Source organism: Streptomyces sp. NPDC045968 (assembly GCF_056430475.1).
In genome coordinates, this window is the sequence record NZ_JBWKLF010000012.1 from 179,434 (window position 1) to 228,087 (window position 48,654).

The window sequence follows — 48,654 nt, forward strand, 5'->3', positions numbered from 1 at the left end:
CGCCGCGGAACGCCCCATGCTCGAAGGCTGGCTGGACTTCCACCGCGAGACACTGGCCTCGAAGTGCGCGGGCCTCACCGACGCCCAGTTGCGGGAAGCTTCGGTGCCTCCTTCGGAGTTCACGCTCCTCGGGCTGGTGCGGCACATGGCGGAGGTCGAGCGCGGCTGGTTCCGCGGGGTGCTGGTCGGTGAGGACGTGCCGCCGATCTACGGGACGGACGAGGACCCGGACGGCGAGTTCCATCTCGGTGAGACGGACACCTGGGAGGAGGCGCGCACGACCTGGCTCGCCGAGATCGAGCAGGCCAGGACGAACGCGGCGAAGTACGGGCTCGACGACCTGTCGGTCGGCCTGAGCCGCAGCGGAAAGCAGTTCAACCTGCGCTGGATCTACACGCACATGATCGAGGAGTACGCGCGGCACAACGGTCACGCGGATCTCGTACGGGAACGGGTCGACGGCGCGACCGGCGTCTGACCCGCCCGCCCGGCCCCGGCGCCCCGCTGACCGGGTCACCCGTGCGGGCCAATCCCGGCCCACCGGACCCCAACCGGACCTGGGGGCCAGCAGAGTTGGCGGGTGCATCGAACCAGAATCACAGCGAAGCTCCTGGTGGGGGTGGCCGTCACGGCCGTCTCCGGCTGCGTGTCGGTGGAGCCGGAGACGGCCGTCCCTCCCCAGCACGAGACCAGCCGCCCCATCCAGGACGTGGCCCCGCAGATCGTCCAGCCGCCCGTGCGGGAGTCCCTGGAATCCCTGCCCGACCCCACGCCGACCGCTTCCGTCGGCCCGCCCCGGGCGCCTTCCGGAGCAGGCCGAGCCGAGCCCCACGCGCCTCAGCAGCGCGGGCCCGCCCCGGCACCACCCCGGCGGGCGCCGCGCCAGGCGCCCCCGGTGCCTCCCGCCGTGGTGCCGGCACCACCCGGTTCGCTCCTCGCCGGGAGGGACGTCTGCGCCCTCGGGCGCGGTTACGGGGGCTGGCCTGCGGGCAGCGCCGAGGCCAGGATCTGCGAGGAGGCCTACGGCCGCTGACACCGGGGCCGCAGAGACCCGGCCGAGGCCCGTCCGAAGCCCGCCCGAGGCCCGTCGCAGCCGTCGGCGGGTCTCGGTGTCACCGGTCGCGCATCCGCTGTTCCAGCCGCCCGATGGCGGCTCGTACCCCTCCCCCGTACCCGTCGTGCGTGAGGACGTCGGCGCTGTCGCGCGCCCGGTCCAGATGGAGGCGGGCGGCCTCGGGACGGTGGAGCTTCAGATAGTCCGCCGCGAGATTGAGATGCAGCGAGGGATAGAAGGCGCGCACGGCGAGCGCGTCCTCGTGCTGGGCCACGCGCGCGTCGGTCAGACCGTCCGCCGCCGTCAGCGCCCGCAGGTCCCAGGCCAGCTCGTCCCCGGGGTCGTCCTGCGTATCGGCCATGTAGTGCGCGAGGGTGCAGCGGTGCAGGGCGTCGCCGTCCTCGCCGATCTCCGACCAGATGGCTCCGAAGCGATTGCGGGCCTCTTCCCGGTCCCCGCCGTGGAGCAGCATGATCGCCTGGCCGATCCTGGTCATGACGGCGTCCCGTGACGCCTCCTGCTGCTCTGTCACTGCGGTCTCCTTCGCGCCCGTCCGGCCCGTTCCGGTCGTCCTGACGCTAGCCGCCACGGTGGGGAATCCCACTGAGGCGCGGACCCGGCCCGTCGGCCGGGTCCGCGCACGGTCAGCGGGGCGGCACGGTCAGCCGAGGTCGGGGATGCGCCAGTCGATGGGCTCGTGTCCCTGGGCGGCGACCGCCTCGTTGATGCTGGTGAACGGGCGGGAGCCGAACCATCGCTTCGCGGAGAGCGGAGAGGGGTGCGCGCCCTTCACCACGACATGGCGCTCCTCGTCGATCAGCGGGAGCTTCTTCTGCGCGTAATTGCCCCAGAGCACGAAGACGGCGGGATCGGGGCGCGCGGCCACGGCCCTGATCACCGCGTCGGTGACCTTCTCCCAGCCCTTGCCCTTGTGCGAGTTCGCCTCGCCGCCCCGGACGGTCAGGACGGCGTTGAGCAGGAGGACGCCCTGCTCGGCCCACGGCATCAGATATCCGTTGTCCGGTATGGGCAGGCCGAGCTCCGCCTGCATCTCCTTGTAGATGTTGCGCAGCGAGGGCGGCGTCTTGACGCCGGGCTGCACGGAGAAGCACAGCCCGTGCCCCTGGCCCGCACCGTGGTAGGGGTCCTGGCCGAGGATGAGGACCTTCACCCGGTCGTACGGAGTGGCGTCCAGTGCGGCGAAGACCTGCTCGCGCGGCGGATACACCGGCCCCCTGGCCCGCTCCTCCTCGACGAAGTCCGCAAGCTCCTTGAAGTACGGCTTCTGCAGTTCTTCGCCGAGGACGCCGCGCCAGGACTCGGGCAGCAGGTCGGTGTCGGTCACGTCCACAACCTCCGGTGAGCAATCAGTTCTTGACCACAGAACCTACCGGGGGCCACTGACAACGGACCCGCCGAGCCCTACCAGCTGGTCTTCCGGTACAGCTCCCACAGCTGCATGACCGTCTGCGGGTCGAGCGCCCGCTCGCCGCCGCCGATGTCCTCGCCCGCCGCGACGTACAGCTTGCCCTGCCACAGCGGCAGCAGCCGGACGTCCTCGACGAGGATCTGCTGTGCCTGCTCGAACTGCTTGCTGACCGCGCCGCGGTCGCTCTCCTGGCGGGAGGACGGCAGCAGCTCGTCGGTGATCTCCGCGTTGAGGTACGGGGTGCCGGTGACACTCTCCTTGCCCACGAACGGGGCGATGAAGTTGTCCGGGTCCGGGAAGTCCGGGAACCAGCCACGCCCGAAGACGGGGTACTCCCCCTTGGTGAAGCCCTCCTGGAAGGCCGTCCACGGCGCGCTCTTCAGCGTGATCTCGAACAGCCCGGACTCCTCCAGCTGACGCTTCAGCTCGGCGAACTCCGGAGCGGTCGAGGAACCGTAGCGGTCGGTCGTGAACCAGAAGGTCATCTTGACCGGCTCGGTGATGCCCGCCTTGGTGAGGATGGACCTGGCCTTGGCCTCACTGGCGTCGCCGAAGGTATCGAAGAAGCTGGTGGTGTGACCGGCGATGCCCTTCGGCACCATCGAGTACAGGGGCTCGGCGGTGCCCTGGTAGACCTTGGCGACCAGGGCGTCACGGTTCACGAGCTGGGCGATCGCACGTCGGACCGCGGGGTTGCCCGCCGCGGGGTCCTTCGGGTTGAAGACCAGGAAGCGGATGTCCGCGCCGACCGTCTCGACGATCTGGAGGCCGTTGTTGTCGGACTTCTTGTCCTCCAGGCTGACCACTTCCTCGGCGGTCAGACCGCGGTACGTGGCGTCGATCTCCTTCTTCTTCAGAGCGTCCACCATCGAGGCGGAGTCGTCGAAGTACCGGATGGTCACGGCGTTGTTCTTGCGGTTGGCGAAGCCCTTGTAGTCGGGGTTCTTCGTCAGCTCGGACGTCTTCCTGGCCTCGTACGACTCCAGGAGGTACGGCCCCGAGCCGGTGACCTTCCCGTCGTCGCGGAGCTTGTCCTTGGGGTACTCGCCGGGCGCGACCAGCGACATCGCCGGCGTGGCGAGGATGAACGGGAACGTGGCGTCCGACTTGTTGAGGTGGAAGATGACCTCGTCGTCCCCCTTCGTCTCCACGCGGTCGAGAGAGCCGAGCATGCCGAGGGGGCCACCCTTGACCTTGATCGTCCTGATGCGGTCGATGGAGTACTTCACGGCCTCCGCATCGATCTTCTCGCCATTGGAGAACTTCAGGTTCTTACGGAGCTTGCACCGGTAGGCCATGCTCGTCTCGTCGGTGAACGTGCAGGAGTCGGCCGCGTCGGGCTCGGGACTGGTACTGCCCGTAGGGAAGCTCACCAGGGTCTGGAAGACGTTCCGCATCAGCTCCCAGGAGCCGTCCCAGGCGGCGGCCGGGTCGAGCGTCGAGGGTGAGCTCGTCGTACCGACCGTTATCTGCTGATCCGTCTCGGAACTGCTGTCGGACAGCAGACCGCAGCCGGCCAGCAATGACAGGGAAGCAAGGGCTGCAGCAGCCTGCAGACTGGCCCGGTAGAACACGCGCACGCTCCTCGATCAGCCATGGGTCGGCAGACCATACCGCAGCGCCCCATCGGGTCAATCCGCTGGCCCGACGGGGCACTTGAGTCAATCAGGGTGAAATCCGCTCAGGCCGCCTCAGGCCACGCCCGCGTTCAGGAAGATCCCGCCGTCCACCACGAGCGTCTGTCCGGTGATCCAGTCGGACTGCTCGGAGGTGAGGAACGCCGCCGCACCGCCGATGTCCTGCGGTACGCCGAGCCTGCCGAGCGGGTAGGCGGCGGCCGCCTCCGCCTCCCGGCCCTCGTACAGCGCCTCGGCGAACCTGGTCTTCACCACGGCGGGAGCGATCGCGTTAACCCGGACGACCGGCGCGAACTCGTGCGCCAGCTGGAGGGTCAGATTGACCATGGCGGCCTTGCTCATGCCGTACGCGCCGATGAAGGGCGAGGCGGAGATGCCGGCGACCGAGGCGATGTTGACGATCGCCCCGCCGTTGTCCTTCTGCCAGGCCTTCCAGGTCTGCTGGGCGAAGCCAAGCGCCGAGATCACGTTGGTCTCGTAGACCTTGCGGGCGACGTTGAGGTCGAGCTCGGCCATCGGGCCGAACACCGGGTTCGTACCGGCGTTGTTGATCAGGAAGTCGACCCGGCCGAAGGCCTCCATGGTGCGGGCGACGGCCGCCGCCTGGTGCTCCTCGTCGGCGGCCTTGCCGGGGATGCCGATCGCCCGGTCGGCGCCGAGCTTCTCGACGGCCTCCTTGAGTGCGTCCTCTCCGCGGCCCGTGATGCAGACCCGGTCGCCGCGGGCGACGAGCGCCTCGGCGATCCCGTAACCGATGCCGCGGCTGCCACCCGTGATGAGGGCGACCCTGCCACTGTCCTGCACAGTCATGTCCCTTGCCCTTCGGGTTAGTTGAGCGGTCCGCCGGCGACGTACATGACCTGGCCGGAGACGAAGCCCGCGTCGTCGCCCGTGAAGAAGGCGATGGCGTTGGCGATGTCCGCGGGGTGGCCCACGCGCTGCACGGGGATCTGGGTGGCGGCCGCGGCCTGGAACTCCTCGAAGCCCATGCCGACCCGGGCCGCCGTCTGGGCGGTCATCTCGGTGACGATGAAGCCCGGGGCGACGGCGTTGGCGGTGATGCCGAACTTGCCGAGCTCCTTGGCGAGGGTCTTGGTGAAGCCCTGGAGACCGGCCTTCACGGCGGAGTAGTTGGCCTGGCCGCGGTTACCGAGCGCCGAGGAGGAGGACAGCGACACGATCCGGCCGAACTTGGCGTCCACCATGTGCTTCTGGACGGCCTTGGCCATCAGGAACGCGCCCTTGAGGTGCACGTTCATCACGAGGTCCCAGTCGGACTCGCTCATCTTGAAGAGCAGGTTGTCACGGAGGACGCCCGCGTTGTTGACGAGGATCGTCGGGGCGCCCAGCTCGGCGGCGACCCGCGCGACGGCGGCCTCCACCTGCGCGCTGTCCGACACATCGCAGCCGACTGCGAGGGCGGTGCCCCCGGCGGCGGTGATCTTCTCGACCGTGTCCTTGCAGGCCGCCTCGTCGAGGTCGAGTACGGCGACGGCGCGGCCCTCGGCCGCCAGACGCACTGCGGTGGCGGCGCCAATGCCCCGCGCCGCTCCCGTCACGATGGCGACGCGCTGCTCGGTGGTGGACATGCTTGGTTCTCCTCGCCCTTGGATCGCGGCTCAGCGGACGTGGGACATTCCCTGACAGAAAAGTTCCCGATAACTGAGCAACCGCTTAGTACCTTCAGCAGACGAGACGCTAGAAGCCCTGGCACGCGGTGTCAACGGCCCACGGGCGCAGGGGCGCATGTCACACTCGGCGGCGCCGCGGCCAAGACCCTCCCCGCGGCGCCGCCGAGTACCGGATCAACGCACGAGCAGGTCGAGCAGCCGCTCGACCTCGGCCGCCGGATCGGTGGTGAGACCGCTGTGTACGGCGCCGGGCTGGACGACCGTCGAACGCGGTGCGATCAGCCAGCGGAAGCGCCGGCCCGGGTCGTCGCCAGACGCCTGTCCCGCTCCGTCACCGCCCCCGCAGACCCCTTCCACGGCCCGCAGAGCGGCCCGTACGCCCACCACATCGGCCTGCGGGTCCAGCGCCGCGAGCTTGCGCTCGTCGAGGTGCGTCCGCGCCGCGACGAAGGACTTGGCCCGGCAGTACACCAGCACGCCCGCGTTGAAGCACTCGCCGCGCTCCACCCTGGGAACGACCCGCAGCACCGCGTACTCGAAGACATCGCGCTGGGTCACTGGTCGCCGTCCTTGCTGCTCTGCTCGTCGCTGCTCTGCTCGGCGCGCTTCTTCGCCGCCTGGGGAGCAAGGCGCTCGACGAGCCAGCCGGGAGCCTGTGAGGGCTTCGTCCGGGTCGGCGCGTCCAGCGAGATCCGCTCGTGAATGCCGCCGGCGCGCGCCAGCAGCGGTGCCACGTAGGCCCGGCGCAACGCGTCCGTCGTATCGAAACCGGGCTCGTCGACCAGCCACTCGTCGGGCACGTCGGCGACGACCTCGGTGAGCAGCTCCTCGGTGACGAGCGGGGCCAGCTCGGCGGCCGCGGCCGCGATGTCGGGGCCGAAGGGCGCGAGGACGTGGTCCGACGCGTTGTAGGGCTTGGCCGCCGAGGCCTGGGCCCCCGGCCAGTTGTGGTGCCAGATCATCGTGGCCCCGTGGTCGATCAGCCAGGGGTCCCCGTGCCAGACCAGCATGTTGGGGTTCCGCCACGACCGGTCGACGTTGTTGATCAGCGCGTCGAACCAGACGACCTTGCCGGCCTCGGCCGGTTCCACCTCGTAGGCGAGCGGATCGAAGCCCAGCGAGCCGGGCAGGTAGTCCATGCCGAGGTTCAGCCCGCCACTCGCCTTCAGCAGCTCCTGGACCTCCTGGTCCGGCTCCCCCAGCCCGATGACGGGGTCGAGCTGTATGGTCACGAGCTCCGGGACGCGCAGCCCCAGCCGCCGGCCGAGCTCCCCGCAGATGACCTCGGCCACCAGGGTCTTGCGGCCCTGTCCCGCGCCGGTGAACTTCATGACGTACGTACCGAGATCGTCGGCCTCGACGATCCCGGGGAGCGAGCCGCCCTCCCGCAAGGGCGTGACGTAACGGGTCGCGATGACTTCTGTGAGCATTTCCCCAGGCTATCGGGGTCGGGCCCGGCCGTGCGGCCGGCTCAGTGGCTGGTCAGTTCGCCGCTGAGCCTGGCGTGGAGGTCGGCGCTCACGCCGTTCAGGCCGGTGATCTCGACGGTCTTGCCGCGCTGGGCGTACTTGGTCTCGATCGCGTCGAGCGCGGCGACGGACGAGGCGTCCCAGATGTGGGCGGCACTCAGGTCGATGACGACGCGGTCCGGGTCGGTGGCGTAGGCGAACCGGCCGACGAGGTCGTTGGACGAGGCGAAGAACAGTTCACCGGTCACGGAGTAGACCACCGTGCCGCCCTCGGGGGCCGTCACCGAGGTGACGTCGGCGAGGCGGGCGACGCGCTTGGCGAACACCACCATGGCGGTGACCGAGCCGACGACGACACCGATGGCGAGGTTGTGGCTGGCCACGACGCAGCCGACGGTGATCACCATGACGGCGATCTCCCCGGCCGGCATGCGCTTGAGCGTCTTCGGGGCGATGGAGTGCCAGTCGAACGTCGCGAACGAGACCATCACCATCACGGCGACCAGGGCGGCCATCGGGATGTCGGAGACGATCGGGCCGAAGACGATGCAGAGCACCATGAGGAACGCGCCGGCCAGGAAGGTGGACAGCCGGGTCCGGGCGCCGGAGACCTTGATGTTGATCATCGTCTGTCCGATCATCGCGCAGCCGCCCATGCCGCCGAAGAAGCCGGTCACGATGTTGGCGATGCCCTGCCCGATCGATTCGCGGGTCTTGTTGGAGTGGGTGTCGGTGATGTCGTCGACCAGCTTGGCCGTCATCAGCGACTCCATCAGGCCGACCAGCGCCATCGCGAAGGCGTACGGCGCGATCGTCGTCAGCGTGTCCATCGTGAACGGCACGTCCGGCAGGCCCGGTACCGGCAGCGAGGAGGGCAGTTCGCCCTTGTCGCCCACGGTTGGCACCGCGATCCCGGCCGCGACCGTGACGACGGTGAGGATGACGATGGAGACCAGCGGAGCCGGGACCACGGTGGTGACCTTCGGGAAGAACACCATCAGCGCCAGACCGGCCGCGAGGAGTGGGTAGACCTGCCACGGCACGTCGTGCATCTCGGGGACCTGTGCCATGAAGACCAGAATGGCGAGGGAGTTGACGAACCCGACCATCACCGAGCGCGGGATGAACCGCATCAGCCGCGCCACTCCGAGCGCGCCGAACACGACCTGGAAGACACCGGCCAGGATCACGGCGGCGATGAGGTAGCCCAGCCCGTGCTCCCGGTTCAGCGGCGCGATGACCAGGGCCACGGCGCCGGTCGCGGCGGAGATCATCGCCCGTCGTCCGCCGACGACCGAGATGACCACGGCCATCGTGAACGAGGCGAACAGACCGATCGCCGGATCGACCCCGGCGATGATCGAGAACGAGATCGCCTCGGGGATCAGTGCGAGCGCGACCACCAGACCGCCCAGCACCTCGGTACGCCACACCCGCGGGTCGGAAAGCCAGTCCGGACGCAGAGTGCGCAGCCGCGCGGCGGGAGACAGAACGGAGGAAGACAAGAAACGGACACCTGTCGGGCTCGGGGCGCGCCCTGCTGGGGCGAACGGAAGGACGCGGAGGGGGTGGAGGGGCGGGGCCCGGCGGTCGGCCCGCGAAAACAGGCGCCCTCACACCACGACAACCCTACCCTAACGTTAGAGTAGAGATCGGTGGGGCCGTACGGGCCCGGCCTGCCAGGACGAGAAGGGCCAGGACCACACGCGTGGACGACAAGCACATGCAGATCGGCGAAGTCGCCGCGCGGACCGAGCTGTCCCTGCGCACCATCCGGCATTACGAGGAGTCGGGCCTGGTGGCCCCCTCCGCCCGCTCCCAGGGCGGTTTCCGCCTCTACACCGAGACGGATGTCGCCCGGCTGATGGTCGTCCGGCGTATGAAACCGCTCGGCTTCTCCCTCGACCAGATGCGCGACCTCCTGGCCGCCACGGACCGCCTGGACGCCGAGACGGACCTCCCACCGGACGAGCGCGAGGCGCTGATGGGCCGCGTACGCGCGTACGAGCAGTCCGCCACCGAGCAGGTCGACAAGCTCCGCGTGCAACTCGCCCGCGCCGAGGACTTCGCCGCCACGCTCCGGGCCCGCCTGGAGCAGGACACACCGGCCGCCGCGACCGGGAAACCGTGACCCCCGGCCCCTGAACACCGGGGCTTTCGCTCCCGTATGCATGGTCGACGTCATGTATCCGATGAAGGGAAAGCCGGCATGAGCGCATCGCAGGAGCGTCAGGTCCACCTCGGGCGCCGCACCGTGGTCACAGCGGTCGGTGCGGCAGGGCTGGCCGCCGCCCTCACCGCGTGCGGGAGCGAGACGGTCTCGACGGCCGGGGACGGAGCGAACGCCGGCGGCGTCCTCGCGAAGACCACCGACATCCCCCAGGGCGGCGGAATGGTCTTCGCCGACCAGGGCGTCGTGGTGACGCAGCCGAAGGCCGGTGAGTTCAAGGCGTTCTCGTCGAAGTGCACGCACCAGGGCTGCTCGGTCAAGGGAATCTCGGGCGGCGTGATCACCTGCCCCTGCCACGGCAGCACGTTCGACGCCGAGACCGGCACGGTGACCGGCGGACCCGCGACCCAGCCGCTGCCCGCCAAGGCCATCAAGGTCGAGGGCGGCTCGATCAGCCTGGCGTAGCCGCCCCCTGCCGCACCGGACGCCTCCAGCAGGCCAGCGCCTCGTCGGTGGTGGTGATCGTCGCGACGAGCGCGAGCGTGTTACGGATCATGGCGGGGGTGTACTCGGCGGGCACCCCCGCGATGGCGTCCGCCGGCACCACCGCCGTATAGCCGAGGTTCACCGCGTCGAAGACGGCGTTCGGGATCGCCACATTGGCCGAGACCCCGGTGACCACCAGGGTCCGGCAGCCCAGATTGCGCAGCAGCGCGTCCACGTCCGTACCGGCCAGTGGGGAGAGACCGTGCAGCCTCCGTACGACGAAGTCCTCGTCCGCCACCTCGATGGGAGCGGCGACGCGTACCGCCGTACTGCCGGTGTACTGCTGGACGGGCAGCCGGGACGCTGCCCGGAAGAGGCGGGCGTTGTGGCTGGCGCCTCGGCCGTCCGGGCGGCGCTCGGCGACGGCGTGCACGACCTGGACACCCGACTCGTGCGCCCCGGCGACGAGTCGCGCGATCCTGTTGAGCACGCCCGAGGACCGGGCCTCCTTGGCCAGCTCCGGCAGCGCACTGTCGTGACCGACGACACCCTGCTGGCATTCGACGGTCAACAGGACGGTGGTGGCCGGGTCGAGCTGCGCGGCGAGCTGCTCCTTCGACTGTTTCGACGGCACGGCGTCCCCTTCCGTACATGTAGGCCGGGAGCGCGAAGCTAGCGCCCATTGCGTGACGAGGGAAGAGGCTCCATGCTTTCTGACGCATAGTCAGAATCAGTGTCCAGCAGGAGGGAAGACCCCATGACCGCCACTCAGCGGCGAGGCCGCCGGATCATGATGACCCCCGGCGAACGGGATTCCTACCTCGCCGAACAGCGCACGTGCCGGGTGGCCACCCTCGCCGAGGACGGCCGTCCGCACATCGGAGCGCTGTGGTTCGTCTGGGACGGCACCTCGCTCTGGCTGTACTCGATCACCCGGAGTCTGCGGTGGTCCCAGCTGCGCCACGACCCACGCGTCGCTGTGGTGATCGACGACGGAGTGGAGTACGGCGAGCTGCGCGGCGTGGAGCTCTCCGGTACGGCGGTCACCGTCGGCGAGGCGCCCCGCACCGGCGAGAGCTGCGCCGAACTGGACGTACCGGAGCGGCTGTTCGCATCGAAGTACTTCGGCCTGGAGAGCATGCCGCACGACGGCCGGCACGCCTGGCTGCGTCTCACGCCGGATGCCGTCACATCGTGGGACTTCCGGAAGCTGGCGGGCCTTTCGTAGCGCCCGGCCGTCAGCGCGCCCGAGGGCGGTGCGGTCAGGGCGCGTCCAGCGTCCGGCCCGCCGCCCGCAGCGCCTCGACCGCCGCCCTGATCGAAGGCCGCCGGTCCGCGTCGGTGCGCCACACCGCGTGGATGTGGCGCCGCATCTTCTGGCGTACGGGCACCAGCCGCACCCCGTCCGGCACCGGTCCGCGCCCGAGCCGGGGCGCCACGCACACCCCGAATCCCGCGGCGATGAGGGCGAGCTGGGTGTGGTGCTCGCCCGCCAGATGCGCGATGCGGGGCTCGACCCCCTTGGAGCGCAGGGTGAACATCAGCCACTCGTAACAGAATTCGCCCTCGGGCCACGAGACCCATTCGTCGTCGGCGAAGTCCTCCAGATCGACTTCGGTACGGTCCGCGAGCGGATGACCGGCCGGCATGGCGATGTCCGGTGCGTCGTCGAGGAGTTCGGCCTTGGCGAGTCCGCCGGGCACCGGCAGACGCTTGTTGCTCCAGTCGAGCACCACCGCGAGGTCGCTGTCGCCGCGGAGCACCGCACGGATGCCGTCCTCGGGCTCCATCTCCGTGGTGCGGACCCTCAGTTCGGGGTGGTCCGCACGCAGCGCCGTGAGCGCGGCGGGGAAGAGCCCGCGGGCCGCGGTCGGAAAGGCCGCGAGCCGGACCTCGCCCACCACCCGGCCGCGCTGCGCCTCGATGTCGGACTGCGCCAGCGCCACCTGGGAGAGGATCCGGGCCGCGTGATCGGCGAGCAGCCGCCCCGCGTCGGTGAGGCGGACGCCCCGGCCGTTCTTGGCGAGCAGCTGCTGTCCGACCTCCCGTTCCAGCTTGGCCATCTGCTGCGAGACCGCCGATGTCGTGACGTGCAGCCCGTCGGCGGCCCCGCTCACCGAACCGTGCCGGGCCAGGGCGTCCAGCGTCCGCAGCCGCTCCAGATTCAACATGTAAGGAATGCTACGCGAACACCCTCACAAAGTCTCACTTGTCCTACGTGGTCCCGCTGGTCATCCTTGAGCTCATGAGCGCCCCTTCCGCCCCGCGAGCAGTCCCCGGGTCCCCGCCCCCCGTCGACACCCCTCCCCCGCCGGCCCTTCCCGCCGCCCCCGGCCGCCGGTCGGTCGACTGGCGTATCCGCTTCGCCGCGCTCGCGCTCATCTGGGGCTTCAGTTTCCTGCTCATCAAGGTGGGCACCGACGGGTACGCCCCGCTCCAGGTCTCCTTCGGCCGCCTGCTCTCGGGGGCGGCGGTGCTCGCCGTCGCGATGGCCGTACGCCGTGAGCGGCTGCCGCGCTCGGCGAAGACCTGGGGCCATCTGTTCGTCGCCGCGCTGTTCCTGAACGCGCTGCCGTTCTCGCTGTTCGCCTACGCGGAACTGACCATTCCCTCGACGCTGGCGGGTATCTGCAACGCCACATCGCCGCTGTGGGGCATGGCACTCTCACTCGTCGCACTGTCCGAGGACCGGCCGACCCGCCGCCGCGTCGCCGGCCTCGGGCTCGGCTTCATCGGCGTACTGACGGTGCTCGGCGCCTGGCAGGGCTTCTCCGGGCTGGACTTCGCGGGTACGGCGATGGCGCTGCTCGCCTCCCTCTGCTACCCGGTCGGCTGGATCTACGTACGCCGGACACTGACGGGAAGCGATGCGTCGGCTCTCGCGCTGACGGGCAGTCAGCTCATCGTCGCGACCACGCAACTCGCCCTGGTGACGCCCTTCTTCACCGCCGCACCCGAAGGCTTCCCGCTGCTGCCGACGCTCGCCGTCCTGGCCCTGGGTGCGATCGGCACGGGGTTCGCGATGCTGCTCCAGTACGAACTGGTCCAGGAGATCGGGCCGACGACCGCGCAGATGGTGACCTACTTCATCCCGGTCATCGCCACGGCCGCCGGAGTGGCCCTGCTCGGCGAGCAGTTGAGCTGGAACACTCCGGTCGGGGCCCTGATCGTCCTCGCCGGGGCCGCCCTCACCCAGAGCCGCGCCCGCACCTCCGCCGGAACAGCGCAGCGCATCTCACGGCGGAAGGGAAAGACCGGCGCGCCGCCCGGGAACGGCTGATCAGCCGTAGCTGATCGGCCGGGCCGGGCCCGCCGCCGCGGCGACCGCGTCCGCCAGCGGCTCGATGTCGGCGGCGGCCAGTCCCGACACGGTGAGCCGCACCCCCTGGGGGGCGGACATCCGGAAGCGTGCGCCCGGCGCCACCGCCCAGCCGGCCCGCAGCAGCCGGGTCACCGCCCCCGTCTCGTCGCTGACGGGAACCCACACGTTCATCCCGCTCCGGCCGTGCGCCGGGACGCCGCGGTCCGCCAGCGCCCGTACGAGCGCGTCCCGCCGGTCCGCGTAGGCCCGGGCGACAGCAGCCGAGTCGACGGCTTTCGAGGTCCACAGGTGCACCACCACCTGTTGCAGCAGTCTGCTGACCCAGCCGGGCCCCAGCAGCTGCCGCCCCGCCACCCGGTCGACCGTGACCGCGTCCCCGGTCAGCACGGCCAGCCGCAGGTCCGGCCCGTACGCCTTCGCGACGGACCGCACGAACGCCCAGCGGTCCGTGATCCCCGTGAGCGGATGCAGGGGCAGATCGACGATCGCGTGCCCGTGGTCGTCCTCGATCAGCAGGACTCCGGGGTGACCCGCGAGCACCGCCCGCAGTTCGCGCGCCCGGCCGGCGCTCACCGCGGCGCCCGTCGGATTCTGCGCCCGGTCGGTGACCACCAGCGCCCGGGCGCCGTCCCGCAACGCGCGCTCCACATCGGCGGTCCGCGGCCCTTCGTCGTCCACTCCGACCGGCACGGCGTGCAGACCCAGCGCCGGTACGAGGTCGAGCAGGCTGCCCCATCCGGGGTCCTCGACGGCGACGGCGTCGCCGGGCTTCAGATGCGCCGACAGCACCCGCTCGATCGCGTCCAGGGACCCGGACGTCACGACCACGGGCCCCGCGGACACCCCGTCCGCGTCCATCGCGGCCCGGGCGAGTGCGGCCAGCTCCGGGAGCACCGGCGCGTCCCCGTACAGCACCGGCCGCGCCGCGTTCGCGCGCGCGGCCGAGGCAAGCGCCTCACCGAGGTCGGGCAGCAGGTCCGGGTCCGGGTTCCCCTCCCCCAGGTCCCGTACCCCGGGCGGCGCCTCGACGCGCAGCGAGCCGCGCGCGGTGCTCGCCGGGCGTGGCCGGACCCGGCTCCCCCGGCGCCCGGCCGTCTCAATCACCCCGCGCTCGCGCAGCGTTCGGTAGGCAGCGGCCACGGTATTCGGATTGACCTCCAGACGGGTCGCCAACTCCCGCATGGGGGGCAGGGTCTGGCCGGGCGCGAGATCACCCCTCCCGACCGCCCGCTCCACACTCGCGGCGATCTCGGATGCACGCCGCCCACTGATCCGATAGTCTCCTAGCACAAAAGATATTATGCACTAGTGCAATGGAGAACGCAATGTCGGACACCGCCGTGCCGGACACCCTCACGCCGGACAGCGCGGGCCCGCGCGTCGCTGCCGCCTACGAGCCCACGGAGCGGACGGTCCCGAGCAGGGGCCGCGAACGCGCCACCTACGACCGCGACCTGGTCCATTCGGTTCTCGACGCCGCCTACCTCTGCCACCTCGGCTTCGTACGCGACGGGGCCCCGGTCGTCCTGCCGACGCTGTTCGGCCGGGTGGGCGAGCGGCTCTACATACATGGTTCGACGGGTTCCCGGCCGCTGCTGGCGGCGGGGCGGACGGACCCGGGCCTCGCGGTCTGCGTCACGGTCACGCACGTCGACGGTCTGGTGCTGGCCCGCTCCGCCTTTCACCACTCGATGAACTACCGCTCCGTGGTCGTCCACGGCACAGCCCGTACCGTCACCGACCCCGAGGAGCGCCGGGTCGCCCTCGACGCCATCGTCGACCAGGTCGTCCCTGGCCGGTCGCAGGACTCGCGGCCCGCGGACGCGAAGGAACTCGCCGCCACCGCCGTGATCCGCCTGGACCTCGACGAGGTCTCCGCCAAGGTCCGCACCGGCGGCCCGAACGACGACCCCGAGGACCTCTCGCTGCCGTACTGGGCCGGCGTCGTCCCGCTCACCCGCGGACATGCCGCGCCGGTCCCCGCCGACGATCTGGACCCGGCGATCGCGGTGCCGGAGTATCTGACGTCGCTCTGAACGGCGTCCGTGGGACGGACCCGCCACAGGGGAGCGGGTCCGTCCCACGGAGGCGGATCAGACGAGCACCGCCTCCCGGCGCGCGACGGCCGCTCCGCGTGCCTCGGCGACGGCGAGGCCCGCCACCGCGACGAGCAGCAGCAGTGTGCCGACGACCGTGGCGGCCGTGAGCTGTTCACGCAGCACGGTCACGGCGATCACCGCCGCGCTCACCGGCTCCAGAAGCATGATCACGGACACGGTCGCGGACCGTACGGCCGCCGCTCCCGCGAAGTACAGCGCATAGGCGAGCGCCGTCGGCACGGCGGCCACGTACACCAGCAGCCACACCACATGGGCGGTGTCGGAGGTGTGCGGTACGAGCCCTTCCGCGGCCGCCATGGGCAGCAGCCCCACGGCGCCGATTCCGAAGGCCCAGGCGCTGGTGGCCAGCGCGTCGCCGCCGCGGCCGTCGCGGCCCAGCCACCGGGTCAGCAGGGTGAGGGCCGCGTAGCCCGAGGCCGAGAGCAGGGCGAGAGCGATTCCGAGCGGCTCGACCTCAGCCCCTTCACCCCCGAGCACCAGGACGACGAGCCCGGTGAGCGCGCCGGCCGCGGCCGCCGTCCCGCCGCGTCCGAGCCGTTCACCCATGGTCAGCCGTGCGCCCACCGCGATGAGGACGGGCCCGGCGCCGAGCGTGACCACGGTTCCGACGGCGAGACCGGTCAGTTCCACGGCCGCGAAGTAGGCGCTCTGGAAGAGGGTGAGTCCGAAGCCCGTGCCCAGGATGCGGAGCAACCGGCGACGGCGGGACTCGGCCGGCGTGAGGGAGCGCCGCCGGGGCCTCAGCGCGAGGGCTCCGGCCAGCAGGACGAGACCGCCGACGCAGCGCCAGAACGACAGCGCGAGCGGGCCGAGATCGCTGGCCCGGAAGATCAGGGAGGCGGCGGCCCCCGCCGTTCCCCAGGCGACTCCTGCGACGATCAGATAGATGATGCTCCGGCCGACGGGCAGGCCGGACGTGGGGTCGGACACGTGCTTCTCCAAACAGAATGACGGGAGGGTGGTCGCTCGGCTCCGCACGCGGGCAGCGACGAACCGCTCGGGGACTGCCCGAGCCCGGTCTTCGTCTGGAGGTGCCGCCCGCGCTAGAGGGCAGGCGGCGGAAGCACGGTGAGATGCATGATCGTCACCCTACGGCGAGGTGCGGCGGGCGGACAACTCCCCCCGGGACTCCCCGCCCCCCTGCTCCGCGGCGGGCGCGCCGGGTCCCGAGGCCACCGGCCCCGACGGCGGTTTCGGCGCGGAGGACTGAGCGATGAAGGCACCGATCAGCACCACGCTGCCGCCGATGAGCTGGGGCGCCGACAGGTGCTCGCCGAGCAGCACCCAGGCGAGTACGGTCGCGATGACCGCTTCCAGACAGGCGACGACGCCCGCCACCTGTGGGGAGAGCAGCCGCACCGAGATGACCCCGGTGACGTAGGCGACGACGGTCGCGAGCAGCACGATCCAGACGAGCAGCAGCCATGCGGGGACGTCGGCCCCGTCCATGCCGGCACTGGCGCCGAGCACCGACCAGTCCATGCCCCATGGCCGGGCGACCACAGTGAGGACCGCGGCACCGATGAGCAGTCCGTACGCGATCACGCCGACCGGGTGCGGGGGCTCGGCGTGCTTCCCGGGACCGCCTTCGCTGTCCTGGCCGCCCTGGTCGGAGAGGACGAAGTAGCCGACCTGGCAGCAGGCGGCGCCGAGTGCGAGAAGCAGCCCGACGGCATCGAAGCTCAGCCCCGCCCACACCTCGACGACACAGGCGAGTCCGCCGACCGCGAGGGCCACCCCTACGGCCGCGGCACGGGTGACCGGCCGGCGCTGCACGAACCGGACCCAGCCGAGGACGAGTGCGGGCGCCAGATACTCGACGAGGAGGGCGACACCCACGGGGATACGGGAGATGGCGGCGAAGTAGCACGCCTGCACGCCCGCGACGGCGAACAGCCCGAAACCGGCCAGCAGCGCGGGCCGCTCACGGACCAGGTTCCGGTGGCGCCAGGCGACCGGCAGCATGACGAGCGCGGCACCCGCCACCCGCAGCCACACCACATGCAGCGGGTCGAGCCCCGCCTCGATCAGCGGCTTGGCCGCCACTCCGGACCCACCGAATGCGAACGCCGATGCCAGGGCTAGTCCCAGGCCGGCGCTTCTCCCCTGAGACGCGTACATCGGCACATCATGACAGGTGCGATCAGCACCGTCACCCCTGTCACGACTGTCACGCCCGGCCGGACGCCTCCGCTGTCCGGTCAGCCGTACGGTCCGCCAGCCACGCGGCGTCGACGCCCGCCCGGCCGAGCACTTCGACCGCCCTGCACTCGGGGTCCGCGGCGAGTGCGGCGAGCAGATCCAGACCGCCGGCCCGGCTCTCCCCACGCCGCCCGGCACGCGCCCTCGCCCTTTCCATGGCGGCCACGGCGGAGGGCGACCAGCCGTCCACGTGGGCGTCACACACCAGGGGGACCGCACCCGAGTTCTCGACCGCCCCGTGCCAGCGGAGCCCGTAGCCGATACTGCGCTGCACGAGATAGCCGAGCACCTTCGCGAGCCGCGGAGCGCCGTCGAAGGCCGCACGCACCTCGGGGTCCGTCTCGATGAGCGAGTGCAGCAGGTGGGCGGTGTCGATGTGGCGGTCCCCGTCCCGCAGGGCCCGTCTGCGCGCACCAGTCACGACCGAGGTCAGTTCCCCGGTGAAGCCGGCGTCGAGCTCGGCACGGGTCGGTGCGGGCTGTTCGGGTATCCGCGGCGTCCGGTTTTGCACACCTCTCACCCCATCAGTCCCGTGGCCTGAACACATCCCCGGAGGGACCCATTTACACATCCCACCCAAGTTGGGCACACGAGCACGGTTCCTCATCCTTCCGGATGAGATCTGACGGCCGCCCTGCACCGATCAGGAGAAACGGCGCGCGCCGCCTTGCCTCGCGCTCCCGGAGCAACCGACAGCCACGCTGCGTACGTCCCTCAGGCCATAGCCCGACAACGAGGCCGGAGGGAGGGGGCGGAGATGTTCTGGATGGTCGCCCTGCTGGCGGTCGACGGGCAGCAGTACGTCTACCGGGTCTACGCCCCGGCCGACGCGCTCGCCGCCGATCTGTTCTGGGCCGCGTTCCACTGCCACGACGAGGGTCCGCACCCCCGCGCGTCGGACTGGTTCGATTCCGCCGTGATCTGGTCGAGCCGCCAGACCCAAGAGATCTGACGGGTCATCAGTATTGAATGTTGCCGCCGCTGCCACTACGTTCCGCGACACCGTAACCCGACGAGCAAGGGGTGGTCGCATGGCCGAAGTCAGCGCGGACGCACGCATCGAAGCGCCGGCCGAGAAGGTCTGGGCGCAGCTGACGGACTTCTCCGCGTACGGCGAGTGGAACGCCACCCACACCGGCTTCCCCAAGGGCGCGCCGGACTCCCTGGAGCTCGCGGCCACCTACGAGGAGAACATGAAGCTGATGGGCTTCCCGGCCGAGGTGACCTGGACGGTCTCGGAGCTGGAGGCCGGGCGGCTGCTGACGACCACCGGCAAGGGCCCGATGGGCGTCAACCTGACCATGCGCTACGCGCTGACCCCCGACGGGGACGCCACCACCGTACGGATCGACGGGGAGTTCACCGGCGCCACGGTCTCCCTCATGGCGGGCAAGCTGAAGGATTCGGCCACATCGGCCCTGCACGAATCGCTGCGCAAGCTGGGCGGCCTGGTCACCGCGTGACCGCTGCCGCACCCGAGGGCCCGGAATCCGCGAAGGGCCCCGCGGCTACCGGCTGCGGAGCCCCTCACGGCCGACGCGGGGACGACGTGGTCAGTCCTCGTCGGCCAGAATCAGATAGAGCTTCTTACGGGCATCGTTGATGACGGCGAGCGCCTTCTGCCGCTGCTCGGCGGAGCCGGTCTTCCAGACCTGGCCGTACGCCTCCATCAGGCCGAAGCCGGCCTGCCGGATCTCGTTGACGCTCTCCCAGTCGACGCCACGCCCGGCCTCTTCCCACGGGGCGTCGGGGCCGGATTCGGCCTCGGTGCGCCCGGCGTCGGTGAGCGCGAACAGCTTCTTGCCGCCCTCGCTCTCGCTGGCGATCAGGCCCTCGTCCTCCAGCAGCTGAAGGGTCGGATAGACCGAACCCGGACTGGGCCGCCAGGCCCCGCCGCTCCGTTCGCCGATCTCCTGAATCATCTCGTAACCGTGCATCGGCCGGTCCTTGAGCAGCGTGAGAATCGACGCGCGCACATCACCGCGCCGCGCCCTCCCCCTGCCGCCACCCCGTCCGCGACCGCCGCCGAAAGGCCCACCACCGAAGGGCGGGCCGAACGGACCGAAGGCCGCTCTCCGCTCCTCGAACTCGCCCTGACCGCGATGACCGGGCCCGCAGTGTCCATGTCCGTGCTCATTGCCGTGTCCATGTGAACGCATCGCTACGCTCCTTCCATCGTTGATCTGTCGCGATGCTTCAACGATATATCGGTACGTGTCGCTTAGCAATGCCCTGTCGGGCATACACGGGTCCCAGTTGACCTGTCTCAGTGAAGGTTGAGCCGATCTCAGGCAAGCTGCACCGATGCGGTTCCGTCTCAGCGAAGGTGCATGACTATGCGGTTCGTCTCAGTGAAGGTTGATTTCCTCAGTCCGTGACACGCGGCGCTCTTCGCGGTCACGGAATTCTGTTCGCCAGCGGAGGACACGCTGGCGGCAGGCGGCCGAACACCACTTGCGGATCGCCGGGGATGGCTTCTTGTGGGCCATGGACCTGCCGCAGGCCCCGCATTCCCGCTGCTCAAGGTGCTGGAGGGTGCTTTGGTCGAGGCAGTCGGTTGAGCACCAGGGATTAGTGTTGAGTGGCAGATAGCCCCGGCCGCAGCCTTGGCAGGTCGGCAGGCTGACAGCTTCCGTCCCTCCGGTGAGGCTGGTCGCCTTCTGGTTCTGATCGCGTTCGCGGAGGCTGAGGGCCAGGGCTGCCCGGGTGCGAAGTTCCGCCCGCCAGTAGCTGGTTCTGTTGCGGCAGGATCTTGAGCACCAGATCCGGGACCGTGGAGACCCCCAGTGCGCCATCGACGTCCCGCAGGTTCCGCATTCCTGCTGCGTCGAGCGCTTCTGCAGTTCTCGGTCGAGGCAGCGGAACGAACACCAGGGGTTGGTACTGACGGGCCGGTAGCGTTGCCCGCAGCCACGGCAGACAGTCGCGCTGGTCTGACTGAAAGATTCTGATTCGTGCTCGTCAAGTGCGAAGTCCGTCGTGACTGCCTGCGCGATGACAGCGAACCGGCTCGCGGTGGCGTTCGTCCGTCTCCGCCTTTCGCGCAACGCTGTGTCTCTGCATGCGCGCGAACACCACTCGCGGGTCTGATCGTTCGCCCGGGGCAGCATTGTCTTTTGACAGTTGCCGCATGTCGTCAGCGGGAGCGGACTCCTGGTCCAGTGCCCGATCCTCGCGCTGCAGCGCTTTGAACAGGCTTTTCGAGCCGTCGAGCGGTTCATCGGCCCCTCGCAGACCGGGCAGATGCAGGCCAGTTCGTCCTCGTCCTCGTCCACGGGCTCACGGGAATCCTCGGGACTGGCTGGCCTGGGCAGTTGTTCGCCGCGTTGGCGGAACTGGAAGGCGACCCGCCGGCAGTGCGAGGAACACATGTTCCGCCGTTGTCCGGTCCGGAGCCTCATGTGCTGCCCGCAGACGCGGCAGGGGATCTTCTGCCAGTCGGCCGCAGGGATGCGCTTTCGGTATCTCTTCTGGCGGCAGGCCCTTGAACAGGTCCGTGGTTTGGCGCCGAAGCTCGACATCGGCCGCATCGGGGCGCCGCACTCCTCGCACTCGATCGTGTCCAGGATCTGCTGGAGCTCAGCCTGGTCGCGACCTGCGGCTGCGGCGATCCGCGGCCATCTTGGAGTGCCTCGATGCACTGGCGGTTCGGCGAGGTATTTCCGGAGGTAGGCGGGAGGAAGGTAGTTCGCCTGGGCGAGGCGGGTGATGAACGAGGCAGCTCCTTCTCCTCGTTGCGGACGAACCTTGAAAGGGAGAGCGGCAACCAGGTTGTCCCAGGCCGGCGGGGTCATCCGTCCGTTCCGGGACGCTTGCGGCGGGAGGCGATGTCCAGATCGACGGCCAGCAGACCGGCTTTGGTGATCTTTTCGGTGCCGGTGAGGATGGCGTCGACGGCGGCTCCGCGGAGCTGGTGGGACAGGGTGCCGATCATGCCGTCGGTGCGGGTGTGGAGGAATCGGTCGAGGCGGGTGATAGTGCCGCGTTTGTGTTTGTGCAGCAGCAGGTTGGCTTCCATCTGGGCGACCAGCCCTTTCCATTCCGCGTTGTAGGGGAAGGGATGGGTGGCGACCGAGGTGAAGCGGGCGGCGATCTGGTCGCCGCGGGTGCCGGTCAGCAGGCTGCTGTTCTCGATGTCGATGCCCGCGTAGGCGAAGGTCGCGGGGATGCGCTCGGAGAAGTACTTGAGCGTGTCGGACGCTTCGGCTCCCGTGCGGGTGTCCAGGGAGATGTTGTGGATCTCGTCGACCAGGACCAGGCCGCTGCGGGCCTTGGTGCAGACGCCGACCACGGCTTCGGTGAGGTCGGTGATGTTGGAGCTTCGCAGGACCGGGAGGCCGAGGAAGCGGGCGAACTCGGCTGCGATCATGCGGGGTGTCGCGGCGGGCGGGACGGTGATGTAGATGACCGGTATGCGTTCGTCCTGGCCGGGGTGACGGCGGCGGTCCTGGAGTTCGTGGGCCAGACCGAGCTGGGTCAGGGAGATCGTCTTGCCGGTGTTGGCCGGCCCGGTGACGATCAGGCCTCGGCGGGCGCTGATCGCACCACGGTTGAGGATGACCAGGCGGCGGCCGCAGGTGACGGTGTGCCGGACCGTGGAGGTGGCGACCACCTGCAGGCGGGCGTGGTGGTCGAGGCGATCCTCGTCGTAGGTGTTCTTCTCCTCTTTGGCCAGTGCGTCGGATTCAGCCGCATGAACCAGCGCGGCGTACTCAGCCTCGCCGAGCATGACCATCGGCTTGCCGAGGGAGGCCGCGACGAACGCGCGCCAGCCGGGCAGGACCGTCAGGTAGCGGCCGAAGTCGTCCGGCCGGTCGGCCAGCGGGGTGTTCACGGGCGTCTCCAGGGGTCCTCAAGCGGGTCGAAGAGCCCAAGCGGGATCACCTCGGCCAGCGGTTCTTCGTCTTCCTGCTGTTCTTCAGTAACGGGCTCGCCCGCGGTCTCCTGGGACGGCTCGGGCTGCGGAGAGATCGCGGCCGGAGCCGTGGCTCTGGTCCGAGCGGTCACCTGCCGGTCCCGTTTGGAGGGCTTGTTCTTCTTGCTCTTCTTTCCCTCAGCGACTTGGGCAGGGCCGGCATGTGCGCGGGTCAGCAAGGCGGCCACGGCCTCGGCGAGTTCTTCCTCGGTGGCCTTGGGCAGCTGGTGACTGACGTGGTCCCAGGCGAGGTCGCCGAAGGGGACAGGTGCCCGGTTCAAGTATTTCCAGGTCGCCTGGACCCATCCGCCGTCTCCGCGGTGGTCGCATACCCAGACCCGGGAGACGTCGTAGGGGTCGCGGTGGACCTCCCAAAGACCCCGCTTGGCGGTGACGCCTGAGTGGTGGCGCCGCATCGGCCCGAGTTCCGGGGCGTCGTAGGTGCGGTTGTTGATCCGGATGCCGTAGGCGTTGACGGCCCGCCAGGCCGCGGGCAGGAGCTCGATGTAGTCCTGGCCGCTGAGGGCGACCGGGACGTATCCGCAGGACTCGATCAGCGCGGCGTACTTCTGGTTCGGCGTGAACAGCCGGCCAGGGTGGTCGGGGTCGCGTAGTCCTTCATGGGGGCGGTTCAACCACCTCGCGACGACCCACTCATCGAGCAGTTCCTGCAATTCGGGCAGTGACCACAGGTTTTCCTTCTCCGGGTGCCGACCGCGGTGGTCGGTGTTGCGGCCGGTGTGGCCAGGGAGGAACTGCGCGAACATCGTGGCGACCGAGCCCAGCATCTTCTCGATGTGGCCCTTCTCGAAGGGCGCGCCTTTGTGGGTCGGCTGGAAGTCGATCTCCAGGAACCGGCAGGAGGCCCGGAAGTTGCGTGAGATGAACGCCTTCCCGTGATCGCAGACGATCATTTCCGGGACGATCACCGGCTTGGCGGCCGCGTGCTCGAGGCGCTCGTCCAGGGTCAGCAGCCGCCGGTGCGGCAGAACGGAGCGGGACATCTTGAGCGCGTCCACCCAGCCCGGGCGCATCAGTTCCGGAGTAACGGTCCTGGCCAGCAGCACGCTGGCGTCAACCGACTTCGTCGACGGCCGGAGAACGACCGCTGTCGGGGTCCGGGTCGCGACGTCGATCATCGCCGTGAGTTCGACCTTGCCGACGACCCCGTTGTCGAGGCGGACCATCACATCGAGCGGAGTGGAGTCGATCTGCATGACCTCGCCCGGAGCACTCACGGTCAGTTCCCCGAACGGGACAGCCGCCGTGTGGGCCTTCGACCGGCGTGTGACGGCCGAGCCCGTTGCGTGGGTGCCCGCCGTCAGTTTCTCCACCAACCGGTAGAGCGTGGCCCGGGACGGCCAATCAGCCGCCTGTCCTTCCTCGGTCTGCTCGAGGATCTCCTTCGTCCTCCAGATCAGGTAGGACGCGGTCCGGGTGGAGGCGTCGACGCCTTCCTTGATGGCCTGACGCATCGCGTCCACCACCTCGGGGTCCACCGCCCCGAACTCCGGCCGCTTGCGGGCCGCGCGGCCATCAGCCAGCCCCGCAACCCCGTCCTTCAGATAACGGCGACGCAGCCGGGCGACCGTGCTGGCCGTCACCGAGTGCCCAGACCTCGAAAGTTCCGCGGCCTTAGCCTTCTCCCGCGCGGTCAGCGACGTGCCCGGCCCGTACTCCTCGCGCGGTTCCGTCCCGGGCTCCGCGTCCGGCGGCAGTCCGTGCACCACTTCCAGGATGTGGCTCTCCCACCACAGTGCCTGTGTGACCGCTGCCGCCGGGAGCGCCTCCAGAACGGAAAAGGCAGGCAGCGGCATCCGCTCCGGACGGAACAAGACCTCGAAGTCCTCCGCCTCGAACAACTCAATCAAGGCCACCACCCGGTGCGGACCCCCGGCGTCCTCCAGGACCACAGCCTGGGCGGTCACCTCAAGAACTCCCCGGACCTGCCCGTCGAATCGGACTCTCTCACCGACCACCAGAGCCGGCGGACGCGTCAACCGGCCCATCGCTGCCGCCCCTTCACCCAGACCAGACTCCCGGTCTCCAACAGCCCTCCCGACAGATCCGCCTTCAACTTCCCCGACCACAGCAGGTGGAACAGCACCGGCAGAACCTGGATCCGGTCGCCGACCAGTCCGCTGCCCTCCCATAAGCGCCCCGGCTCGCTGAACACCTCCAGAAGTCGCTCAGCCACAGCCTCCGGCCGACCGGAACGTGCCCGGCGATACCGCGACAGCCACCGGACGTTGGCCATGAACACCGGATCAGGACGGCCGGCCCACTCGAACTCCCAGCCCACAGCCTCACAAGCACGCTCGGTCGCTGCGAAGGCCTCCCGCGTCCGCTCATCCATGTCGTCCTCAGCACGAACATCCACGACCCGGGCCTGCCCCGCAGCCAGCCGGACGAAGTAGTCAGGAGCGTGACGACGCCGCCTTCGGCCGTCGTCCCAGTGCAGCCAGAAAGGCTGCGACGCTATCGCCGTCACCTGCGGATCACGGTCGAGCAGAATCAACCGGTCTCGCTCCAGCCACGACTCATACCCCACGTGATCCCGCACGGTCACCGAGTAGTACCACCCGGCGAAGCCCGGCGTTTCCTTGTCCCAACGGAACGGCCGGACAGGTTCGGCCACCTCGAACGGAACCTGCCAACTCGCTCCCAGAGGGAGCCTGCGACGCTCTCCATCGCTGAGAAAGTCCAGCTCAAAGGCTGCTAACGCCTCATCGCCGTACGCACGCGACAGCGCTCCCACCGCACCCCCAGCCCCGAAGGCCGAGCAGGCACTCAACCTTCGATGAGACTAACGAGCACCCGTTCACCTTCGCTGAGAATCACGGAATCTTCGTTGAGACAGGTCACCAGTGGCCCGGCATCGGGCTTTGCGGTGAGCTTTGGGCAAGCGTCAGCGTTGACCGGTCCGAGCAGATCGTGGAGGCGCTGCGCGAGGCCGTCGACACGTCCCAGGCATGACGCCGACCAGGCCTGGTGCCAGCGTGTCTGCCTGGGTCATGCCCCCAGATCGTCCGTCACGGGCAGGCACTCGGCGAGCAGGTCTACTACGTCGCGCCAGGCTCGCTGCGCGTGCTGTGGGTGGTAGCCGACGCCGGGGACCGTGGGGTGATCGACCGGCGGGTGGTGGAAGGCGTGCAGGGCGCCGCCGTAGACCGCGAGGCGCCAGTCGACGCCCGCGGCCTGCATCTCAGCGGTGAACGCGTTCCGTTGCTCGGGCGGCATGATCGGGTCTTCCGACCCGACCCCGGCCCACACCGGGCAGCGGATGCGCGCCGCCTCGCCCGGTCGGCCCGTGGTAGTTGCGTTGACTGTCCCGATCGCGCGCAGGTTGACGCCGCCTCGCCCGAGTTCCAGCCCGACGGCGCCCCCGGTGCCGTAGCCGACGGCGGCGATCCGGTCGGGGTCGGTCCGCGGTTCGGCGCGCAACACGTCGAGCGCTGCCTGGCCGATGTTCCGCATCCGGTCGGGATCAGCGAGCAGTGGCATGCAACGGGCCAGCATCTCCTCGGGGTCGCTCAGATAGCGCCCGCCGTGAAGGTCGAAGGCCAGCGCTACATATCCCAGCTCGGCGAGAGCATCGGCCCGGCGGCGCTCGACGTCGCTGAGCCCCATGCCCTCTGGTCCGAGCAGCACCGCGGGCCGGCGGCCGACACCGGCAGGGAGCGCGAGGTGCCCGATCATCGTCAAACCGTCGGCCGGGTACTCGACCGTACGCGTCGTCATCGTCGTCGTCATGAGGCTGGACTGTAGTGATCGCCGAGCCCGGTCCGGCCGCTGTTCTGCCGCTGGCAGAGCGGCGCGGGTATCCCCCTGAAATACGGCGATGGCTCAGCCGTTTGAACTGATGCGGCCAGGCGGATGCGCGCTCGACCACCCAGCGCACCTTGCCCAGTCCGGACCAGTGGGCGACGCCAGGCCGTCACGCCAGAACACCCCACGGTCTCGGCGCATCGCGCCACGCGACACCGGTCCGCAACACGTACAACATGTCGCCAAGTGCCGCCCGGTCAGGAACACACAGCCGCCCGGATAGCGACGGCGCCGCTCGGGAATGGGCGGCAGCATCGGAGCCACCCGCTCCCCTTCATCATCAGGAACAAGATCGGGCACGCCTGGAACCTTGCGAGATCACTGAACACGAGTCCCGGAGCACACCTCATGCTGAGACGATCACTCAAGGACTCGTGGAGCAAGAAACCATGCTTCTCTCTGCACCGTCTCAGTAGCCGGTGTCCATGCCCTGGAAGGAACCGATCGCTACGGTGATGACCGCCGCGTCGATGGTGAGCCCGAGGACAAGGAAGATCAGGGCGGCGACGGTGTCGCCCGCGCGGCTGGAACGCGTGCCGTATTCGGCCACGGTGCCTGGCTTGCTCGGGTGATAGGCGACCTGGACCGTCGCGGATCGGCTCTTGACGTACACGCTACGGTCCACTCCGTGCATGTCGGTGTACACAAACGTCCCGAACGCGCCGCCCAGAATGCGCGTTTCCCCGACTCTCCTCGCCTCCACCGTGACGCCGTGGCGGCGCAGGTACCAGGAGCGGTACCGCAGCCGCACCATGTCGGCACCGACTGCGGTGAGCCACGCACCAACGGGACCAAGCAGCATGATTGTGATCGCGAACGCCCAGACTCCGCGGGCCGCGACGGCCACGGCGAGACCGGCACATACGAAGACGACAGCGGTCCCCCACATCCTGCGCCTTCGCTTGTCCCTCTCTTGTTGGGACTCGGTCAACGCCCGGGTGGTCACGAGTCTCGAGCCGTCGGCGCCCTCGGAACGCTCAGGCAGGAGCGCGGTGACGGCGTCGGCGAACAGGTTGGCGGCAGCCTCACTCACGTCGTCCACACGGTGCACGGCAGGCACCGTCCCGGACGGACCGGTGAGTTCGACAGCCAAGGCACGTCCCTGGGAACGGATGTGACCAATCGCCAAGAGAGGAATCCGGACCTCCTCGGTCTTCCGGCGCAACACCAGCTCGTCACCGTCGAATCGGAGCAGGTCGCCATTGGATGAGCGCAGGACCGGTATAGGCGAGGTGATCGACATGCGCCTGATCGTAAGGCCGAGTGGGGATGGCGGGGGATCCTCCCGCAGCGCCCCCAAGGAGGGACCACGTCGGCCCCCCCCACCCGTCGAACGGGCCCGCCCCGGCTCCAAGCGCCCCCGGTCGTCGACTGACATGGAACCCCGCGCGCCGTCACCCTCCCTGGCGACAACCGGCAATCACGTCACCCGGCTCCTGCTCGAACTGACCTGCAGCCTCATATGCGTCCGCAGCCTGCGAACCGGACCAGCCGGGCCCGCTCCAGCCACGACTCGTACCCCACGTGCTCCCGCAGGTCACGGAGTAGTACCAGCCTGCGAACCCCCGAGCCTCCTTGTGCCAGCTGAACTCGCGTACAGGCTCAGCCGCCTCGGACCGCCGGCCCCAGCACACACCCCATGGAACCGTCAACGCGGCCTGGTCGCACGCACGGGCAGGAGTCCCCACCGCACCCCCGTCAACCCTTCAGGTCCAGTTGCCGTGGATTGGCCTTGGCCTGCGGCTTTCCACCGGGCCTACGGTCGGGCCATGAGGATTCGCATCGTCGACGCGTTCACCGACCGCCCCTTCGCCGGCAACCCCGCCGGAGTCCTGCTCCTGGATTCCGGCGGCTTCCCCGAGGACACCTGGCTCCAGAAGGTCGCCGCCGAGGTCAACCTCGCCGAGACCGCGTTCGCCCACCCGCTGCCGCCGGGCGGAGAGGCCGACTGGGCGCTGCGCTGGTTCACCCCGGTCACCGAGGTGGACATGTGCGGGCATGCCACACTCGCCACCGCGCACGTCCTGCACACCACGGGCATCGCGAGCGGAGAGGTGCGCTTCGCGGCGCGCTGCGGGATCCTCACGGCCACCGCCCGCCCGGACGGCACGCTGACCCTCGACTTCCCGACCGCCCCGCTGGCTCCTGCCACCGCACCGCCCGGGCTGGCGGAGGCCCTCGGGGCCGCACCCGTCACCGTCCTCGACACCGGGGCGCACATCGGTGATCTGCTGATCGAGTTCGCGGACGAAGCGACCGTACGCGCGTTGACGCCCGACTTCCCCGGGCTCGCCGCCTGCTCACGGCGCGGCATCATCGCCACCGCGGTGGCCGAGGACCCCTCGCGCGGCTACGACTTCGTCTCGCGCGGCTTCTTCCCCCGGATCGGCATCGACGAGGACCCAGTGACCGGCAGCGCGCACACCGCCCTCGCCCCGTTCTGGTCGGCGAGGCTGGGCCGGGACGAGCTCACCGGCCTCCAGTGCTCGGCCCGGGCCGGCCGCGTCCGCACGTCCCTGCGCGGCGACCGCACCCTGCTGACCGGTAACGCCGTCACCGTCATCGACGGCGAACTGCTCACCGCGCCCTGACACTCCGAAGGGGCGTACGACGCCGCCGTACGCCCCTTCCCCGGCAGGCCCTCACGGCGTGGGCAGCCAGCCCACCTTCCCGGCGAGCAGCGCGTACCCCACGAACGCGCCGATATCCAGCAGCGCATGCGCGACCACCAGCGGTCCGACCCGCCCCCACCGCCGGTACAGCAGCACGAAGACCACACCCATCACCAGGTTCCCGACGAAACCGCCGATGCCCTGGTACAGGTGGTACGACCCGCGCAGTACCGAACTCGCCACCAGCGCGGCCATCGGCGTCCAGCCCAACTGCCCCAGCCTGCGGAGCAGGTAGCCGACGACGATCACCTCCTCCAGCACGGAGTTCTGGAGCGCGGAGAGAATCAGTACGGGGAACTTCCACCACACGTCCGGCAGCGACTCCGGCACCACGGTCAGATTGAATCCGGTGGCCCGTGCCGCCAGATAGAAGGCGAGCCCGGCGCTGCCGATACCCGCGGCGATCAGCGTGCCGCGGCCGAGGTCGGATCCGGGCCTCGTCCGGTCGAAGCCGATCGCCCGCAGGCTCGCCCCCTCTCTGATCAGCAGATGCGCCACCAGGGCCACGGGCACCAGGGCCGTGGTGATACCGAACAGTTGCCAGGCGAGATCCAGCCATGGCCGCCCCGGCGCGTACGAACCGTTCAGCGTGGCCGCCTGGTCCTTCAGTCCCCCCGGCTTCGTCAGCGATCCGACAAAGCTGATGAGGGCGGACACCCCGCTGGCGCCGAGCGAGAGAGCCAGGACAAGCACCGTCTCGGACCGCAAGATCCTTCGCGGCACGCCTTCTTGGGGGTAAATATCAGCCACACGCCCCGCCTCCACCTGTACACCTGCCTTTAGTTGTGCATTCCCGTCTCATGCCACCCACCGCCCCGCTAGGGTCTCGAATGCAGGTACGAAGATCATGCGCGACCGGTCGGGGGACGACCACCATTGGTGATGGTGTGGTCCCCCTTTTCCTTGTTCATCCTCAAGGAGGGGCACCACCGACATGGGACGTCACAGCTTGCCCGACGACTACGCGCCGCACGGCGCCGGGGACGCCCCTGCCCGGCGCCGGCGCACCGTCGCCATCGCCACCGGGCTCGTGCTCGCCGTGGCGGCGGGGACGGCGGTCGCCGCGCAGGGCGGTCTGCTGTCCCTCTCCGAGTCCTGCGAGGACACGGCGGTACGGCTGACCCTGGCCGCCTCTCCCGACATCGCCCCCGCCGTGCGCGCCGTCGCCGACCGGGCGCGCGAGGACGAGGTGCGGTCGGACGGCCACTGCCTGTACGTCGAGGTGGTGGCCCGCGACTCCTACAAGGTCGCGGACGCGCTGGCCAGGGGCGACAGGGCCCCGGACTACCAGGTCTGGCTGCCGGATTCCGACCTCTGGCTGGACCGGGCCATGGGGAACGGCGACGGCGTCCCGGTCGCCCCGGGTGACTCCGTGGCCTCCTCCCCCGTCGCCCTGGCCGTGGTGCCGTCCGCGTCCAAGTCTCTCGGCTGGCCCGAAGAGACGTACTCCTGGGCCGAGTTGATCGCTTCCGCCATGCGCTCGGGCAAGGTGCGCCTCGGCGCCGCCGACCCCGCGCGCAGCGCCACCGGTCTGCTGGCGCTCGCCAGTATCGGGGCCTCGTCCGGCGCGCAGGGCGCAGACAGTGACACCCGGGTCGCCGAGACGGCGAAGGTACTGGCGCAGCGGGTGTCGGACAGTGACGCCCACGTGCTGGAAACGCTGGCCCACGACAGGTCGGGCGCCGAGGAAGGCAACCCCGGACACAACCAGGCGGTACTGCTCTCGGAGCAGGCCGCCTTCGCGCACAACGCGGATTCGACCGGCGGCGGAAGGCTCGACCTCTTCTATCCGAAGGACGGCACCCCGCTGCTCACCTACCCGTACGCCCTGGTCGACGAGCCGGAACTGACCACCGCCGAGAGCCGGGCGGCCCTGCGGTTCATGACCCTGCTCAAGAGCGAGGGCTCCCAGCGCATGCTGGCGCAGCGCGGTTTCCGTGCCCCCGACGGCACCGCCGGCACCTCGGTCGTCGCGTCGGCGGGCGGCAGAGCGCCCCAGCCGTACGCCACTGCGGCAGCCACTGCTCCGTCGGCGGCAGCGCTCCAGGAGACGCTCGGCATGTGGACGATCACCGTGCAGAGCGCCCGGCTGACCACGGTCGTCGACGCGTCCGGTTCCATGGCCACCCTGGTTCCGGGCCGTGGCCAGTCACGGATGGATGTCACGAAGGCATCCCTGATCCAGGCGCTCACCCAGTTCACGCCCAACGACGAGATCGGCCTCTGGGAGTTCGCGACCACGCTCGACGGCACCAAGGACTACCGCAAGCTGATGCCGACGCGCCGGCTGGGCGACCCGGCGAAGGGCGGCGGCACCCACCGGGAGGAGCTCGCCGCGGCCTTCGCGGCGCTCCAGCCCGTACCGAACGGCGCGACCGGCCTGTACGACACGACGCTGGCCTCGTACAAGGAGGCTCAGGCGACGTATGTGAAGGGCAAGTTCAACGCCCTGGTGATCCTCACGGACGGCTCCAACCAGGACCCGCGCAGCATCTCCCGCAGCGCGCTGATCGCCCAGCTCGAACGGCTCGCGGACCCGCAGCGCCCCGTTCCGGTCATCGCGATCGCCGTCGGCCCGGACGCCGATCGCCAGGAGGTGGCCGACATCGCCGAGGTGACCGGGGGCTACCAGGTCACCGACCCGGCCGAGATCCAGGCCGTGATCCTGCAGGCGATCATGACGGCAGGACAGAGCGGCCACGCGGCGGACGGATAGCCCGCGGCGGACGGCCGCCCCACCTCGCATCCTTCGGTGCCCGCAGGCCCCCGTCGCTCAGGGCGCCGGGAAGCCCACCGGCCAGGTGTGCACGGGCTCGTCCGTCTGCATCAGCTCGCCGTACCGACGAGTGGTGGCGGCCAGCGCGGCGTCCCGTCCGAGCCCCGCCTCCAGGGCCCGGTGGTACGTGTCGGCCTGCCAGGAGGCTCCGTTCGTCCGCCGCTTGCACCGCTCCTCGATGACGCCGAGGTAGCGATCGCGGTCCGCCGGCGCGATGTTCCACGCGTCGAGCCCGGCGGCGGCCAGCGGCAGCAGTTCGTCCCGTACGAGCTTGACGGCGGGCACCTTGGTGACCCCGCCCGAGCGGCCGGGACGCGGCCAGAGCAGTTCGGCGTCGATGCCGTGGCGGCAGGCGGTGTCGAAGTTCTCGGCGGCCGCGGCGAACGGCAGCCTGGTCCATACCGGCCGGGGCTCCTCGGCCAGCGCGCGCACGAGGCCGTAGTAGAAGGCGGCGTTGGCGATCACGTCGGTCACGGTGGGGCCGGCCGGCAGGACCCGGTTCTCGACCCGCAGGTGGGGAACACCGCCGGCCAGGCCGTAGACCGGCCGGTTCCAGCGGTAGACCGTCCCGTTGTGCAGGACGAGCTCCGCCAGGTGCGGCACCCCGCCCTCGTCGAGCACGCGCAGCGGGTCCTCGTCGTCGCAGATGGGCAGCAGAGGCGGGAAGTAGCGGAGGTTCTCCTCGAAGAGTTCGTACGCGGAGCTGATCCAGCGCTCTCCGAACCAGGTCCTCGGCCGCACCCCCTGATTACGGAATTCCGGCGGCCGGACGTCCGTGGCCTGGAGGAACAGTGGCGGACGGGACTCCCGCCACAGCTCCTTGCCGAAGAGGAAGGGGGCGTTGGCCCCGAGTGCGATCTGCACGGGGGCGACGGCCTGCGCCGCGTTCCACACGTCGGCGAAGCGGTCCGGTGTCACCTGCAGATGCAACTGGACCGAGGTGCACGCCGATTCGGGAGCGATGGACGGTGAGGTGAACACAAGTCGCTCGACGCCCTCGATATCGAGGGCGAAATCCTCGCCGCGAGCCGCCGCCATTTGATCGTTGAGCAGCGTATAGCGGTCCACCTGCGAAAGGTTCGCCGAGACGACGTCCTCCCGGCCCAGGGTCGGCAGGATTCCGATCATCATGATCCCCGCGTCGACCTCTCCGGCCTTGCGGTGCGCATAGGCGAGCCCTGTTCTCAGCTCCTCGGCGAGCTGATCGAAAACCCGGCCGCTCAGACGGTGCGGAACGATGTTTACTTCGAGATTGAACATCCCGAGTTCGGTCTGGAAATCCTTGCTCGCGATGCGCTGGAGTACCTCGGCATTCATCATCCGCGGCATGCCGTCCACGCCAACGAGATTCAGCTCTATCTCCAGGCCCATGAGATTCCTGGGACGCTCGAACCTCCGCTCCGCCAGGAGCCTCCCCAACCCCTCCAGGCACTGGTTGAGCTTGTCGCGGTACGCCTGCCGATCAGACAGGTCAAAGGCTCCCGCCACGACCTTCTCGCCCATCCCAGCGTCCTTCCTAGATTGAACGGCCCGCGGACCAGGCCGTTCGTATCAGCATCGATAATGCCCAGACGAGGTGATCGATAACGCCCCCATCGAGCTCGGGTACCCGATAGTCTGGTGACGGAAGCCGGGGGCACATTCCGTCGGCACCGGGCAGCTGCACATTCCACCGGCATCCGCGCGGCGAATGCGCCGACGAGTTTCAGCCTACCGCCGAATCGGGTAAACCCCTGGCGGAGGGAAGACCAGGCAGGCGGAATCACCAGAAACTCCGCATTCCGAAGTCCTGATCCCACCTTGCGGACAATATGAGAAACGGCTAGCGGAAACACCGTGTGAACACGTGTCGTATAAACTCCGCGGACGAGGCAGAGAGTTGACGCACAGGCCGCGTTACCGGCCGTCCTCTCGCCCCGGCACGCCGACAGCGCCGTCTGCACCCGCCCACGCATCACCGTGTCTCCGAAGTGAGAGGCGACTCACCATGCCGCTGCATGTACCCCAGGCTCCCGCGCCCGCATTGCGCAGCGTTCTCACGGCACTCGGTTCTCCCACCGCAGTCCGCGAGGCCCGCACCCCCGCTCTCCGGTCCGTCCAGGGACCGCTGAGCCCCGAACTCCCGCTCCCCGTCCACGTACTGGACCGGATCACGCCGAACGAGGCCGTGCCCCGCACCCGCCTCGCCGGCTGGCGCTTCCTGATCCGCAGCGGAGACCGCGCCATCGCTGCCGCTGACACCATGCTGACTCCCGACGGCTGGGCCTTCTCGCACTTCTTCGAAGGCCCGTACATCACCTCGACCGAGCTGGCCGTGCGACAGGCCGAAGCGGCACCGGCCGCGTACCAGCCGCGCCTGCTCTCCATCCCCGGGCTCTACATGCTCACGCTGTGGCTGCACGGCGACACCGAAGCCGACCCCTCGGGCGGCGCACTCGCCCCGACCGACGTTCTCGTGCCCCTGGCACCCGCACCTCCTGGCATCGCCGCCCACCGTCCGCACGCGGTCGCCGACCTCTTGCCCGTGATGACGTTGCGCATTCCTCCCGGCCCCCTGCTCGGATCGCCCGCCTGACCGCTTCCACCGCGCCCCCGTCGTACCGCCCCCGGCCTCCGGGGGCACTACGACGGGGGCGCGGTTCTGCCCGTCAGGACTAGTCCGTACGGGCCACCCCGAACCCCCCGAAGAGACAGTGGAGTTACGGTGAACCGCCCGGCCGGGTGATGCGTCATGAGAGGAGGACAAGAGCTGCCGCGAAATCCCTGCGGATCGACGCCCGTAGGGCAACACTGGGACCGGACCGACTGATACGGGGGCGGCCATGAACACACCGTCAAGCCGCAGGACACTCAACTCAACGCAGCGAAAGAACCCAGCCATGTGCCAGCACCAGCCACCCTGCCCGTCCGCCGACTCCGCCGACCGGGAAGCCGCGCGCCTCACGGCACACCACCCGGAGCAGGGCTGGAGCCTCCTGTGCAACGGCGTCCTGCTCTTCGAGGACACCGGCGAGCTCCTGCCGGACGGGCAGATCATCGCACCGCACCGGCCGCTGGAGTCCGGGCGGGTCATGAAAGCCGCCTGACCGCGGCCGTACGAACTGGGGCCGGCCGGAGAAGTCTCCGTACCGGCCCCGACGCATGTCCGCGTCACGCTCTGCCGCGCGTACCTCAGTTGTCGTAGGCGTCCAGCGGCGGGCACGAGCAGACCAGGTTGCGGTCGCCGAAGGCACCGTCGATCCGGCGCACCGGCGGCCAGTACTTGTCCGCGGCCGATACACCGGCCGGGAAGACGGCCTCTTCACGGCTGTAGCCGTGCTCCCACTCGCCACCGAGCGCCGCCGCCGTGTGCGGGGCGTTGCCCAGCGGGTTGTCGTCGGCGCTCCACTCGCCGGACGCGACCTTCTCGATCTCGCCGCGAATGGCGATCATCGTGTCGCAGAAACGGTCGAGCTCCGCGAGGTTCTCGCTCTCGGTCGGCTCGATCATCAGTGTCCCGGCCACCGGGAACGACATGGTCGGCGAGTGGAAGCCGTAGTCGATCAGGCGCTTGGCCACGTCGTCGATGCTGACCCCGGTCGCCTTGGAGATCGGCCGCAGATCGACGATGCACTCGTGCGCGACCAGACCGGCCGGGCCGTTGTACAGGATCGGGTAGTGCGGTTCGAGCCGCTTGGCGATGTAGTTGGCGGCGAGCACGGCCACCTGCGTGGCCCGCTTGAGGCCCTCGCCGCCCATCAGACGTACGTACGCCCAGGAGATGGGCAGAATCCCTGCGGAACCCCACGGGGCGGCCGAGATCGGGCCCACGCCGGTCTCCGGGCCCGCGGCGGGCTGGAGCGGGTGGTTCGGCAGGTAGGGCGCGAGGTGCGCGCGCACACCGACCGGGCCGACGCCCGGGCCGCCGCCGCCATGCGGGATGCAGAAAGTCTTGTGCAGATTCAGGTGCGAGACGTCGCCGCCGAACTTGCCGGGCTTCGCCAGGCCGACCAGCGCGTTGAGGTTGGCGCCGTCGACGTACACCTGGCCGCCCGCGTCGTGGACCTCACCGCAGATGTCCGCGACGTGCTCCTCGAAGACACCGTGCGTCGAGGGGTACGTGATCATGAGCACGGCGAGCTCGTCACGGTGCTTCTCGATCTTCGCGCGCAGGTCGTCGATGTCGACCTCGCCGTCGTCGGCGGTCTTCACCACGACGACCTTCATGCCGGCCATCACGGCACTCGCGGCGTTGGTGCCGTGCGCCGAGGAAGGGATCAGGCAGACCGTGCGCTGGTCGTCGCCGTTGGCCCGGTGATAGGCGCGGACCGCCAGCAGACCGGCGAACTCACCCTGCGAGCCCGCGTTCGGCTGGATGGAGACGGCGTCGTAACCCGTGACCTCGGCCAGGCGCTCCTCCAGCTCGCGGATCAGGGTCAGGAAGCCCTGGGCCTGCTCCGCCGGTGCGAAGGGGTGCAGCGCGCCGAATTCGGGCCAGGTGACCGACTCCATCTCCGTGGTCGCGTTCAGCTTCATCGTGCAGGAGCCGAGCGGGATCATGCCGCGGTCCAGCGCGTAGTCACGGTCGGCCAGCTTGCGCAGGTAGCGCAGCATCGCCGTCTCGGAACGGTGCTGGTGGAACACGGGGTGGGTCAGGATCGAGTCGGTGCGCAGCAGCCCCTCGGGCAGCGTGTCGGCGGCGGCCGCGTCCAGCGCCTCGATGTCACCGTCGGCGCCGAAGGCGGCCCAGACGGCGGCGATCTGCGTACGGGTCGTGGTCTCGTCGCAGGCGAGGGAGACCAGGTCGCCGTCGACGAGCCGCAGGTTCACGCCGCGCTCACGGGCATCCGCGACGACCTGCGCGGCCTTGCCGGGAACCCGCACGGTGATCGTGTCGAAGTAGGACCCGTGCACGACGTCGGCACCGGCGGCCCTCAGGCCCTCGGCGAGGATGGTGGCGTAACGGTGGGTGCGCTGGGCGATCGTCCGCAGCCCGTCGGGGCCGTGGTAGACGGCGTACATCCCGGCCATCACCGCGAGGAGCACCTGAGCGGTACAGATGTTGCTGGTGGCCTTCTCGCGGCGGATGTGCTGCTCGCGGGTCTGGAGGGCCAGGCGGTACGCCTTGTTGCCGTCGGCGTCCACCGAGACACCGACCAGCCGGCCGGGCAGGGAGCGGGCGAACTTCTCGCGTACGGCCATGAAGCCCGCGTGCGGTCCACCGAAGCCCATCGGCACGCCGAAACGCTGCGTGGTGCCGACCGCGATGTCCGCGCCCAGCTCACCGGGGGAGGTGAGCAGGGTCAGGGCCAGCAGGTCGGCGGCGACGGTGACGATCGCGCCGAGCTCGTGGGCCTGCTCGATGACGGGCTGGATGTCCCGGACGGCTCCGGAGGCGCCCGGGTACTGGAGCAGCACGCCGAAGACACCGCGCTCGGCGACGTCCGCCGGGATGCCCTCGGCGAGGTCGGCCACGACGACCTCGACACCGGTCGGCTCGGCACGTGTCTCTATCACCGCGATCGTCTGCGGCAGGGTGTCCGCGTCGACGAGGAAGACGCCGTTCTTGACCTTGCCGACGCGCCGCGCCAGCGCCATCGCCTCGGCGGCGGCGGTGCCCTCGTCGAGCAGGGAGGCGCCCGAGGTCGGCAGTCCGGTCAGCTCGGCGACCATGGTCTGGAAGTTGAGGAGCGCCTCCAGGCGGCCCTGGGAGATCTCGGGCTGGTACGGGGTGTACGCCGTGTACCAGGCCGGGTTCTCCATGACGTTGCGGAGGATCACCGGAGGGGTGAAGGTGCCGTAGTAACCGAGCCCGATCATCGGGGCGAGGACCTGGTTGCGGTCGGCGAGGGAGCGCAGCTCGGCCAGTACCTCGGCCTCGGAGCGGGCGGCGGGGAGGTCCAGCGCCTCCGCACTCCTGATCACATCGGGCACCGCGGCTGCGGTGAGCTCGTCGAGGGAGCCGTAGCCGACCTGGGCGAGCATCTTCGCCTGGGCCTCGCCATCGGGCCCGATGTGGCGCTGCTCGAAGGGAATGCCCTGCTCAAGCTGGGAGAGCGGAGTGCGACGGGGGGTCATGATGGAGGCCTCCTGGTCTGTCACGACCTGCGAGGGGCACCACGGCGTGGGTGCCCGAACGGCCTCCCCCTCTGTCATCTCGACCTGAGAGCTTCACCGGCCGCACATGGCGGACCGGCTTTCACCGTCGGTGAGGAAAGGTCCCGCGCCGGTCTGTGCCGTGGCGAGTCCCGTCCTGCTTTCCAGAGTGACCTCAACCGTGCGGTACGGGGGCCTGAGAGATTCCGGGGAGGATTTGCTCCTTCGGCGCCTCCGGCGTTCTCACCGAAGGACTCTCCCGCACGGGGTCAGCAGCCACTGCCAGCCTACCAGCGGGCACACGTCGGCTGTCTCGAGTGGCCGCCGCCCCCGATCTGCACTTTCGTAGTGCTTGTGGAGTAATGGGGGGACCACCCTCAGTTGTTGCGACCAGTGGGAGGCACCGTGCAGACCGATATCGATCCGCGCAGCCTGATCGGCCGCAAGGCATTCGACCGCAAGGGCGCCAAGATCGGAACGGTGGATGAGGTCTATCTCGACGACGCGACCGGGGTGCCCGAGTGGGCGGCCGTACGTACCGGGCTCTTCAGCAGGGACGCCTTCGTGCCACTGGAACCGAGCGAATTCGTCGACGACTCGCTGCGCATCCCCTTCGACCGCGCGTTGATCAAGGACGCGCCGGACTTCGGCGTCGGACGGCATCTCTCACCGGAGCAGGAGCTGCAGCTCTACCGCCACTACGGTCTGGACTCGCCGCCGGAGGAGGAGCTGGCGCCGGACCGTGACTTCGGGAGGCTGGCGGGCCAGGAGGAGTAGTCCACGGGCTCTTTCACGAGCGGCAGCGGCTCGGCCGGCCGGAGCTCCGGGTCGTCGATGCGGAAGGTGCGCACCCGGCCCGGGGGGTCGCCAGGCTCCTCGAAGCGCACCGTCACCCGGCCCACGCCGCTGCCCTGCACCCATCCGTGGCCGTAGGTCTCGTGCCGTACGTCGTGTCCCGAGGGCCACCGCCGCGCGGCAAGCTGTTCGGGACTCTCCTCCGCCGCTTCCTCGGGCGCCTCCACCGGCTCCTCGTCGGTTCCGCTCTCCTCGGCGACCGCTGCGGCGCTGCGCGCGTCGGCGGCCTGCGCGAACAGATCCTCCTGGGTGAAGTCGGCGAGCCCCGTGACACCCACTCCGAGCAGCCGTACTCCCCCGGTGGTGTCGACGGCCTCCAGCAGCCGCGCGGCGGCCTCCCTGATGACGGTGGGGTCGTCCGTGGGACCGCGCAGCGTCTCGGACCGGGTGAGCGTCGAGAAGTCGTAGCGCCGCACCTTCAGCACGACCGTCCGCCCCGACCGCTCCGCGGCCCGCAGCCGCCGCACACACCGGTCCGCGAGGCGTTCCACCTCCGACCTGACGCGCACCCGGTCGTGCAGGTCCACGTCGAAGGTGTCCTCGACCGACACGGACTTGGCGTCGCGCTCCGCCACCACGCGCCGGTCGTCGTACCCGAGGGCCATGAGGTGCAGCGATGCCCCGTGGGCCTTGCCCAGCAGCCGTACGAGCTCCGCCTCGCCCGCATCGGCCAGGTCGCGGACGGTGGTCATCCCGGCCCGTCGCAGGTGGTCTCCGGTGGCCGGTCCGACGCCCGGCAGGATGCGCACGGACATGGGCGCCAGCAGCTCCCGTTCGGTACCCGGCTCGATGAGGACGAGCCCGTCCGGCTTGGCCTCCTCCGAGGCGATCTTGGCGATCATCTTGGACCCGGCCAGACCGACGGACCCGGTGAGTCCGGTGACGGCCTTGATCGCCGTACGCAGCTGCTCGCCGATCTCGCGGGCCGAGGCCGAGTCGTCGGCGACCCCGCCGGCCTCCAGGTCGACGAATGCCTCGTCCAGGCTGAGCGGCTCCACCAGGGGCGACATGCGCCCCAGAAGCCCCATCACCTGGTCGCTCACCGTTCTGTACAGCGTGAAGCGCGGCACGAGGTACGCGGCGTTGGGCGCGAGTCTGCGGGCCTGGGCCATCGGCATCGCCGAGTGGACGCCGAAGCGCCGCGCCTCGTACGACGCGGTGGCCACGACCCCGCGTGGCCCGAGGCCGCCCACCACCACCGGCTTCCCGCGCAGACTCGGCTTCGCCGCCTGCTCCGCGGAGGCGTAGAAGGCATCCATGTCCAGATGCAGGATGGTGGGCGCGGCTCTCACACGACCGATGCTGCCCTATGGCACTGACAACCGGCCTGCCCGGCGCCCCTGAAGGCCCGGGCAGGTCCCGCTCAGCCGGCGCGGTTGCGCCGCCTGGCCAGTTCGTCGGCGGGGTTGTTGCCGATCAGTGTCTCGCCCGTGTCGACCCGTTCGCCGTGCAGCTGGGACAGGGCCACGTCCACGTCGCGCCAGACGACGCCGACGGCGATACCGAAGACGCCCTGGCCCCCCTGGAGGAGCTTGACGACCTCGTCGGGCGAGGAGCACTCGTAGACCGTCGCCCCGTCGCTCATCAGCGTCATGCGTTCGAGGTCCTGGAATCCACGGGCCCTCAGGTGCTGCACCGTGCTGCGGATGTTCTGCAGAGCGACACCCGTGTCCAGGAAGCGCTTCACGATCTTGAGGAGGACCACGTCCCGGAAACTGTAGAGGCGCTGGGTCCCCGACCCGTACGCCGGACGCACACTCGGCTCGACGAGCCCCGTACGCGCCCAGTAGTCGAGCTGCCGATAGGTGATGCCCGCCGCCGCGCACGCGGTCGGGCCCCGGTAGCCGATATCGCCCACCGCTGCCATGCCGTCCGCCACCACCGGCTGAACCGGCTGCCTGATGGTGTGGTCGGCTGCACTGCCCTGCTGCGGATACGGCCCGCCCGCCACCGTACCGTCGCCGCTGCTTCTCACGCCGACCTCCGTCCTTGACCTGCCCTCTCGAAGGTAGGCAGTCACTCGGGGTGCGTCAACGATCGCCACACTCGGCACGCCGAGTGATAATCACCCTGAGGGTGGTTTCCCGTGACTCTTTAACGGGAACGGCTTGTCGGATGCGCTGACAGCACCCCTACGGGACGGTCACTGACTGTTGGTATCGAAATCCTCCGGCGAGATCTGGTCGAGGAACTCGCGGAACTTCTCCACCTCGTCCTCCTGCTCGTCAGGGATCGCGATCCCCGCATCGTCCAGCACCCCGTCACTGCCGTAGATCGGCGTGCCGGTGCGCAGGGCGAGCGCTATGGCGTCGGACGGCCGCGCGCTCACCTCGACCCCGCTCGCGAAGACCAGCTCCGCGTAGAAGACCCCTTCTCGGAGGTCCGTGATACGGACCTCGGTGAGCTCCTGGCCTACGGCCTCGAGCACGTCCTTGAAGAGATCATGGGTCAGAGGCCTGGCCGGAGCCATGCCCTGCTGGGCGAAGGCGATGGCTGTCGCCTCGCCGGGACCGATCCAAATGGGGAGGTACCGGTCGCCTCCCACTTCACGCAGGAGCACGATCGGTTGATTGGAGGGCATTTCTACCCGGACACCCACAACGTCGAGCTCGTTCACACAGCAACCCTAGGACGTGCTCGCCATGTTTGGGTAGTCGGGCTCCGCCAAGGTCAGTGGAGCCGGATGCCGAGAGCCGTCTGCACCAGCGCCGAATGGAGCCGTACGGAGAGCTCCGCCAGCTCTTTCGCGGTGGCCTCCGCATGGGCTCTGGTCTGCGGATTCCTGTGCCGGCGCAGGGGCGCCACCACCTGCTCGACGAGCCCGGCCTCACGATCCGCGGCCGCTCGCATGGCCCGCAGATGCCGAGGTTCCAGACCAAATCGCCCCAGATCCGCCACAAGTTTCGCCACGGTGACCATCTCGGCGTCGTAGGCGCCCTCCGGAGTGGGCGAGATCAGCCCGTAGGACTCCCACTCGTCGAGCTGGTCCTCGGTGACCTCGGCGGCGGCGAGAAGCTCGCTGCGGCCGATTCTGGCCGCCGTCGCCCGGCCCGCCTCGGAGTCCCAGGAACCGTCGCCGGGATCCCGCTGCCCTCCGGCGGCCGGCACAGCGACGTTCTCACCCCGGGCCAGTGCGTCCAGGTGACCGCGGATGACCTTGAGGGGAAGATAGTGGTCCCGCTGCATCCGCAGGACCTGAGCGAGCCGCTCGACGTCCGCGGTGCTGAACTTCCGGTATCCGGAAGGCGTTCGCTGCGGCTCGATCAGCCCTTCGGCCTCGAGGAACCGGATCTTGGAGATGGTGACTTCGGGAAACTCGTCGCGCAGCTGAAGAAGCACCGTGCCGATGCTCATCGCTCGCCCGTCCGCGGTGGCGGTGCCGTGACCGGCACCGCCCGTCGATGTAGGCAGCATGGACCTTCCTGGGGGGTCCCCCCGGACACGAAGTCCGGGGGAGGGTCACACGCCCCGCTGGCTCGCGTAGAAGACCAGCCGGTACTTCCCGATCTGGACTTCGTCGCCATTGATCAGCGGAACGGAATCAATGCGCTCACGGTTGACGTACGTGCCGTTGAGGCTGCCGACATCCCCCACCGTGAAGCTGCCGTCGGGGTTCCTGTGGAACTCCACATGACGCCGCGACACGGTCACGTCGTCGAGGAAGATGTCGCTCTGGGGGTGCCGGCCCGCCGTGGTCAGGTCGCCGTCCAGCAGGAAGCGGCTGCCCGAGTTCGGACCGCGGCGCACCACCAGCAGCGCGGAACCCGCCGGGAGGGCGTCGACGGCGGCCTGGGCCTCCGGCGAGAGCGAGGGAAGCATGGTCTGCCCCGTCGCCTCCGCCTCGTAGGCCTCAAGACCGGAGATCGAGATGGTCGACGTCGTCTCGGAAGCCCGCTCCGGCACTCCGCCCCTGAGCGGCGCGCCGCAGTTGGAACAGAATCGGCTGGCCGCGGCGTTCTGATGCCCGCACCTCGCGCAGACCGGCATGGCGGAGCCCTCCGGGGTGTGGGTAAACCCTCCACCCGTACTTGAGGTTGATGGGTCACCGAAACCTATGCGTCCGGCACCGGCAGGGTCAACAGACGACGCGCCGGGCGCGCCCGGAATGTCACCGGTGGAACCGGCCACCTCGTCACGGAAGAGAGGGCGGTCCACGCCCTGCTCCTCGCCCTGGCCATGCCGCGGCGCGCGGTGGCGGGCAGCACTGTTGCTGTCCTCGCGGGCGCTCTTTCCGAACAACTTCGCAAACAACTTCACGGGCGTTTCCCCTTGACCGACATAGACCCGCCCGTGGGGCAGGACGAACCCTGAATGAACACACCTGCCGACCCGGACATCTTCACAACGTCCGTATCCACTCGACAGTTTCCACCACGCGCCACCAATACGATGCGCCGACCCCCCGGAACCTCATGCCCGTGTCCCCCTGCCCCCATGCGCCACGGCCTCACTGGGGCGACGACCGAGAGTAGTCAGGCCGCTTCGCCGGTCGCAAGGCATCCACGACGATGTCGTCGGCCCGTTCCACCCGGGCGGTGGCCTGCTCCTTCTCCAGCGTCTGCACGACTCCGCCGGGGATGTTCAGCGCCGGCTCCAGGTCCTGCGGCTTGCCGATGACCTTGAACTCGTACGGTGGCGCGATCTTGCGGCCGTCGACCTCGAGCGCTCCCCCGTCACCGGAGAAGTACGTACTGGCCACCACCCGGACGCCGTCGACCTCGATCGCCTCCGCACCAGCCGCCCGCAGCTCCTGGATGGCGTCGAGCAGCATGTCCGCCTCGACCGCGCCGCCCGGGTCGCTGATGGTCAGGGTGATGCCGGGGCCGTGCGCCGCCACGGTGCCCGCGAGGATGCCGAGCTGCCGTTCCTTCTCGAGCGTCTGCTTCCGTGCCTCTTCGGCCTGGTCGGAGCTGTTCTCGAGCTCCGTGCGCTGATCGTCGAGACGCTGCTTCTCGTCTTCGAGACGCTGGGTCCTGTCGTCGACCTCGTCGAGGATACGGACCAGGTCCTCCTGGCGGGCGCCGCGCAACGCGCTGTTGTCGCTGTTCGACCTGACCTGGATGGCCAGTCCCAGCCCGAGTACGAACAGCAGCAGGGCGACGATGAGTTGGGCGCGGCTGACCCGTGGCGGCCAGAGCCCCGCCATCAGCCGCTGGCGCCCGGAGAGCGTCTTGGGTGCGGGTGCGGGTGCGCCGGCCGGCTGCTCGCCGGTGCGCTCCTCGCCGCTGGGGGTTGCTTCGTTACTCATCGGCCTCAAGCCCGGAAGACGTGCCGGCGGATCGCGGCTGCGTTGGAGAAGATCCGGATGCCGAGCACCACCACCACACCGGTGGAGAGCTGGGCCCCGACACCCAGTTTGTCGCCGAGGAACACGATCAGAGCGGCCACCACCACGTTCGAGAGGAAGGAGACCACGAAGACCTTGTCCACGAAGATTCCGTCCAGCATGGCCCGCAGGCCACCGAAGACGGCGTCGAGCGCGGCGACGACGGCGATCGGCAGGTAGGGCTCGACCACCGCCGGCACCTCGGGCCGGACCAACAGTCCGACCACGACTCCCACGACGAGGCCCAGTACGGCGATCACGATGTGCCCTTCCCATTTTCTGCCGCACCACTGCCGGTGTCTGCGGCCTTCGGCTCTGCTGTACGCACGATCAGGCTCGGCGCAGCGGGCAGGCGCACCTTCTCCTGATCGGAAATGCTGGTACGGATGTCGAAACTCTCCTGGAGCGCATGGAGATACTGACCGTCAGCACTGTCCTGGAACGCTGTGCTCAGCCTCTTGCCGTCCCCCACCGCGAGCACCGTGTACGGCGGCACGAGCGGTCTGTTGTCGACCAGTATGGCGTCGCCCGCCGCTCGGATGGCCGAAAGGGCGGTCAGCCGCTGTCCGTTGATGGCGACCGCCTCGGCGCCGGACTGCCAGAGGCCGTTGACGACCCGTTGCATGTCCCGGTCCCGTACCCGCCCGGTGTCGGCGAAGCCCGTCGACTCGCGGGGGCCCCCACCGCCCTGGTCGGTGTCCTCGGCGTCGTCGACGACGAGCTTCACCCCGGGCCCTTCGACGGCGGTCGCCCCGGAGAGGAGCGCGACCAGCTCGCCCTGGTCGCCGCCGTGCTGTTCGAGAGCCTTGCGCTGGCGTTCGCCCACGTCCGTGCGCAGCTTGTCGACGTCGGCTTCGAGGGCATCGGCCGCGGTGGTCTCCGCGTCGATGCGGTCGATGAGCTCTTCGCGCTCCTTGGCCACCACGGGAGCCGCGATCCGCGCCTCAGCGGCACCGAGGGTCACGACGAGAGCGGCCAGCACGAGACCTGCGGCGAGACCGAGTTTCGACTTGAGCGTACGGGGCAGGCCCGCGCTCCCGTCCGCGTTACGGCGCGCGGAGGCCTCGGCGTATCCCTCGTCGAGGCTGTGGTCCATCACATTGGTCAGCAGCGACATGGACGCGTCGGGGCGGGCAGGCGGAGAGACGGTGCTCCGATCGGGGGACTGCTGCGACATGCCGCACATCGTCGCACGTCACTGCGGCTACCGCCGAATGGCCCCACCGGTGCGCCGGGAGCGGTGCCGTGGCAGCTCCCGGCGCACCGTACCCGGGTCAGTCCCCCGCGCTGTCCACGATGGCCGACCACTCATCGAGCAGCGCCTGCGCCGATGCGTCGTCGGGGCCTTCCGCCCAGAGATGGGTGACCGCTTCGGCCGGGTCGGGCAGCACCATCACCCAGCGTCCGTCGGCCTCGACGACGCGGACACCGTCCGTGGTGTCCACACTGCGCTCCCCCGCGGCTTCCACCACGCGACGCATGACGAGTCCCTTGACTGCCCAGGGCGTCGCCAGGTCGCGGCGCAGCACATGGGCCCGGGGAATGCGGGCGTCGATCTGGCTGAGCGTGAGCTGGGTCCTCGCCACGAGGGCGAGCAGCCGGACGAACGCGGCCGCTCCGTCGAAGACGCTGCTGAATTCGGGAACGATGAACCCGCCACGCCCGTCTCCACCGAAGATGGTGCTTTCCTCGCGCCCCACCCGGGTCAGGTCGTCCGGTGACGTGGTGGTCCACTCGACCTGCGTACCGTGGTACGCCGCCACCTGTTCCGCGACGCGCGTGGTCGTCACGGGCAGCGCCACCCGGCCACTGCGCCGCTCCGCGGCCACGAGGTCGAGCATCACCAGCAGCGCCCGGTCGTCCTCGATGATCCGGCCCAGCTCGTCGACAAGAGAGAGGCGTTCACCCACGGGGTCGAACCTCACGCCGAAGGCTGCCCGCGCGGAGGACACGATCTCGCCCAGCCGCACCAGTCCGGCTCGCCTGGTCTCGGCCGTCTCGGTGGGCCTGGACTCGTCGAGCCCGGGGTTGATGGTCAGTGCGTCGACACCGAGCCGCCCCAGGAGACTGGGCAGCACAAGCCCGGCGCTGCCGTTGGAGGCGTCGACGACGACCTTGAGGTTGGCGTCGGCGATGCCCGCCGTGTCGACGTTCCGGAGCAGAGATCCCGTGTACGAGTCGAAGACGCTGGACGGGAAGTGCAGGTCCCCGATCTCGCCGGGGAAGGCCCTGCGGTACTCCTGGCGCGCGTAGACCCGGTCCAGCTTGCGCTGCAACGCCTGGGAGAGGTCCGCTCCCCGTTCGTCGAAGAACATGATGTCGACCGAGTCGGGCACGCCGGGAGACGTACGGATCATGATGCCGCCGGCGCTGCCCCGCGCGGTCTGCTGACGGGCCACCGGCAGCGGGACGTTCTCCAGGTCCCTGACGTCGATCGCGCTCGTCTGCAGGGCCGAGATGACGGCTCTCTTGAGCGCTCGGGCGCCTCGGGAGTGGTCACGGGCGGTCGTGACCGTCGCCCCCTTCTTGAGCGTCGTGGCATAGGCACCGGCGAGCCGTACCGCGAGCTCGGGGGTGATCTCGACGTTCAGGATGCCGGAGACACCGCGGGCGCCGAAGAGATGGGCCTGTCCCCGCGACTCCCAGATGACCGAGGTGTTGACGAAGGCGCCGGCCTCGATCGTCTTGAACGGGTAGACCCGCACATTCCCCTGAATGATCGATTCCTCGCCGACCAGACATTCGTCGCCGATGACCGCACCGTCCTCGATGCGGGCGGCCCGCATGATGTCGGTGTTCTTTCCGATCACACAGCCCCGCAGGTTGCTGTGCTGTCCGATGTAGACGTTGTCGTGCACCACTGCCCGGTGCAGGAACGCCCCGGACTTGACGACGACGTTGGACCCCACGACGGTGTGTTCGCGGATCTCGACGTCCGCCTCGACCTTGGCGTAGTCACCGATGTACAGGGGCCCTCGAAGCACCGCGTCGGGGTGCACCTCGGCGCCTTCGGCCACCCATACGCCCGGGGAGATCTCGAAGCCGTCGAGTTCGACGTCGACCTTGCGCTCCAGGACGTCGGCCTGAGCCTTCACATAGCTCTCGTGCGTGCCCACGTCCTCCCAGTAGCCCTCGGCGACATAGCCGTAGATCGGCTTGCCTTCCTTCATGAGCTGCGGGAAGACGTCTCCGGACCAGTCCACGGAGGTGTCCGCCTGGACGTAGTCGAAGACCTCGGGCTCCATCACGTAGATGCCCGTGTTGACGGTGTCCGAGAAGACCTGTCCCCAGGTCGGCTTCTCCAGGAACCGTTCGACCTGTCCTTCTTCGTCGACGATCGTGATCCCGAATTCCAGAGGATTCGGGACCCGCGTCAGACAAACGGTGACAAGTCCGCCCTTCGCCTTGTGGAAGGCGATGAGGTCGGTCAGGTCGAAGTCGGTGAGCGCGTCACCCGAGATGACAAGGAACGTGTCGTCCTTGAGAGCTTCCTCGGCGTTCTTCACACTCCCCGCTGTGCCGAGTGGCTTCTCCTCATTGGCATAGGTGAGTTCCATCCCGAGCTCTTCGCCGTCTCCGAAGTAGTTCTTGACGAGAGAGGCGAGGAACTGGACGGTTACGACGGTCTCATTGAGCCCATGCCGTTTGAGCAGCCGCAGTACGTGCTCCATGATGGGCCGATTGGCCACGGGCAGAAGCGGCTTGGGCATGCTTGAGGTCATGGGGCGAAGGCGAGTGCCTTCACCACCAGCCATCACGACGGCCTTCATGTCGGAAACGTCCTCCTTGAGAGACGACGGTCTAGCCGACTTTGCCCGTCAGGGCATCATCCAGACATCGGGTGGTGCGTACCGGCAACGCTGCACGGCACCGCATCAACGAGCTCAGTCGGCTACTTCATCCGCCTTGACGAGCCGGCGGACCTGGACCACGTAGAGAATCCCTGCCCACCAGTAGAGCGTTGTACCCCATCCGGCGAACGCCCATCCGAAAATGGCGGCCAACGTAGCCAGCCAACCACTTCCGTCGCTGAGCAGCAACAAGGGGAAGGCGTACATCAGGTTGAACGTTGCAGCTTTCCCCAGGAAGTTGACCTGCGGGGGCGGATAGCCGTGCCGGCGGAGGATAGCGACCATCACCAGCAGCATGAGCTCGCGGGCGAGCAGTGCGGCTGTGAGCCACAGCGGAAGGATCTCCCGCCAGGTCAGGCCGACGATGGTCGAAAGAATGTAGAGGCGGTCGGCCGCGGGGTCCAGGAGCCGCCCGAGGCTGCTGATCTGGTTCCACCGACGGGCGAGCTTCCCGTCGAGGTAGTCACTGACGCCGCTGAGCATCAGCACCAGCAGGGCCCAGCCATCGCTCTGGGGCCCGCCGAACTCGGGGCGAAGAATCAGCCACAGGAAGAGCGGGACCCCGGCAAGGCGAGCCATGCTGAGGATATTGGGGATGGTGAGGACCCGGTCCGTCTGAACCCGAGTCTCCTGGACCTCCACCCGGGGGCCTCCTGTGAAGAATGTGCCAATGATGCCCCCTGACCCTACCCTCAGCCACCATGCGCCGGTGCACAGGGGTCTCCGGGGGGCCGTACCGTAAACGCAGAAAAGCCCCGTGCCACAAGGGCACGGGGCTTTCCCGGAATAATTGTTCGGCGGCGTCCTACTCTCCCACAGGGTCCCCCCTGCAGTAC

At 69.5% G+C, this 48,654-nt stretch carries 47 protein-coding genes and 1 riboswitch (1 of these 48 only partly in view); of the genes, 14 read left to right on the plus strand and 33 right to left on the minus strand.

The annotated features are described in order from the left end of the window. Both AC07FA_RS30435 and AC07FA_RS30440 read left to right on the plus strand, forming a co-directional pair. Positions 1-478 carry the 3' portion of a DinB family protein gene (locus AC07FA_RS30435; RefSeq protein WP_479079525.1) on the plus strand. It extends 35 nt beyond the left edge of the window, so 478 of the gene's 513 nt are visible here — the last part of the coding sequence; the start codon falls outside the window, past its left edge; it ends in the stop codon at positions 476-478. Between the two features lie 102 nt (positions 479-580). Continuing rightward, entirely contained in the window at positions 581-1,033 is a 453-nt protein-coding gene (locus AC07FA_RS30440; RefSeq protein WP_479079526.1) for a hypothetical protein, read from the plus strand. Between the two features lie 79 nt (positions 1,034-1,112). Here the strand turns inward: AC07FA_RS30440 and AC07FA_RS30445 are convergent, their stop codons facing one another. From AC07FA_RS30445 to AC07FA_RS30480, 8 genes are all read right to left on the minus strand, one after another. Beyond that, complete coding sequence (locus tag AC07FA_RS30445; protein WP_479079527.1) at positions 1,113-1,586, minus strand: hypothetical protein; 474 nt, start codon at positions 1,584-1,586, stop codon at positions 1,113-1,115. 129 nt (positions 1,587-1,715) lie between these two features. After that, positions 1,716-2,399 carry a uracil-DNA glycosylase gene (locus tag AC07FA_RS30450; RefSeq protein WP_479079528.1) on the minus strand — a complete coding sequence of 228 codons (684 nt, stop codon included), beginning with the start codon at positions 2,397-2,399 and terminating at the stop codon, positions 1,716-1,718. 77 nt (positions 2,400-2,476) lie between these two features. After that, on the minus strand, positions 2,477-4,057 hold the full coding sequence (locus AC07FA_RS30455) for an ABC transporter substrate-binding protein (protein WP_479079529.1): 1,581 nt from the start codon (positions 4,055-4,057) through the stop codon (positions 2,477-2,479). 117 nt (positions 4,058-4,174) lie between these two features. Next, complete coding sequence (locus AC07FA_RS30460; RefSeq protein ID WP_479079530.1) at positions 4,175-4,930, minus strand: SDR family oxidoreductase; 756 nt, start codon at positions 4,928-4,930, stop codon at positions 4,175-4,177. 17 nt (positions 4,931-4,947) lie between these two features. Continuing rightward, positions 4,948-5,709 carry a 3-oxoacyl-ACP reductase FabG gene (fabG, locus tag AC07FA_RS30465; RefSeq protein WP_382729762.1) on the minus strand — a complete coding sequence of 254 codons (762 nt, stop codon included), beginning with the start codon at positions 5,707-5,709 and terminating at the stop codon, positions 4,948-4,950. Positions 5,710-5,925: 216 nt separating this feature from the next. Beyond that, positions 5,926-6,309, minus strand: a complete 384-nt coding sequence (locus AC07FA_RS30470; protein WP_479079531.1) for a DUF3037 domain-containing protein — start codon at positions 6,307-6,309, stop codon at positions 5,926-5,928. Continuing rightward, on the minus strand, positions 6,306-7,181 hold the full coding sequence (locus AC07FA_RS30475; RefSeq protein WP_479079532.1) for a HipA family kinase: 876 nt from the start codon (positions 7,179-7,181) through the stop codon (positions 6,306-6,308). Before AC07FA_RS30475 ends, AC07FA_RS30470 begins: the two co-directional genes overlap by 4 nt. A gap of 41 nt (positions 7,182-7,222) precedes the next feature. Continuing rightward, complete coding sequence (locus AC07FA_RS30480) at positions 7,223-8,725, minus strand: SulP family inorganic anion transporter (RefSeq protein WP_479079533.1); 1,503 nt, start codon at positions 8,723-8,725, stop codon at positions 7,223-7,225. Positions 8,726-8,928: 203 nt separating this feature from the next. Between AC07FA_RS30480 and AC07FA_RS30485 the strand changes: the two genes are divergently transcribed. Further along, entirely contained in the window at positions 8,929-9,351 is a 423-nt protein-coding gene (locus AC07FA_RS30485; protein WP_479079534.1) for a MerR family transcriptional regulator, read from the plus strand. Positions 9,352-9,429: 78 nt separating this feature from the next. Beyond that, positions 9,430-9,855 carry a Rieske (2Fe-2S) protein gene (locus AC07FA_RS30490; protein ID WP_479079535.1) on the plus strand — a complete coding sequence of 142 codons (426 nt, stop codon included), beginning with the start codon at positions 9,430-9,432 and terminating at the stop codon, positions 9,853-9,855. On the opposite strand, the gene AC07FA_RS30495 is transcribed toward AC07FA_RS30490, so the two are convergent. Next, complete coding sequence (locus AC07FA_RS30495) at positions 9,842-10,510, minus strand: cysteine hydrolase family protein (protein WP_479079536.1); 669 nt, start codon at positions 10,508-10,510, stop codon at positions 9,842-9,844. The two genes, AC07FA_RS30490 and AC07FA_RS30495, sit on opposite strands and share 14 nt — an antisense overlap. Positions 10,511-10,633: 123 nt before the next feature. On the opposite strand from AC07FA_RS30495, the gene AC07FA_RS30500 reads away from it, so the two are divergent. Continuing rightward, complete coding sequence (locus tag AC07FA_RS30500) at positions 10,634-11,104, plus strand: pyridoxamine 5'-phosphate oxidase family protein (RefSeq protein ID WP_479079537.1); 471 nt, start codon at positions 10,634-10,636, stop codon at positions 11,102-11,104. 34 nt (positions 11,105-11,138) lie between these two features. Here the strand turns inward: AC07FA_RS30500 and AC07FA_RS30505 are convergent, their stop codons facing one another. Then, positions 11,139-12,047 carry a LysR family transcriptional regulator gene (locus tag AC07FA_RS30505; protein ID WP_479079538.1) on the minus strand — a complete coding sequence of 303 codons (909 nt, stop codon included), beginning with the start codon at positions 12,045-12,047 and terminating at the stop codon, positions 11,139-11,141. Between the two features lie 74 nt (positions 12,048-12,121). On the opposite strand from AC07FA_RS30505, the gene AC07FA_RS30510 reads away from it, so the two are divergent. Further along, a complete protein-coding gene (locus AC07FA_RS30510) occupies positions 12,122-13,156 on the plus strand; it encodes a DMT family transporter (protein ID WP_479079539.1) in 1,035 nt (344 codons plus the stop codon). Here the strand turns inward: AC07FA_RS30510 and AC07FA_RS30515 are convergent, their stop codons facing one another. Continuing rightward, positions 13,157-14,488 (minus strand): aminotransferase class I/II-fold pyridoxal phosphate-dependent enzyme, encoded by a 1,332-nt coding sequence (locus AC07FA_RS30515; protein ID WP_479079540.1) that lies wholly within the window; start codon positions 14,486-14,488, stop codon positions 13,157-13,159. Positions 14,489-14,523: 35 nt separating this feature from the next. Here AC07FA_RS30515 and AC07FA_RS30520 point away from each other — a divergent pair, with 35 nt between their 5' ends. Beyond that, positions 14,524-15,234, plus strand: a complete 711-nt coding sequence (locus AC07FA_RS30520) for a pyridoxamine 5'-phosphate oxidase family protein (protein ID WP_479079541.1) — start codon at positions 14,524-14,526, stop codon at positions 15,232-15,234. A 57-nt stretch (positions 15,235-15,291) separates the two neighbouring features. On the opposite strand, the gene AC07FA_RS30525 is transcribed toward AC07FA_RS30520, so the two are convergent. The 3 genes from AC07FA_RS30525 to AC07FA_RS30535 all read right to left on the minus strand — a co-directional run bounded on the left by AC07FA_RS30525 (position 15,292) and on the right by AC07FA_RS30535 (position 18,031). Further along, a complete protein-coding gene (locus tag AC07FA_RS30525) occupies positions 15,292-16,248 on the minus strand; it encodes a DMT family transporter (RefSeq protein WP_479079542.1) in 957 nt (318 codons plus the stop codon). Positions 16,249-16,407: 159 nt separating this feature from the next. Then, the gene (locus AC07FA_RS30530; RefSeq protein WP_479079543.1) at positions 16,408-17,439 is read right to left on the minus strand and encodes an EamA family transporter; all 1,032 of its coding nucleotides are present in this window, start codon (positions 17,437-17,439) and stop codon (positions 16,408-16,410) included. A gap of 49 nt (positions 17,440-17,488) precedes the next feature. Then, the gene (locus tag AC07FA_RS30535; RefSeq protein WP_479079544.1) at positions 17,489-18,031 is read right to left on the minus strand and encodes a peptidase; all 543 of its coding nucleotides are present in this window, start codon (positions 18,029-18,031) and stop codon (positions 17,489-17,491) included. A gap of 246 nt (positions 18,032-18,277) precedes the next feature. Here AC07FA_RS30535 and AC07FA_RS30540 point away from each other — a divergent pair, with 246 nt between their 5' ends. Beyond that, complete coding sequence (locus tag AC07FA_RS30540; protein ID WP_479079545.1) at positions 18,278-18,472, plus strand: hypothetical protein; 195 nt, start codon at positions 18,278-18,280, stop codon at positions 18,470-18,472. A 79-nt stretch (positions 18,473-18,551) separates the two neighbouring features. Beyond that, positions 18,552-18,983: a type II toxin-antitoxin system Rv0910 family toxin gene (locus AC07FA_RS30545; RefSeq protein ID WP_479079546.1), complete on the plus strand. Its 432-nt coding sequence runs from the start codon at positions 18,552-18,554 to the stop codon at positions 18,981-18,983. Between the two features lie 90 nt (positions 18,984-19,073). Here the strand turns inward: AC07FA_RS30545 and AC07FA_RS30550 are convergent, their stop codons facing one another. The 6 genes from AC07FA_RS30550 to AC07FA_RS30575 all read right to left on the minus strand — a co-directional run bounded on the left by AC07FA_RS30550 (position 19,074) and on the right by AC07FA_RS30575 (position 27,506). Continuing rightward, entirely contained in the window at positions 19,074-19,679 is a 606-nt protein-coding gene (locus AC07FA_RS30550; protein ID WP_479079547.1) for a PadR family transcriptional regulator, read from the minus strand. 1,631 nt (positions 19,680-21,310) lie between these two features. Beyond that, the gene (locus AC07FA_RS30555) at positions 21,311-22,354 is read right to left on the minus strand and encodes a TniB family NTP-binding protein (RefSeq protein ID WP_479079548.1); all 1,044 of its coding nucleotides are present in this window, start codon (positions 22,352-22,354) and stop codon (positions 21,311-21,313) included. Further along, positions 22,351-24,444 (minus strand): Mu transposase C-terminal domain-containing protein, encoded by a 2,094-nt coding sequence (locus tag AC07FA_RS30560; protein ID WP_479079549.1) that lies wholly within the window; start codon positions 24,442-24,444, stop codon positions 22,351-22,353. The genes AC07FA_RS30555 and AC07FA_RS30560 overlap by 4 nt, the downstream gene beginning before the upstream one ends. Further along, positions 24,432-25,229: a TnsA-like heteromeric transposase endonuclease subunit gene (locus AC07FA_RS30565; protein ID WP_479079550.1), complete on the minus strand. Its 798-nt coding sequence runs from the start codon at positions 25,227-25,229 to the stop codon at positions 24,432-24,434. Before AC07FA_RS30565 ends, AC07FA_RS30560 begins: the two co-directional genes overlap by 13 nt. Before the next feature lie 218 nt (positions 25,230-25,447). Next, positions 25,448-26,188, minus strand: coding sequence for a dienelactone hydrolase family protein (locus AC07FA_RS30570; RefSeq protein WP_479079551.1), 741 nt, complete (start codon positions 26,186-26,188; stop codon positions 25,448-25,450). Positions 26,189-26,672: 484 nt separating this feature from the next. Beyond that, positions 26,673-27,506, minus strand: coding sequence for a hypothetical protein (locus tag AC07FA_RS30575; RefSeq protein ID WP_479079552.1), 834 nt, complete (start codon positions 27,504-27,506; stop codon positions 26,673-26,675). Between the two features lie 526 nt (positions 27,507-28,032). On the opposite strand from AC07FA_RS30575, the gene AC07FA_RS30580 reads away from it, so the two are divergent. Further along, positions 28,033-28,854, plus strand: coding sequence for a PhzF family phenazine biosynthesis protein (locus AC07FA_RS30580; protein WP_479079553.1), 822 nt, complete (start codon positions 28,033-28,035; stop codon positions 28,852-28,854). Positions 28,855-28,905: 51 nt separating this feature from the next. Here the strand turns inward: AC07FA_RS30580 and AC07FA_RS30585 are convergent, their stop codons facing one another. Continuing rightward, a complete protein-coding gene (locus AC07FA_RS30585; protein ID WP_479079554.1) occupies positions 28,906-29,685 on the minus strand; it encodes a CPBP family intramembrane glutamic endopeptidase in 780 nt (259 codons plus the stop codon). Between the two features lie 184 nt (positions 29,686-29,869). Between AC07FA_RS30585 and AC07FA_RS30590 the strand changes: the two genes are divergently transcribed. Next, positions 29,870-31,651, plus strand: coding sequence for a substrate-binding and VWA domain-containing protein (locus tag AC07FA_RS30590; protein ID WP_479079555.1), 1,782 nt, complete (start codon positions 29,870-29,872; stop codon positions 31,649-31,651). Between the two features lie 57 nt (positions 31,652-31,708). Here the strand turns inward: AC07FA_RS30590 and AC07FA_RS30595 are convergent, their stop codons facing one another. Then, positions 31,709-33,214: a glutamate-cysteine ligase family protein gene (locus AC07FA_RS30595; RefSeq protein WP_479079556.1), complete on the minus strand. Its 1,506-nt coding sequence runs from the start codon at positions 33,212-33,214 to the stop codon at positions 31,709-31,711. A 484-nt stretch (positions 33,215-33,698) separates the two neighbouring features. On the opposite strand from AC07FA_RS30595, the gene AC07FA_RS30600 reads away from it, so the two are divergent. Next, complete coding sequence (locus AC07FA_RS30600) at positions 33,699-34,286, plus strand: hypothetical protein (protein ID WP_479079557.1); 588 nt, start codon at positions 33,699-33,701, stop codon at positions 34,284-34,286. Between the two features lie 304 nt (positions 34,287-34,590). Then, positions 34,591-34,797: a DUF5999 family protein gene (locus AC07FA_RS30605; protein ID WP_479079558.1), complete on the plus strand. Its 207-nt coding sequence runs from the start codon at positions 34,591-34,593 to the stop codon at positions 34,795-34,797. Positions 34,798-34,882: 85 nt separating this feature from the next. On the opposite strand, the gene gcvP is transcribed toward AC07FA_RS30605, so the two are convergent. Further along, positions 34,883-37,768: an aminomethyl-transferring glycine dehydrogenase gene (gene gcvP, locus AC07FA_RS30610; RefSeq protein WP_479079559.1), complete on the minus strand. Its 2,886-nt coding sequence runs from the start codon at positions 37,766-37,768 to the stop codon at positions 34,883-34,885. A 192-nt stretch (positions 37,769-37,960) separates the two neighbouring features. Then, positions 37,961-38,058, minus strand: a riboswitch (glycine riboswitch). A 133-nt stretch (positions 38,059-38,191) separates the two neighbouring features. On the opposite strand from gcvP, the gene AC07FA_RS30615 reads away from it, so the two are divergent. Continuing rightward, the gene (locus tag AC07FA_RS30615; RefSeq protein ID WP_479079560.1) at positions 38,192-38,563 is read left to right on the plus strand and encodes a PRC-barrel domain-containing protein; all 372 of its coding nucleotides are present in this window, start codon (positions 38,192-38,194) and stop codon (positions 38,561-38,563) included. On the opposite strand, the gene AC07FA_RS30620 is transcribed toward AC07FA_RS30615, so the two are convergent. The 10 genes from AC07FA_RS30620 to clsA form a co-directional block, all read right to left on the minus strand. Beyond that, entirely contained in the window at positions 38,485-39,933 is a 1,449-nt protein-coding gene (locus AC07FA_RS30620) for a DNA polymerase IV (RefSeq protein ID WP_479079561.1), read from the minus strand. The two genes, AC07FA_RS30615 and AC07FA_RS30620, sit on opposite strands and share 79 nt — an antisense overlap. Positions 39,934-40,004: 71 nt before the next feature. Further along, entirely contained in the window at positions 40,005-40,616 is a 612-nt protein-coding gene (locus AC07FA_RS30625) for a MerR family transcriptional regulator (RefSeq protein ID WP_479079562.1), read from the minus strand. 168 nt (positions 40,617-40,784) lie between these two features. Next, positions 40,785-41,258, minus strand: coding sequence for a bifunctional nuclease family protein (locus AC07FA_RS30630; RefSeq protein WP_014044725.1), 474 nt, complete (start codon positions 41,256-41,258; stop codon positions 40,785-40,787). Between the two features lie 53 nt (positions 41,259-41,311). Beyond that, the gene (gene ftsR / locus AC07FA_RS30635; RefSeq protein WP_479079563.1) at positions 41,312-42,055 is read right to left on the minus strand and encodes a transcriptional regulator FtsR; all 744 of its coding nucleotides are present in this window, start codon (positions 42,053-42,055) and stop codon (positions 41,312-41,314) included. A 45-nt stretch (positions 42,056-42,100) separates the two neighbouring features. Then, complete coding sequence (locus AC07FA_RS30640; RefSeq protein ID WP_479079564.1) at positions 42,101-42,898, minus strand: FHA domain-containing protein; 798 nt, start codon at positions 42,896-42,898, stop codon at positions 42,101-42,103. Positions 42,899-43,088: 190 nt separating this feature from the next. Beyond that, complete coding sequence (locus AC07FA_RS30645) at positions 43,089-43,889, minus strand: DUF881 domain-containing protein (protein WP_479079565.1); 801 nt, start codon at positions 43,887-43,889, stop codon at positions 43,089-43,091. A 5-nt stretch (positions 43,890-43,894) separates the two neighbouring features. Next, complete coding sequence (locus AC07FA_RS30650; RefSeq protein ID WP_003970459.1) at positions 43,895-44,227, minus strand: small basic family protein; 333 nt, start codon at positions 44,225-44,227, stop codon at positions 43,895-43,897. After that, positions 44,224-45,144: a DUF881 domain-containing protein gene (locus AC07FA_RS30655; protein ID WP_479079566.1), complete on the minus strand. Its 921-nt coding sequence runs from the start codon at positions 45,142-45,144 to the stop codon at positions 44,224-44,226. Before AC07FA_RS30655 ends, AC07FA_RS30650 begins: the two co-directional genes overlap by 4 nt. Positions 45,145-45,241: 97 nt before the next feature. Beyond that, entirely contained in the window at positions 45,242-47,737 is a 2,496-nt protein-coding gene (locus AC07FA_RS30660; protein ID WP_479079567.1) for a sugar phosphate nucleotidyltransferase, read from the minus strand. 114 nt (positions 47,738-47,851) lie between these two features. Beyond that, the gene (gene clsA, locus AC07FA_RS30665) at positions 47,852-48,460 is read right to left on the minus strand and encodes a cardiolipin synthase ClsA (RefSeq protein WP_479079568.1); all 609 of its coding nucleotides are present in this window, start codon (positions 48,458-48,460) and stop codon (positions 47,852-47,854) included. Positions 48,461-48,654 lie beyond the last annotated feature (194 nt).

What these genes read in the sequence shown, in the direction of transcription:
- AC07FA_RS30460 (WP_479079530.1), bottom strand. Translation starts at nt 4,930, where the DNA reads ATGACTGTGCAGGACAGTGGCAGGGTCGCCCTCATCACGGGTGGCAGC.
- fabG (WP_382729762.1), bottom strand. Translation starts at nt 5,709, where the DNA reads ATGTCCACCACCGAGCAGCGCGTCGCCATCGTGACGGGAGCGGCGCGG.
- AC07FA_RS30475 (WP_479079532.1), bottom strand. Translation starts at nt 7,181, where the DNA reads ATGCTCACAGAAGTCATCGCGACCCGTTACGTCACGCCCTTGCGGGAG.
- AC07FA_RS30490 (WP_479079535.1), top strand. Translation starts at nt 9,430, where the DNA reads ATGAGCGCATCGCAGGAGCGTCAGGTCCACCTCGGGCGCCGCACCGTG.
- AC07FA_RS30500 (WP_479079537.1), top strand. Translation starts at nt 10,634, where the DNA reads ATGACCGCCACTCAGCGGCGAGGCCGCCGGATCATGATGACCCCCGGC.
- AC07FA_RS30505 (WP_479079538.1), bottom strand. Translation starts at nt 12,047, where the DNA reads ATGTTGAATCTGGAGCGGCTGCGGACGCTGGACGCCCTGGCCCGGCAC.
- AC07FA_RS30510 (WP_479079539.1), top strand. Translation starts at nt 12,122, where the DNA reads ATGAGCGCCCCTTCCGCCCCGCGAGCAGTCCCCGGGTCCCCGCCCCCC.
- AC07FA_RS30520 (WP_479079541.1), top strand. Translation starts at nt 14,524, where the DNA reads ATGTCGGACACCGCCGTGCCGGACACCCTCACGCCGGACAGCGCGGGC.
- AC07FA_RS30530 (WP_479079543.1), bottom strand. Translation starts at nt 17,439, where the DNA reads ATGTACGCGTCTCAGGGGAGAAGCGCCGGCCTGGGACTAGCCCTGGCA.
- AC07FA_RS30540 (WP_479079545.1), top strand. Translation starts at nt 18,278, where the DNA reads ATGTTCTGGATGGTCGCCCTGCTGGCGGTCGACGGGCAGCAGTACGTC.
- AC07FA_RS30545 (WP_479079546.1), top strand. Translation starts at nt 18,552, where the DNA reads ATGGCCGAAGTCAGCGCGGACGCACGCATCGAAGCGCCGGCCGAGAAG.
- AC07FA_RS30550 (WP_479079547.1), bottom strand. Translation starts at nt 19,679, where the DNA reads ATGCGTTCACATGGACACGGCAATGAGCACGGACATGGACACTGCGGG.
- AC07FA_RS30560 (WP_479079549.1), bottom strand. Translation starts at nt 24,444, where the DNA reads ATGGGCCGGTTGACGCGTCCGCCGGCTCTGGTGGTCGGTGAGAGAGTC.
- AC07FA_RS30570 (WP_479079551.1), bottom strand. Translation starts at nt 26,188, where the DNA reads ATGACGACGACGATGACGACGCGTACGGTCGAGTACCCGGCCGACGGT.
- AC07FA_RS30575 (WP_479079552.1), bottom strand. Translation starts at nt 27,506, where the DNA reads ATGTCGATCACCTCGCCTATACCGGTCCTGCGCTCATCCAATGGCGAC.
- AC07FA_RS30580 (WP_479079553.1), top strand. Translation starts at nt 28,033, where the DNA reads ATGAGGATTCGCATCGTCGACGCGTTCACCGACCGCCCCTTCGCCGGC.
- AC07FA_RS30590 (WP_479079555.1), top strand. Translation starts at nt 29,870, where the DNA reads ATGGGACGTCACAGCTTGCCCGACGACTACGCGCCGCACGGCGCCGGG.
- AC07FA_RS30595 (WP_479079556.1), bottom strand. Translation starts at nt 33,214, where the DNA reads ATGGGCGAGAAGGTCGTGGCGGGAGCCTTTGACCTGTCTGATCGGCAG.
- AC07FA_RS30600 (WP_479079557.1), top strand. Translation starts at nt 33,699, where the DNA reads ATGCCGCTGCATGTACCCCAGGCTCCCGCGCCCGCATTGCGCAGCGTT.
- AC07FA_RS30605 (WP_479079558.1), top strand. Translation starts at nt 34,591, where the DNA reads ATGTGCCAGCACCAGCCACCCTGCCCGTCCGCCGACTCCGCCGACCGG.
- gcvP (WP_479079559.1), bottom strand. Translation starts at nt 37,768, where the DNA reads ATGACCCCCCGTCGCACTCCGCTCTCCCAGCTTGAGCAGGGCATTCCC.
- ftsR (WP_479079563.1), bottom strand. Translation starts at nt 42,055, where the DNA reads ATGCTGCCTACATCGACGGGCGGTGCCGGTCACGGCACCGCCACCGCG.
- AC07FA_RS30645 (WP_479079565.1), bottom strand. Translation starts at nt 43,889, where the DNA reads ATGAGTAACGAAGCAACCCCCAGCGGCGAGGAGCGCACCGGCGAGCAG.
- AC07FA_RS30655 (WP_479079566.1), bottom strand. Translation starts at nt 45,144, where the DNA reads ATGTCGCAGCAGTCCCCCGATCGGAGCACCGTCTCTCCGCCTGCCCGC.
- AC07FA_RS30660 (WP_479079567.1), bottom strand. Translation starts at nt 47,737, where the DNA reads ATGAAGGCCGTCGTGATGGCTGGTGGTGAAGGCACTCGCCTTCGCCCC.